This is a genomic window from Anabaena subtropica FACHB-260 (genome assembly GCF_014697105.1).
Taxonomy (GTDB): Bacteria; Cyanobacteriota; Cyanobacteriia; order Cyanobacteriales; family Nostocaceae; genus Trichormus; species Trichormus subtropicus.
The window spans coordinates 115344-173014 of record NZ_JACJRF010000004.1; the positions used below are offsets into that span (position 1 = coordinate 115344).

A 57671-nucleotide genomic window follows, 5' to 3' on the forward strand; every position below is an offset into this window, starting at 1 on the left:
GGTCTACTTCATCAGCCCCATCAATGGCAATATCAATATGATCAACAGCGTCTAAAGTGGTGAGAGGAACGCCGTATTGCTTGGCTAATACTTCTGACTGAAATGAGGTCGGAATACCGACAATATCTGTCAGTTCGCCAGACTTGAGGCGATCGCCTAAATACTGAATTGTGTAAGCTGTAGTTGACCCTGTACCTAACCCAACAATCGAGCCAGATTTTACCAAGGCGGCGGCGGCTTTGCCTACTTCTTGCTTCATCAAAGTCACGGGGTCTGCTGTAACGGTCATTCCCAAAACTCCTGAAATATCGACTAAACAGATGGCACTATCACAGGAGACTATACTATATTCGTGGGAACTCAATGTGTATCTGACTCAAGAAATTGGTTTTAAGGGGATTTTTAGTGACTAATCCCCAGTTGCAATCGTAAGTAATATTTCTGATGTGGTCTTGAAGTCTGCTGTATGCTATGCACGTTCTTCGCCTTACTGGATACTGGATGATGAACCAGGAATCTTTACATCTATTGGTGTTACCTGTGTCAAAGGTGGTTGAATGGCGGTTTGATTTCCCACTACCAGAGTCACCATATTATCTGGTTTGAGGTATTGCTGTGCTACCCGTTGTACATCATCTGCTGTGGTTGCTGCTACAGCTTTTTGGGAGCGAAACAAAAAATCAGCCGGATAACCGTAATATTCGTATTCCATCAAGCGGGACAAGGTTTGAGCGGGGTATTGAAAATCGAACACAAGGGAGTTGAGTGTAGACTCTTTAGCCAAAGCTAGTTCTTCTGGTGTTACTCTTTGCTCTTGGATACGCTTAATTTCACTCTGTAAAGCTTTGATAAACTGCACGGTAGCCTCAGAGCGAGTTTGTCCGCCAGCGATGAACAGTCCAGGGTAATCGTAGTTGGGACTCCAAGAAGCTTCTACATCGTAAGTTAACCCTTGACGCGATCGCAATTCATTAAATAAACGTCCACCAAACCCATTTAACACCCCATTCAACACACTTAGCGCCCCATAGTCGGGACTATCTAGCCGTCCCCCTAAATGTCCCATGCGAATACTACTCTGAGTTAGTTGTGGCTGATTGACAAAAAAGACACCACCTGTATTAGCTGCTGATACCTCTGGGAGTTGGGGTTTAGCGATGTTGGGGTTGGGCTGCCAATCGCCTAACTTAGCTTGGATGAGCGATCGCATTTTCTTGGTGTCAAAGTCACCCGCAATGCCCAAAATTATATTATTGGGGTGGAAATACTGTTGGTAAAAGTTCAGCAAGTCTTCACGAGTAATCCGATCTATCGTTGCGTACTCTGGTGTACGGGCATAGGGGCTATCTTTACCATAGATTAATTTCAGAAATTCACGAGTAGCGATATTGTTTGGATTGTCATTGCGACGGGTGATATTCTCTTTAATCTGAGTCTTAGTCAAATCTAGCTTTTCCTGAGCAAACACTGGTTCTCGTAACACCTCAGCAAACAGCCCAAACACTTTGTCTAAATCTTCAGTAAGTGTTCTAAAATCGGCAGCACCAACGGTTTCGCCAATGCCAGTTTCTACCGCAGCCGCCTGTTGTGACAATATCTCGTTGAGTTCGTCAGGTGAATGCCTCTTAGTTCCCCCAGTTCGCATCACTGTTCCGACAATACTAGCTAAACCAACTTTATCTGCTGGTTCCAAGCGATCTCCTGTACGCACTATCGCTGTACCACTCACCAAAGGTAGCTCATGATCCTCCGCCAAATAAACAACCATGCCGTTTTCTAAGACAAACCGCTCGTACTTGGGTAGTTTAATCTCAGGTAGTGGAGCAAACTGCAACTCCGTATAATTCTTTGCTGTTGCCGTCACTGCTAGAGTAAAGTCAAAAGTGCCAATTAAAAAGGCAACAGCAAGACTCAAAGCATAAAACAACTTCTTGCTCTTGTGAATTTTAAACTTTGACAGCAGTCTAAAAGGTTGTTTGTGCTGCTCAGAACTTCTCCTGTCGGAAACACTGCGCGTAGCTTGCTTCCCCAGATGAGTAAGGTGATTTTCCATCTGCTTTTTACTATTCACCTTGTACCAGAGCATATATTTAGTTCCTTTGCATCTTTTGCATTAGCCTGCGGCAAACCCTGCGCGGTTGCTTATTCCTCTTGCGATAACAGCTTGCCAATTGTGCGATTTTCGGGTGTAAACGTTGCTTTTGCTACTCGTTGAATATCAGCAGGAGTCACTACCGCAATTTCATCCAAATACTTAAATAAATTCTGCCAAGAGCCAGTTTTTACCTCATATTCCGACAGTAGTCCCGCCATCCCCATATTAGAATTGAGGTTATTTAATAAACCCGCTTTGATTTGGGTTTTCACACGTTGCAACTCAGTTGCTGAAACAGGCTCTGTCTTCAACTTGTCTATTTCTTTTTGCAAAGCTGTTGCCAACTCATCCACCGTGTGACCGGAAGCTGTAGGAGCAGAGAAAACTATCAAATTCGGGTATTTGTTGCCTGGCACACTAGTTCCACCACTTACCCCCAGTGCCAACTGCTGCTGTTCCACCAAAGACTTGTACAATCGGGACGTGGGCCCAACCCATAATAAATAGCCAATGATGTTATAAACTACATCATCTGGATGGGTAACTGCCGGACGGTGATAACCTTCAAAGTAAAATGGTTGAGATGGTAGTTGCAAGGTCACTTCCCGCATTTTTGTTTGCGGTGGTTCTGGCGGAATTTGGGAAATTGGTTGTGGTTTGGACTGATAACGCCCAAAGTAAATTTGTGCCAGTTTTTTAACCTCAGTCGGGTTGACATCTCCGACAATGGCGATGGTTAAATTGCTGGGTATATAGTGTGTCTCAAAAAACTTTTGGATATCTTTTGGTGTTAAGTTGCGGATATCTTCTTCATAACCATCTATTGGCCGTCTGTAGGGATGGACTTTGAAAGCAGTATCGAAAAACTTTTCTTGCATCACGTCAGTGGGGGAGTTTTGATACTGAAGTCGCTCTTCCAAAACGGCATCTTTTTCTTTATAAAACTCGCGTCGAAATTCTGGTTCTAGAAATCGCTCTGACTCCAGCGACATCCATAGTTCCAACTTGTTAGCAGGAAGGCTGTAAAAATAACGGGTGGCATCTGTAGTAGTTGCAGCATTTAAATCTGTAGCTCCTGCTTGTCTGGCAATTTGCACAAACTCATTCTGCTTAACGAGTTGACCCGCTTGCAATTTTACTTGCTCAAACTCAGCTTGCAACCGAGCCACCTCATTTTCTTGACTATCGGCTTCTGCTGCTTTAATTTGAGCATCCAACTGTTCCAAGCGGTCTAGTAGTGGTTTCTCTGCTTGATAGTCTTTTGTCCCAATGCGTGTCGTGCCTTTAAATGCCATATGCTCAAGAACGTGAGCCATACCAGTTTTCCCATCTGGCTCATCTACTGCACCCACATCCGCATAAGTGACAAAGGAAACTACTGGTGCTTGATGCCGTTCCAAAACAATAAATTTGAGTCCATTATCGAGGCGAAACTCTGTCACCTCTTTAATCGCCCGATCTAGATAAGGTTGTATTGAAGTTGGGGCTGGTGCGGTTTGACTTTTGCTTCTTGGCAGTAGTTGTTGGAGAGGCGATGCTGTATGAGGTTGAGCTATGGTGATTTGTGGTATCAGTCCCCAAGATAGAATTGTTAACATCATCAAGATTGCAAACAGCCGACGCAATCTGATAGATACAGCAATTGCACAGCCTGAACTAGGAATCAGGCGTTTCAGCTTAGATAACAGCATATAACTTTTATCCCGCTATTTTGGTAGTAGCAGTTTGACTAAGCTAATCAGCATTTAACCGGGATTTTTTGAGTTGGCAAAAATTTAGCAGTCAGTAACCAGCAGAGTACCTGCACTCTAAGATTGGAAACTTCAAATTAAAAGTGTAGATATACCCCTTACTATATCCATCCCCCAAATGCAGTATGCTTGTGGGCTAGTGCTTTGCTTTTTATACGCCTGTAGATAGCTGCAATTTTGCACCAACATCATCCTCTCGATTGTAAGATACTTAATTGCTTCTCCTACGTGGTGATTTTGCAGGCTATCTTCTCCTGCTAAGTCTGCGATAGTGCGTGCAACTTTGAGGATGCGATCGCCTGGTTTTTTGGATTTAAGGGACTTCCGGATAAAAAAATATCCAATTAGGTTGGGTGCGTCAGTGTAAGAAAACCTATCTGTACCAAGAAATTATTCATACTGACGCACCCAACTAACTACACCCCACACCCGCCCCAACGGGGCTTGGTCAGTTGTCACCACTCATCACTCATCACTCATCACTCATCACTCATCACTCATCACTCATCACTCATCACTCATTACTCATTACTCATTACTCATTACTCATTACTCTCTACTCAAGTCCAGCAATGATTTCCAGTATTTGTTGATAATTTTGTGTATTGCCCTCTTGAGAATAAAGATCAGCAGATTTCTGGAAATCAGCGATCGCTGCTGGATAGTCTCCTCGATTGCGGAGAATATCGGCACGTAAGAGGTAAGCTGAAGCCCAATGAGGTTGAAACTTGAGGGCTTGGTTTAAGTCAGCTAGTGCTTCTTCCAAGTATCCTAAGAGTAAATAGCTACGACCTCGATTGTACCAATCTTCAGCATAACCAGGGTTGAGGGCAATTGCTTCGGTGTAATCTGCTATTGCTCCTTGATAGTCTTGTAAGGCATAGCGGGCATGGGCGCGATCGCTGTAATATCTGGCTGATTCAGGATGCAGTTGCAAAGCTTGGGTATAATCGGCGATCGCACTGCGATAATTTTGTTGATCGTAGTGTAGTGAACCTCGATTATAGTGGGCTTCGCTGAGTTGGGGATTGATTGTCAAAGCTTGATTGTAGTCTGTTAAGGCTCCCTTGCTGTCTCCCAACTGGCGACGGGCATTGCCTCGATTGCAGTAAGCTGGGGCAAAATCCGGCGATATACGGATACTCTGTGTATAATCTGCTATTGCTCCGATCAAATCTCGCAAGGCTTCATGGGCAATGGCTCGACCGTAGTAAGCTTCAGCAATATTAGGATTTATCTGTAATGCCTGATTGTAATCGGTAATGGCTCCGCGATAATCACCTAGACAACGACGGGCTGTTGCGCGATCGCAATATCCTGCGGCAAAATTCGGTTGCAGTTCTAATAAGCGATGACTATCTGCCAAGGCGCTGGGATAGTCTCCTAGTTGGCGGTGGACATTGGCTCGCACACCGTAGACTACAGCTAATTCAGGATCTATTTGTAGTGCTTGTTTATAGTCTGCCAAGGCGCTCTGATAGTCTTGCCAAGCTTCGTGAATTAGTCCCCGTTGATAATAGGCTTGGGCATCTTTGGGGTTAAATTTTAAGACTTGGTTGAAATCACCAAAGGCTTGTTGATAGTCGTTGAGGTAAAAACTAATGAGACCACGATTATAATATGCGCCTACTTGGTGAGGATTAATTTCTAGTGTGCGGTTGTAATCGGCAATTGCTTTTTGATACGCTCCCAAGGCATAGTGAGCATTACCTCGGTTTTGGTAAGCTTCTGCTAAGTTGGGGTCTAATTGCACTGCTCGTTCGTGATCCGCGATCGCCTGCCGATACTCTCCCAAGTTATAGTAAATATTACCGCGAATGCTGTAGGCGGCGGCAAAGTAAGGATGCCATTGCAAGGCTTGCTGCAAATCTATAATCGCTTCTTGATAATTGCCGCGATCGCCATTATTTACACCCCGGTAATAATAGGCTTGAGCAATATCTTCATTAATATTACTGGCTAATAGAGGATCAAACTCAATGGTGCTGATATAGTCGGCAATTGCTTGATCGTAGTCTCCTTGAGCTAAGTAGGCATTACCTCGACAATAATAATATTCTGCGAATGTAGGATTTATTTGTAATGCTTGATTATAATCAGCGATCGCTGCTGCAAACTCTGCTAGACAGTAACGAGCATTTCCCCGATGATAGTAGGCTTCGGCATATTTGGCATTAATTTCTACTGCCAGATTAAAAAAGGCGATCGCCCCTTGATAATCTTTCAGTTCACGGCTAAAAGTAATGCCTCGCTTACAATAATTTTCTGCATCAGTCTTACGATTGGCTGGCTTAGTGCCACCAGTGACTGTTTTTTGATATTCTCTTGACAAAGTATCGGGTAATCCCTGGTTAAAAAAATAGTCAGCATTCATCTATTTTTTCGTGTTATTACACTCCATTAAAACTATGATGTAGGCATGAATTGCCCCAGCTACTAGTTGGAGTAGTTTAAACATCATTACTAATAGAGTAGGATATTTGTCTTAATTAAACAATTGAGTTAACCATAAGATATACATCTAGCTGTTGTTAAAGCAGTGTTTATCTCATTCTATTGCAATATATGAAGATACCCTAAATCCAGCTATTATCCAAATATACGTGGAAGATACAACTTTTCTCCGACCTATGGGACTAGATGCGTGCGACAGAGAGGGCAATATGTACAGCAAAGACGACATCCAAGCCATGCTAGATAGCATGAATGTGTCAGACGTGCTAAAGATTATGTCGCAAATTTGTTATGAAAAAGCAGAAAATCTGCGCTCTGACTGGCAAGACATAGAAACAGCCAGAGCCTGGGAAAAAGTTGGTAGAGCAGTCGGCAAAATAAAAATCAAAACTGAGCTATATTAAGTAGCTAGTAACTGGCTACTTAGTAGCTACTTAAGTATATACTTATAAATCCTATGTTCAGAGAATAGTTCACAGGATTTTTAAATACTTAGGGGTGAATTCTTTAAATAGAATAGTCAATAGTCAACAGTCAATAGTTATGAACCAAAAATTAGGGTTTTGACTATGGATTATGGACTATGGACTTTTTCACGTAGTCAACGACTGAAGATATCAATTTGCCTTCTAATTGAGTAACAATAGCGCGGTCTGATTCTGACCAAACACGACTTTCAGCAAACACACAAGGCTGCAAAACTCCCCAAAGTTGACCATTGTGACATAGGTGAGCATGAATCAGCGCTCGATGACCAAAGTTTTGGCTCTCAAACTCTTTATTCACAACTGTGGGATCTGCGGTTTCCACATCTTCGACATAAATAGAAGGAGCAGTCCGCAGTGCAGCTGCAAACATAGGGTCTACTTGTGGTAGTGATGCTGGTTCTAATTCCCACTCAGAGTTGCCAATATCGGGAATATCGGGATTGCGCCGCCAGCAGTGAGTAATTTTGCCAAACTTAGTTTGAGGATTTCGCAGGTATAAAAAACAGCGATCGCACTTTAATACTTGCCCAAGTATAGGCAGCAAAGCAGAAAATAAAGCATCCGGCTCACTGTATTTATTGAGAACACTTTGGATAGTTCTGGGTAGAGCTTGGTCAGTCATGGGAATACAAGTTAAGTTCTGGAATATCTTCTCAATAACCAAGAATGAAACACATCGACCCCGCGATACAGACATAACGGTTATATTTACTAGATTCCATTCATGACAATAACCGCTATGCTTAAACTATATATTTGTGAAATTATCTCAAATATGCTATTTAATGCTTAGAGGTGACTATGCTCATAGAGTTTAGTATTGGTAATTACAGATCATTTAAGGATAAAGTTACCTTTAGTATGGTGGCAGCTAATATTGTTGCCAAAGAAAAGCAACTTGATGAAAACAATGTTTTTACAGTTGATGATGAACTGAAATTACTTAAAAGTGCTGCAATTTATGGTGCTAATGCTAGTGGTAAAAGTAATATAGCAAAAGCTCTCAGCTTTATGAAGTGGTTTATGATCAACTCTTCTAAAGAAACTCAAAGTACAGAGAAAATAGGAACTGAGCCATTTAACTTAAGTACGGAAACTGAGACAAAACCCTCTCTATTCGAAATTGTATTTATATTAGAAGGTAAAAAGTATAGATATGGGTTTGAAGCTAATGAAGAAAGAGTATTTTCAGAGTGGTTATTCTATGTTCCTAAAACAAGAGAGACTCGTCTATTTGAACGTACTAATGATGGAGATTCTGACAAAATTAATCTATCTCAAACCTTCAAAGGTGAGGGTATTCATCCCAAAACTAGACGCAATGCGCTTTTTTTATCAGTAGCTGCTCAATTTAATGTTAAGATTGCCGAACAAATTTTAGATTGGCTAACAAGAAAAATAAAAGTAATTTCTGGTTTAAATGATAGAGGTTACTTAGATTATACAGTAAAATGTTTAGCAGAAGATAGTGATAATAGAAAAGATATTATTAATCTCATCAAGCAATTAGAACTAGGTATTAGTGAAATAAAATTAGAAGAGATGGAAATTACTCCTGATTCTGTTATTACAGAAATACCAAATGAACTTAAAAGTTTACTTTTTCCAACTGGAGTTTTCAAAAAAACTGCTATTAACACTCTACATAAAAAATTCGATAAAGAGGGTAAATATGTTTCTATGGAGCTATTTGATCTTAAAGGACAAGAATCTGAAGGCACTCAAAAGATAGTTGCTATTGCAGGTCCATTAATAGATACTCTCAAGAACGGGAAAGTTTTGATATTTGACGAATTTGATGCAAGACTTCACCCCCTTATCAGCCGGGCTATTGTTGAATTATTTAATTCTCAAGAGACTAATCGTAATAATGCACAACTAATATTTATGACCCATGATACCAACTTGTTGAGTAACAAACTTTTTCGCAGAGACCAGCTTTGGTTTACAGAAAAAAACAAATATGGTGCTACAGATTTATATTCTTTGGTTGAATATAAGATACGCAATGATGCCTTATTTGAGAGTGATTATATTAAAGGCAAATATGGCGCAATTCCATTTATTGGTGACTTAAGCCAAATTATCAGTGAGTCTGATGCCTAAAAATAATTCAAGGCGAGGATCGTCGCGTGGTTATGCTGAGAGAACAGTTGCAACCAGGGAAATTAGACAAAGATTTTTAATTATTTGTGAAGGTGGTACAACGGAGCCAAATTATTTCAAAAGCTTTCGTGTCCCTAAAGATGTGATAGATGTTAGAGGGTTAGGGTTTGATCCAAGTAAATTAATTGAAACAGCAAAAAAATTAAAAACTCAAGAAGATTACGATCAAGTTTGGTGTGTATTTGATCGTGATGATTGGACTAAACAAAATTTTAATAATGCTTTTGCAAATGCTGAAAGAGAAGGAATTAAAGTCGCTTACTCTAATGAAGCTTTTGAATTATGGTATGTGTTGCACTTTGAATTTCTTAATACTGGAATTCTCCGCAGCGATTATATTGATAAGTTGGATAGATTTCTGGGAAAAAAGTATAAAAAAAATAGCCCAACAATTTATGAAGAGATAGAGAATAAACAAGCAAATGCTATCAAAAACGCTAAAAATCTTCTCAAGCAGTATGAACCTATTAATCCAGAAACAGATAATCCTTCAACAACAGTACATCTTTTAGTTGAAGAGTTAAATAAATTTATTAGATGATATTTGATAATAGTGCTGTTTTGATTGGAGGGTGGGCATCGCCCACCACCAAATGATTACACCTTAAACTTTTCGGTAATTCGTTTCATCGCTTCTTCTACATTCTCCCGGCTATTGAATGCACTAATGCGGAAGTAGCCTTCACCAGCCGCACCGAAACCAGAACCGGGGGTTCCAACTACGTTGACTGTTTGTAGCAACTTATCAAAGAAATCCCAACTGGAAAGACTATTAGGAGTTTTCACCCAAACGTAAGGTGCGTTTACACCACCGTAAACTGATAATCCGGCGGCTGTGAGTTTTTCGCGGATAATTTTGGCGTTTTCTAAATAGAAGCTGACGAGTGCTTTTACTTGCGCCTGTCCTTCCTCTGAATACACTGCTTCGGCTCCCCGTTGGACAATGTAAGACACACCATTAAATTTGGTAGACTGGCGGCGGTTCCACAACTTCCACAGTTCCACATCGCTACCATCGGCGGCTTTAGCTTTCAGGGTTTTGGGAACGACGGTTAAGGCGCAACGAGTACCTGTGAAACCTGCATTTTTGGAGAAAGAACGAAACTCAATCGCCACTTCCCTCGCTCCTGCAATTTCATAGATAGAATGAGGTAGGGACGGGTCGGTAATGTATGATTCGTAGGCAGCGTCAAAGAAAATAATCGAGTTATGAGCTTTGGCATAATCTACCCACGCCTGGAGATGTTCTTTGGTGGCGGTTGCACCTGTAGGGTTATTGGGAAAGCAGAGATAAATTAAATCTACTTTCTGAGAGGGAATTTCCGCAGTGAAGTTATTTTCGGCGGTGACGGGTAAATAAACTAAACCTTCAAACTCGCCTTTGTCGTTAGCAGAGCCAGTATGTCCTGCCATGACGTTGGTGTCTACATAGACAGGATAAACTGGGTCAGTGACGGCAATGATGTTATTATTGCCAAAAATATCGAGGATATTGCCTGTATCGCACTTAGAACCGTCGGAAATGAAGATTTCGGAAGCGTCTACTTCAGCACCCCGTGCTTGGAAATCTTGGACGGCAATTTTCTCCCTTAACCAAGCATAACCTTGTTCTGGGCCGTAACCTTTAAAAGATGCGCGATCGCCCATCTCTTCCACAGCTTTAATCATGGCAGTCCGGCAAGCTTCCGGCAATGGTTCGGTGACATCACCAATACCCAAGCGAATAATCTGAGCATCAGGGTTGGCTTCGGCAAAGGTATTAACCCGTCTTGCAATTTCGGGGAATAGGTAGCCTGCTTTGAGTTTGAGATAGTTATCGTTAATCGTTGCCATAGTATGAGTTGAAAAAACTGCCTAGATAAAACAGCTTACTGTGAATTAGTTATCAATGTGCAGTCTAGTTATTTTGACTGTTTTCACATGATCAAAGCAATACTAAAAATATCTGAATGCAGCGTAAATCAGGCATTTGTGTCTTTTCTTGTCAACTTTTCAGCTTCTATATTTCCAGAGTCACTTCAATACAATGGTGCTACAATTTTGCTGAAAATTCATCAACCCCTTGGGATGGCTTATCTCACTGTTGCTGATTTCGACAAGAATTTCCAACTCAAACAGACTTTAATTTGAGAAAAGGCATTATGGCTTAAGAGCTACAAGTCCTCAGATGAAATGTTTCCTTTAATTAAACGGTGAAGCAAGCGACAAGGCCAAAAGCAGGCTCCACAAAGACTTACAGAGGCAATGACAACAAAAACACGCCAGTAATCTTTCAGTTGATTAGCAGACTCTGACGGTTCGTTTTGCCTATCTTTGGTTAATTCCGGCAAGGAACGAGATAGTTGGCTGGCTGTACTTACCCCTTCAATCGCCGCTCCCATCAGATAAGCTACAAGGGCAATACTGAGCCAGTGATTCATCATATTTTATTGGTCAATTTTCGTATTAATGATTTTCTTGCTCTAAAGATAATCGGCTTTCAGCCGTGTCTCTAATTAGCGGCAATTTAGATTTTATATAAGTATTCAGGCTACTATCTGCTTGTGGGTCTAGTCCCTGCTTAACTTTTAATTGCTGGAGGAGCAGTTGTACTAGAGTTATATCATCAAACTGGAGTAAGGTGCTGACATTAGTAGACTCAATTACAGCCCAAAGCTGTTGCATCATTTTTGTAGTAATCATGAGTCTCTAACCTCTTAAGCTTTTCTTTATATTTGCACGGTTTCCTTGTTTGTGCCAAATTTCTGTAAAATAGTTAATTAATCAACACAATTGCCACAAATTGAATTTCAGCAGGCTATCTGCACTTAACAAAGCTGATGGTCTATTATTTTTGAGACGAGAGAAAAGTATTTATACTGTAAATAATATTGCTATTACTTTTTTCGTTGGTATAGTCTTGGTGAATAGGGATAGTTTCCTGCGATCGCAACACTAATGCCGGACGATAAACTCTACCATAACGGGTATTTTTTTCTTGGCTATCAATTCGCAGAATATTGCCTAAGGGATATTCTTTAACTTTACTACCACGCAAGCCTTGGTATTCTATCACTACTTTATTCAAGCTTTTGTAAAAAGTGCAGATGACAATGGGATATGAAACTAAAAAAATCCCACTAATGATGAATGTACTTATGATTATTAGGTAAATTGAAGATTCCTGCCATAGATGTTGTCTAACTGATAGATAGGTTTGTTGTGAATAGATGAAATTATTGATTTGAGTAGAAATCTGCTCATTTTTTTGATAGCTACCAGTTGCTGATAAAAGATTATATTCCCCAAAGGGAGTAGAAATTACGACTTGATAACTTCTGCTACCTTTACTTCCAACTATAGTTTTTATTCTAGCCTCTTGGAGATCAAAAATTTTCTGTTTTTGCGTCTTTCCTATTAAATAATAATATTTTAATTCACAATTACTGCCACTTTTTGATATGCGCTGACAACTGAGACTAGCTGAAACAGCAGTGAAAAATACTAAATAAATCAAAAAACATAGACCACAGGTAATTAAAAAGCCTCCTGTCCACCAATTACTAATTGGAAAATGCTTCATTGTTAGTCTGTTACGGGTTTGGGCCAAAACTTTCATCAGTGCGTACCCTTGTATCAAAAACTTGACTTATGACCATATTGTTCCCTCTAGCTAGAACAGATTTATCAGCTGATATCATGTCCAATTAAAGACTTATATATTTGTTCAGGTTAGTAATGACTAATTACCCTGAATAAAAAATTCAGTAAAGGTAATTATGGGTAAAAATCTGGAGAATATTAAAATTTCTATTGTCATTCCAGCGCTCAACGAAGCAGAAAATATTCAACAGGCGATCGCCACTACTCAACCTAGTGCAGATATAGAAGTGATTGTGGTAGATGGTGGTTCACAAGATGATACGGTGGCGATCGCTCAATCTCTGGGTGTAAAAGTTATCTCGTCATTTCCAGGGCGTGCGGTGCAAATGAACGCGGGAGCAACGCTGGCTATGGGCGAAATTCTGTTATTTCTCCATGCAGATACACGCTTACCTGTTGGGTTTGATGAGATTATTCGTGCAGCGTTACAGCAGCCTGGGGTAATAGCAGGGGCGTTTGCTTTGCGGATAAATGCAGACTTGGCTGGTTTACGTTTGGTAGAAAAGGGAGTGTATTGGCGATCGCGTCTTTTACAAATGCCTTATGGCGACCAAGCAATTTTTATGACGAAGGCGGTATTCCAGCAAGTGGGCGGGTTTCCGGAGTTACCCATAATGGAAGATTTTGAATTGATGCGACGCTTAAAACGTGTTGGTAAAATTGCTATTCTCCCTGTAGCAGTGGTAACTTCAGCCCGGAGATGGTTGCAAAAGGGAGTTTTCAAAACCACATTAATTAATCAAGTTGTGATTGTTGCGTATTTACTTGGTGTAGCACCAGCGCAACTTCGTAGTTGGTATCGCCAAGGAAGATTTTTCAAATTTTAAGCTATCTGGATTTAGGGACTTCTTGATAAAAAATATCCAAACTGTAGGGTGCGTCAGTGTGATAGAACCTAACTATACTCAGAAATTATTCATACTGACGCACCCTACCCAACCATCAATTGCGGATAATTTATTTTTTGGTGTTCCCTTAGGAAACTAAAAGGATTTTGAATTTTGAATTAGAGCGAAGCGACTTGACTGCCTATCCTATGTCAAAATGAAAGTAATTTATGACTAAAAGGTGAGCGAAGGGCTATGCCCCACCTTTCCTGCGGAATGCTCCGCGAATGGCGATCGCTCTACAAGCTAGACAAAGGATGACCTGAGCAATGGCAGATCCAAGCAATCAAAATCAAGCGGGAGACGCGGTTCCCAGCACTGTTAATCAACAGGCCCCTACTGTCGCCGAAGAAAACGCCCCCAGTACTAGCGAACCAGTAGCAACAAATATCCCTACTGCCAACGCGCCAGATCCCCAAGCAGCAAACCCGAAGACTAACCCCAATGCTGCTAAACAAACTGCTGCACCTCCCAAAGAAGAAAAACCAGCCGCCGCTAAAGCCGCAAAAAAAGAGAAAGCCCCATCTGTGGAAGACAAGCCTTTTGTAGAGTTCATGGAGCAAGACTACTTGCCAGCTTTGCAAAATGCCATTACTGCGGAAGGAGTAAAAGATTTACAGCTTTCTTTCGCCAAGCAAAAGCTACCCATTGCTGGTTTATCATCAACCGAAGAATGCTGGCAAGTAATTGGTAGTTGGCAAAACGGACAGCGCCAGTTTAACGTGTATTTTCCCGATGAAGATATCCAAGGCAAAAAAGGCTTTTCTTGCAATGAAGGCAGAAGACCTAGCACTCTGGAGTCATTTTTAATCGATGAGCGCAAAATTACACTCGATATGTTGGTATCTCGTCTTGTGTATCGCTTGAATGGTCAAAAGTGGCTAGGGAGAAATTAGTTTAATTTGTACAAATAATAGATGACGGCTCTAGTAATAGGGTCGTTATTTATTATCAATGACTAATTAAGCTAAATCTTGGGGGAACGTCGAAACCAGGAGAAAATATTCACTTCGCAGCGCATTCGTTTTAGCTCTTGGCGATGTTCCTCGGCAGTTATGTAATACCACTCACAATAGCGCTGAAATTCTGAGCGTTTCTGGACTTCATAATAAAAATGATGAGTCGTTTGGTAAGCAGCAAAAGTTTCTTCAACTTGAGGTTGAGGAGAAGGCAAAATATAAGGTAAGTTTTCTGACATATATTTTGGAGATTAGGAACTAGAGACTGAAAACAGGTAGAGGAGCAGAAAGCAGTTGACTATTGACTAATTACAACCAACCGCGTAACCAATAAATAAAGCTACCAATATATTCTTTAAGGGCGCTAGTGAATTGGTGTAAGTTGTAAGTATCTGGTAATAAATTCAATATGGCGGCTTTAGGAGTGTTGCCTAGTTCTTGTAGTTCACCTTCACTAACCAAAAAGTCAGTGGGTGCGGGGATGATATCCATACCTTGACGCTGGAAAATTTTGAGCGATCGCGGCATATGTAATGCTGATGTTACCAATAATACTTGACGAATACCACGGGACTCTAAAATTTTCTTGACATTGACGGCATTTTCATAAGTATTGAGTGAGTCGGGTTCTTGAATTAGCGCCTCAGAGGGAATACCGAGAGATGTAAGAATATCTGCCATATCTGCTGATTCTGATGAACCGCTTCCGCGCCAATCGACACGTCCTCCACTAAGGATAATAAATGGGGCTTTTTTTTGTCGATATAGTTGAGCAGCATAGATGACGCGATCGCCTTGTTCGCTTAAATCAACTGAAGGTCTTGGAGGAAAAGCTGATTTAGTGGCTCCACCCAATACTACTATGGCTTCGGCATTAGGCAATTGTGCTGGGGGTATATTTTGCCATTCTAGCGATCGCACTAAGTATTTAGCAACCCAGCCGTTACTACAAAATAACAATAAAATTAGCGATAAAACTATGGCCGTAGTCGCAATACGTGGATGTTTCCGCAAAGTTATTAGTGCTACTACTAAACTGAGACTGGCTAATCCCAAAGGATAAAAAAATAATGGCAGTAACTTAGATAGATATAAAAACATACTTATTACCGTATTATTTGGTATCGCGGATTGAGTTTTGGTTGTGCTAAGACAGGGGAACAGATTAATATCAGATTTCCATGAAACAGCAAAAAAATCAATTTAGCCATCTCACTGCCATTGAAAGAAGTTATTTATCATTTCCTGCTCAGTTCTTACTCAACCAAAACCTACTTCAAGGGCAAATATTAGATTTTGGTTGCGGCTTTGGTAATGATGTTAAATTATTGCATCAAAAAGGCTTTGATATTATAGGTTATGATCCTTACTATTTTCCCCAATATCCTGATCATAAATTTGATACTATAATTTGCTTTTATGTATTAAATGTTTTATTTTCCGAAGAGCAAGCTAATGTCCTCATGGAAATATCACATTTATTAAAGCCAGGGGGAAAAGCTTATTATGTTGTGAGAAGGGATCTAAAAAAAGAAGGCTTTCGAGAACATTATGTTCATAAAAAGCCTACATATCAATGTATAGTCAAACTTCCTTTTCATTCAATCTATTTGGACGAAAGCCGGGAAATCTACGAGTATAAACATTATAATAATCAAAGAAATTCTACTAATTACTGTATATTTTGCAATCCCAATAAACAATTAAAGTTATTAACTGAATCAGCAACTGCTTACGCTATCTTTGATGGCTATCCTCTGACTAAAGGACATATTTTAGTTATTCCTAAACGTCATGTTAGTAACTATTTTCAACTCCCCATGAAAGAGCAATCTGCTTGCTGGTTGATGGTCAATAAAGCCCAAGAACTTCTCAAAAAAGAATTTTCACCTGATGGCTTTAATGTAGGTATGAATATCAATCGAGCCGCCGGACAAAAGATTATGCACACTAGTATTCATATCATCCCTCGTTACAAAGGTGATGCTATGGGTGCTAAAAGTGGAATCAGGAATGTCATCCCCAAAAGACAATAAATAAAACACAAAAATATCATTTAACCTTTGCAATATCTTGTATTTAAGGGAACACCTTCTTTGCAGAATTATTAGATAACCTCTCTAGCTTTACGCCTTTCTACTTCCTCTGTTTCTTTACGATAGCTGTTCAACCACTGAATAATTTCCGGAGAGAGTTCTTGCTTACTTCTACTACTCGCATCAATACAAACGTGTCGAGTAATCGCCTTAGCAATTAGTATATCTGCCAAGAAAAGCTCATAGTTAATTTCAAATTTGTCTACACCTATTTTTTGGGGCATTAAGCTAATTATTACTTGATCACCACAAAATAGCGGGCGGAAAAAATCTACACTAGCGTGAACAATTGGTAGAGCGACATCAGAATTAGTAAAAAACGCTTTCAGCTTAATTCCTGATGTTCCTAAAGATTCTTCGTAAGCTTCATGACAAATGCTGAGGATATTAGCAAAATATACCACTCCCGCAGCGTCGGTATCTGAAAAGTGAATTGTTCGGGTATAAGTGAAAGGCATATTTAAAAACGTAAAATAAAAAAATAGCAGACTGTAAGCCTGCTTTACAAAATCATATTACTGTGCAAATACAATTTATAGCTTTAACGGTGAATATATATCTTCAGAGGTAGGGTTAAGATAAGGACGCTGCAAATCTATAGAATGACGTTGAAAGTGTTTGTTAATCGTCTTCATGCGTTCTTCTACTGCGTTCTTACCTTTATGCCAAGCTTCTAATAAAGCGTTAGCGACAATTTGACAACGATTCATGCCAAAACTTTCTTGTGCGGCAAATTTTTGAGTTGGTTCTTCAGCTAGACTCAAACCAGGTGCTAAGAACTTAGTAAACAGTGGTATTTCTGACTGAAAATAACCTTGATACTCTTTATATATAACCTGAAGGATTTTGTGAATCGCTGGATAGTCTTCGTGTTGAAAGTAGAGTAATCCTGAGTCATAGCGTCCGTAGGCGCAGGGATTGAAAAGAACTTGAAAGGTAAAAGGAATTGCGGCTGCGTTGAATTGCTGCGTTAAATTATCCATGAGTGCGATCGCACCAGCAGCACTAAAATTAAAATATATTCTTCCTGTGCCTAAGTCAGCATCCGGGTTTCCTGACTGTTCCTGCCCTACATCGCTCACCGCCAAGTAATAACCGTTTTGCAATCGATTGTTAGGCATCCAAATTGCCACTGATTCCCCAACAGCCGCAGATTTTTTGCTGGGTTTGAGATGACAATCTGGTTCAATATATAAAGTTAAACCGCCTTTAGTAACCGCCATACTACCATCAGGTTCCTTACGTAACACCTGCCAACTAGGGTCAAAATAACCTTTTCCATGATTACTGGCTTGCAGTTGTTCGTAAAATTCCCAATCGATGCCTACAGTCGTATTAGTTGCTAAATTTTGTGGTACTGAGTAATTAGCATAATCATCAGTAGCTAAATGACTTTGTAAGACACCATTATAATAAATGCCATAAAGGAAATTACGCAGAAGTAAAGCGAGATATTTATTTTGTAGGGCAACCGAGTTATGCTGAAATCTATCTGCTACTTTGGGTGGTAAAGCAAAAGGTTGATAACTGGGATGGTAGATACAAAAGTTTGGCTCAATTTGGATATTAGTAGCAATATCCATTAAGGAATTAAGCAGTGGGTTAGCAGAAGAATCTAGCATCAATCAATTCCAAACTCAAAATTGATAATTTAGAAAAACCCTACAGGGCAAAGATCCTGGTTATAATATTAATTTTCAACCAATGGATGACAAATTCAAAATTCAAAATAGATAATTTTGCTTTTTGAATTGTTCATATTTCTAGTTTTAGCAACCACGTAAGCGAGTTTTTTCATAATAGAGGCGAACTAGCTGTTTTTCCTTATCAGGATGTGATGTGTGATGAACCTTTGCTACCGGAGAGAGGATTTCTGCCTCCGAAATCCCAAAAATACTTAGTACAGATTTCTCAGGTATTGTCAGGAGATTTTTGGCTACTTGGAGCATATAAATGTCAGAATTATCAAATAATTTACAGTTGTTAATTTTATCTTGAATTTGGTGAATTAAAGCCAAGCCTGTAAACTTGATAACTCGTACCAAAAAATCAGGATGATATTCCAAAATCATTGGGAAGGCTTGCAAATAAGCTTGTAGTAAAGCTACTAATGATGGTTGAATCTCTTCTAGTGGTATCATTGCCAGCTGTAAAGAGTCTGCCAATTCAAGAGTAGGATCTACCACTAAACTCTCCAGCCAAAGTCCTAAATAACTAGCTAAAATAGTTCCTATATCAAAAGCTGGATCTCCCCAAGTGCAGGCCTCCCAATCAATGAATTGCACTAGGCAATTATCTAATTGGTTCCATCGGGAATGAATTAAAATGTTGTTGAGATTGAGATCGTTATGAGTTAGACAGCAAGCATTCCACTCATAAGCCAAGTCAGAGATCGCAGCTTCTAAACTCTCATAACTTTGATAAAGGACATGGAATTTTAAGGCTTCAGTAGAAATTTTACCAAAAATCGCTGGATTCAGAGAAGCTATTCCTTGTGCTGGATTGTAAAAATGATAGCGGAACTGTCCTTGCGGCGCAGTTGCCATAAAATTACGATATTCTTTACCTTGAAAGGTAGTACGGTGTAGTGCCGCTAACGTCGTTCCAATAGCACCTGCAATCTCTGTGGGAAAAACGTTGCTATTTTGATAAGACTCCCGCAAATCTATGTATTCACTTAAATAACTGCGAACGAGGATAGACTTTTCCTCATCAAAATGTACCACTAAGGGAGCGATCGCAGAAATGTTACCTAGAACTGGAAACTGTTGTAGTAATTGGTGAAATAGCCATTCATTAAACAATTCATGGAGAATTCCATCATTTGTAACACCACGTTCTTGTTTAACTAGCAGTTTGCGATTACCTGCTAAATCCACCACTAAATTGCAATTCTTATTGTTACTTGGCAACTCAAATATCTCTGATTTGCCATCTTCTGAGCTACACAGACCTGCTGCTTGCAGATACTGGATAACGTTTTGAGAAGACAGTGGTAATAACATGGATTATTTCCTAGTTCGTAAAATTGCTGAGATAATCAACTAATCTCAAAATTGGTTTAGCTTTAATCGTCTAGGTAGATAACAACAAGGATATGAATATAAATCATGATTGCTTTAATCTATAAATATCTCATCTCTTTTATCAATACCTGCCAAAATGGCAAAACAACCTTTATTTTTACTTTAATTTTTGATGCTATCACTATCAAATCTTTAAAATCAATATATTTGCTTATTAAGAAAAATTAGCGCAGTTTATTTAAAATCTTGTTGTCATTTATGATTAATTTTTTCTCGCTTATAAATAACTGCTAATTGATTAGTAGGTTTTCTACTGAAAAATTTCTTCCATCCGCTCAATTATTAACTTAAGCAAGTATCTGGAGACAGATGTATCAGTATTTATTCATTTCGGGAAAATTTTATTTTTTCATAAGATAAATCTATAAAAAGTATGATACATAAAAACTAATTTAATGCTAAATATCACTTTGATCTCTGAAAACCAGTCTCACTTACTCCGCCACATAGAGCAGAAAATCTCATCCAGAAAAAATTGTAAAAATTGTTACATTTAAACCTGAATGATCAAAGCGATTAATTTGACATGGGGTATTACTTTTATTTATCATCACTACCCTCAAAAAAACCGGATACTTTAGGCTGGTAGTAATTATTTTTTTGAAAAAATATTAGAATTATACCTGTGTACCATGCCCATACTTCATACCAAAACGGCTGTGGTAATAGTTAAATAAGCAAAAATTATGTAATCAGCACTGCTTTGCTGAATATTTTAAAGTTATAAAAAATACACTATTTACTTAATAAATAGACAGTTCAGGCACGAAAAAATCTAGCTTACACCTAATTTCTCTGCATCTCATGTCTTAACTTATTCACATTTTAGTAATATAAATGTACTATATAAAAAACCCAATACAGAGAGTTGATTTTTACTCACTTTTTCATGTTACTTAGGGGCAACCAGCTGATTGATCAAAACTGCTAGTGTCAACATACCTAAAATAGTCATTAATCCAGCAGGCATAAACTTACGTGTTTTAGCTAATCTTAATGCAAAGAATACTACTAGAGCAGCCGTCACAACAGTTGCTAAAATCAAACCCCAAGTTTGCCCTTGGAGTTGCAAGTAAGCAGCAACAAATAGTAATAGACCGCTTAAAATACCACTGAGGAGGGAGACTTGACTATTAGCCTGAAAGTAGCCAATAATGCCACCAATAAGAGCTAACATACCATAGGCGATCGCAGCAATTATACTTAAATTCATTGTTAAACCCTATGTAAACGTTGGTTAAGTGGTCAACAGTCAACAGTCAACAGTTAAAAATGAAATTTTGGACTATGGACTAATGACTAAGTTAATTGATGGATAATCCAGCAATGTCAGTAAGTACTTCTTCCCATACCCAGGTTAAATTTCTCCAACGCCAAGCAGCGTCACTTTTACTGTACCAATCAGTCTTGCAAACCGATGTTGGTATTGCATTCCAAGAACTTTTACAAGCCATACGCTACGCTGATGCTGATGCACGGGGTTGTCTTCAAGCTTATGGCAATTACTTTCACTCTTTAGCTACTAGAAAGCAAAACTGGGAAGATTATCTCATTTCGCAGATTTTGATTGCCGAAAATCCCTTTAGCAAACTTACCCAGCACCAAGACCAAGACTTTGAACATTTACCCCCAGCCCTAATATTAGCCGTAAAACATGATTTACAGGTGTTGCAGAGTCTTTATGAATGTAATAGCGCTGTTTTGAGTGAATGGGTACAATCTGTAGCCCATTTACCCATTTCTCCTGTAGTCTGGTATTTGGAACAGAATGATATAGCGATAGACACAGGATTATCTTTACATCATTTAGAACATTGGGCGGATGCAGTAGAAGACTTAGCCGCTTATTATCAGAAATTTGGGACAGGTTTATTTGCACAATATCGTGCCTTACGCTGGCAAAAAGAGGAACTTGTCGGCATTCCTTACCCTGACCCAGTTAAACTAAGTTCACTCGTAGGTTACGAGTCACAACAAGAGATGTTGTTGAAAAATACAGAATTTTTATTATCGGGGCAGACAGCGCTGCATGTATTACTTTACGGTAGTCGTGGAGCGGGAAAATCTTCGCTAGTCAAAGCCTTATTAAATGAATATAGTGATCGTCAACTCCGCTTATTGGAAGTGACAAAATCAGACTTAAAGGATTTACCAAAGATTGTAGAACAGTTACGCGGAGTGCCGCAAAAATTTATTATCTTTGTTGATGATTTATCTTTTGAAGAAGATGATGATGCCTTCAAAGCGCTAAAAGTTGTCCTGGAAGGAAACTTGACTGCTCGTCCCCAGAATGTAGTTGTCTATGCTACGTCAAATCGCCGCCACCTGATTCGAGAATTTTTTGCAGATAGACCTAACCTGAAAAATCACGAAGAAGTCCATGCTGGAGACACGATGCAGGAAAAACTTTCCTTTAGCGATCGCTTTGGTCTTACTCTCACCTTTGAAGCTGCCGACCAAAACACATATCTACAAATTGTACGTCATCTAGCAGCCCAAGCCGGAATTAGTATCAACCCAGAAGATTTAGAATATCAAGCATTACAGTGGGCAACGCGCCATAATGGCCGTTCTGGACGTACAGCACGGCAATTTGTAGATTTTCTGAAAGCAGATATATCACTCATTGGGACAGATGACAATATCTTAGATACACAATTATGAAAATAATTGTTGCATGATTTCAATATTTTGTTACTTTCACAACAATCTTATGCACAAACACTTACAACTAGAATTACTAACACCAAAATATGAAGATTAATCATTGTCAATGCTGCTCTCCCAAAAAACTTAATTACGCTAAAAATCAGCAATATGCAACCAGTAATAGTAAGTAATCGATTTATTTTAGGCATAGTTGCCTTTAGTGTGAGTTTTGGTTTGAGTCTAGTTCCTAAATGGGATTTTAGCCAAGCTTTTTTCACAGCTGTAATTACAGTAATAGCTACTTATGCAGCAGCTTTATTTGTCGATAAGCGGCGGAGAAATTATGAATTATTACTTTTAAGTTCCCTTCGTAAACGGATTAACGAAATGGAGGGACTAAAATCCCGTCTAGCCAGAGAAATCGAACAACTAGAAAATAATCGTGGTTTATTGTATGCAGAGTCAAAGCAAATACAAAATCAAATTATAGAATGCCGTAATCAAAGAGATAGTCTTCACCGAGATTTAGGTAATTTTGCCAGCCAAAGAAAACAGATAGAAGCGGAAGTTCACAACTTAAAAACTGCAATTTATAGCTTAGAGCAAAATCAAATAGAATTGAATACTTCCTTATCTACACTCGTGACAGAAAAACGCCGACTGGAATCTAACTATCATACTCATCGTGCTGAAATAACCCAGTTGCAAGCCCAAATCAGTAACCTACAACAAGAAAAACAAGAACTTGAAAGTAGTGTCACTTTGTTAGGACGAATCAAACCTCAACTAGAAGAAAAACTATATGAACTAAGAATTGCTATTCAAGATTTGGAAGTTGAAAAGAACAAACAAAATCAAATACTGCTAGATACAAGCAATGAACAAGAAAATTTAGCTGCTAATATCATTTATTTACAAATTCAAGCAAACGAACGACACACCGAATTACAGCAACTACAAAACGAAATTTCGCTTTTACAGCAAGAAAGAGACCTCCTACAAAACCAAGTTTGGGAACTCTTACAACAAACAGAAACTTTTAATCAAGAACCCCTAACTATAAATACAACAGAACAAGAAAGCGAATTCTTCCCTTTCTCAGATATTTTGGAAAATTTAGATAAGTTAGAAGCTGAAAATAATACAGCTAAGACTTTACCAGAAGAATGGAATATATTCTTAAAGCAGTTACCTAGTCATGAAATTCAAGTATTAAAAACTATAGTAGAGCAAGATAATCCCAACCCATCTATTAAAAAAATTGCTGAAGCTAACGTTACGATGCCGAATCTGTTGATTGATTCGATTAATGAGTGTGCTAATGATACTATTGGTGAATTAATAATTGAAACAAATTTAGAAGTACCAAGAATTTATTCAGAACATATAATCAACGTCAGAAATATAATTTCTTTGTATGAAAATCTTATGACTAGACACGTAGCCTCAAATTAAATACCTCTAGCTCGTTGTAAAATTATTATTGAACTCTTGCTCATCAACAGCGTACACAAAAAAACGCATGAAATAGAGACTAGAGGCTAGAAAACAATATATTCGACCCAGCAAGCACTCAGGGCTGTAAAACCTGCGTTAATATCAAGTAAAGTAAAATACATGGCAAAGCTCAAAATCTCGAAGAAAACTTCAACTGCTTTAATTAATTCTCTAGGTGCGGGTGTAGTTCCCAGATTAGGAGTAGAACACATAGCAGTTGGTCGAGAAAAAGAACTTAAAAGCCTATTACAAAATCTAGATGATATTGCAGAAGGTGTAGCAGCATTTCGCTTTATAATTGGTAACTATGGTTCTGGAAAAAGCTTCATCCTCCAAATGGTTCGTAACCGAGCAATGGAGCAAGGTTTTGTTGTGGCTGATGCTGATTTATCCTCGGAACGCCGCCTAGCAGGAAGTAATCATGAAGGTTTAGCAACCTATCGGGAATTGATGAGTCGTCTATCTACAAAAACTCGTCCTGATGGTGGTGCATTAGTTTCTATCCTTGAAGGATGGATTAATAAAATTCAGCAAGAAGTTGTTAAAGACAGTAACCTACGTCCCAATGATGAAGGGTTTGATGACCAAGTAGAAGCCAAAATTCGAGAAGTCGTTCAGTATATAGAAGACTTAGTACATGGTTTTGATTTTGGTAGCATTATTATTGCTTATTGGCGTGGCTACCGCTCAGATAATGATGATTTAAAAAATTCAGCACTGCGTTGGTTACGCGGAGAATTTAATACTAAAACCGAAGCCAGAACAGCCTTAGGAGTAAGGGTAATTATTGATGACGATAGTTGGTATGAATATATTAAACTCTTAGCTAAATTCGTGGCAGAAATTGGTTACAAAGGACTGATGATTTTAATGGATGAAGCAGTTAATCTCTACCAAATATCTACTACAGTTACTCGTGAAAAAAATTATAATAGACTACTAACAATGTTTAATGATACCATGCAATGTAAAGCAGAACATTTAGGTATTATTATAGGTGGGACAACCAAGTTTTTAGAAGATCCAAATCGAGGACTTTTTGCAGACCAAGCTTGGCGTAGACGTACAAAAGAAAGTCGTTTTGCAGCACAGGCGGATGTACAAGAATTTTTAGGGCCAGTTATCCGTCTTAACCCTTTGAGTGAAGCAGAAATTCTCACACTTTTGCAACGATTAACTGAAATTCATGCCACCCATTTTGGTTATGACAAGACTTTAACAAATAAGGAATTACAGGAATTTGTTAAAGAAATTGTCAGCCGTTTAGGCGCAGAAGCATTACTAACACCAGGGGAAATCGTTCGGGATTTTATTAGTGTGCTGAATATCCTACATCACGAGCAAAATATTAAGTTTAGTCAGCTAATTCATGGTGCTAATTTTAAACCTACTGCTGCGGGGCAAGATACAAATTTAGACGAAGATAATGCGGCTGAATTTAGCTTGTGATTATTAACAAATAGCGCAAAGACAATATAATATCATTCATCTTTGCGCTTATACCTGAACTGAATATTCAACTAACTACTAAACACCTCAACCGGTAAACGGCTAAAAGACAACCTTTCATTCTGCACATCGACAAAAATCGTATCCCCATCGTTAAATTCCCCGCGCAAAATCGCCTTAGCAATTTGCGTTTCTAACTCGCGCTGAATCGCCCGTTTCAGTGGACGCGCCCCGAATACGGGGTCATATCCTACTTCTGCCAAAAAGTCAAGTGCAGCATCGGAGAGTCTGAGGGATATCTTACGATCGCCCAACCTCACCCTTAACCTTTCCACCTGTAACTGGACAATATGGCGCAATTCTTTCTTATCCAAACTGTGGAAGATAATAATCTCGTCAATCCGGTTGAGGAACTCAGGACGGAAGCTATTTCTCATTGCTTCCATCACCCGATGGCGCATTTCATCGTAGCGTGAGTTATCTCCGGCTATATCGAGAATATACTGGGAACCGATGTTACTAGTCATGATAATAATCGTGTTCTTGAAGTCCACAGTATGACCTTGGGCATCGGTGACACGACCATCATCGAGGATTTGCAAGAAAATATTAAATACGTCGGGGTGGGCTTTCTCGATTTCGTCGAAGAGAATCACGGCATAAGGACGGCGACGGATGGCTTCTGTCAGTTGTCCCCCTTCTTCGTAACCCACATAACCAGGAGGCGCACCGATTAATCGAGACACGGCGTGTTTTTCCATGTACTCCGACATATCAATTCGGACTAGTGCGTCTTCGGTATCGAACATATACGCTGCTAACGCCTTCGCCAGTTCAGTTTTACCTACACCAGTTGGGCCAAGGAAAACAAAACTAGCAGTAGGACGATTGGGATCAGCTAACCCCGCACGCGATCGCTGAATCGCATCGGCGACAGCTGTGACGGCTTCATCTTGTCCAATTACCCGGTTATGTAGTTCATCTTCTAGGTGCAGTAGTTTCTCTTTCTCCGATTCCACCAATTTACTGATGGGGATTCCTGTCCACTTGGAAATAATTTCCGCAATGTCAGCCTCGGTGACTTCCTCCCGCAACAAAGATTTACCCGTACCTTGAGTTTGGGTTAATTCCCGTTCCGTGGCTTCCAAGCGGCGATGCAAGTCCGTTAAGTTGCCATATTTTAATTCGGCGGCGCGGTTGAGGTCGTAATTTCTTTCTGCTTGTTGAATTTCTAAGTTAACCCTGTCAATCTCCTCCTTCACCGACTGGAGTTTAGTAATGACATCCTTTTCAGATTGCCATTGAGTGTTGAGGGTTCTTTGTTCTTCCTTGAGATCCGCCAGTTCTTTCTCTAATCTTTCCAACCGTTCACGGGAAGCTGCATCACTTTCTTTTTGCAGAGATAGCTTTTCCATCTCTAATTGCAAAATCTTGCGGTCGATTTCGTCCAGTTCTTCTGGCTTGGAAGTAATTTCCATTTTCAGCCTAGCGGCGGCTTCGTCTACCAAGTCAATGGCTTTATCTGGTAAGAAGCGATCGCTAATATAACGACTAGATAATGTAGCCGCAGCCACCAATGAACTATCAGAAATCTTCACCCCGTGGTGGACTTCATACCGTTCCTTCAACCCCCGCAGAATAGAAATTGTATCTTCTACACTGGGCTGGTCTACGTAAACTTGTTGGAATCGTCTTTCTAGCGCCGCATCTTTTTCAATATATTTCCGGTACTCATCCAAAGTTGTCGCCCCAATACAGCGCAATTCACCCCGCGCCAACATGGGTTTTAACAAGTTACCAGCATCCATTGCCCCTTGGGTCGCACCCGCACCGACAACGGTATGAATTTCATCAATAAATAAAACTATATTGCCACCAGATTCAGTGACTTCTTTTAATACTGCTTTCAGACGTTCTTCAAATTCTCCCCGGAATTTCGCCCCGGCAATCATCGCCCCCATGTCTAAGGAAATTAGCTTGCGGTCTTTCAAAGATTGGGGAACATCACCCGCAACGATACGCTGTGCTAAACCTTCAGCAATCGCCGTTTTACCCACACCAGGTTCACCAATCAACACAGGGTTATTCTTGGTGCGGCGAGAAAGAATTTGGATGGTGCGGCGAATCTCGTCATCCCGCCCAATGACTGGATCAAGTTGACCTTTACGGGCAGCTTCTGTGAGGTCACGCCCATATTTTTCCAGCGATTGGTATTTGCCTTCTGGATTTTGGTCGGTCACTGTTTGGCTCCCACGAACTTGTTTAATAATATTCTTTAGCTTGCCTTCGTCTAAGCCGAATTCTTGGAATAAACCTTTGCCGAAGCGATCGTCTTTAGCGTAAGCCAATAATAAATGTTCAATAGAAATATATTCGTCTTTAAAATCTTTGCGATATCCTTCAGCCCGGTCTAGGAGTGTATCCAAGCTGCGTCCCAAGTATACCGAGGTGCTGTTACCAGAGACTTTCGGTTGGCGTTGGATGTATTGTTCAGTGCGATCAGTCACTTTTTGTAAGTTCACACCTGCTTTGGTCAAAATCCCACTGGCTAAACCATCTTGTTCCAGCAGGGCTTTCATCAGGTGTTCGCTTTCTATCTGCTGCTGTTGATGCTGTTTAGCAATCTCAGGAGTATGGGCGATCGCTTCCCAGGCTTTTTCGGTAAATTGGTTCGGATTAGTTGGTTGCATAGGCTCGGCTACCACTCTAGATACTCAAGTGCAGATAGAACAATTTGTTCTTATATGGTCATTTTACGGAGAGTTGCACCATTACCGGGATCGGTCTTCACGTCTTTCTAGAGTAGTATTACTTCCCTATTTGCCCATCTCCTTGCAGCAGGAATTTTATTTACACCACAATTTAGGTCAGCTAATCTCTCATTTCTCCTGATCCCTACCTAGAGTTACCATAATTCGAGCTTAAATATTAGCTAGTAGTCAGTTGTTATTGGTAAATCAATTAACCACTGACCATTGACCACCGACAATTGAAAAATGACTAAAAAACAAAAATTTCCTTACTTAGTTGGTTCCAAGTGGACAGCAACAAAGAAAGTAGACGGTTGGCGACACTTCCAAGTAGTTAACCGCAAAAATCAAGGTAAGTGGGTTTATGCGGAAATGGTGGCTGCTTGTGACCCTAACGTCCGTTTTTGGCTCAACGCCAAGTTATTACAAGATGGGTTCCAGTGGCAAGCCGGCTGGCAATCATTACAGGAAATCGAGGCTGTGGAGTCTGAGTTATTCCGCACACTGGAACCAGAAAATCCCTCAGATGCTAGTCAAGCCTAGCTTTATTGGCAAAATTAATATTTTTTTACAAAATTGTCATGTTTAGCTAATATCCTCTCAATGATTGAGATTTAGGCATAACCAAAGGGTGAATAATTTTTCCTTGATCCCCGCTTCTGTTGCCCAACACAGAGTAAGACTTACATTTATCGTTAAACCCTTTTAAATCATCGCGTAAGAGGCGATCGCCTCCAGGTAAATGGAATCTAGATGGCTTTCATGTCCTCCTAGATTCGGCTAAACCTAAACAAACTCTTGAATAACAATAAATACAGCTTTTTGTTTATTGTAACTATTTTTATATTTTATAATTTATAAATTTGTTTTTTGAATATAAAAAACATTAATTGTTTGTTTGGATAGCTTAGGTTAATAAATACTTATTTTTAATCATAAAAGCTCTCAAAAGCATCATTTGTCATATTTAGACCCCCTTTCTTTCTCAGGGAATTTCGTCAATAATTAAACTCACATCCTCACACATCGCCAACTGAGGCTAGGTGAAGGAAAATGTTTTAGCCAGAAGTTTGATAAAAAACGATAAGAGGCAAATACAGTGAAACTAGCAGTCTACGGAAAAGGTGGGATAGGCAAATCCACAACTAGCTGTAATATATCCGTCGCCCTAGCCAAACGCGGCAAGAAAGTGCTGCAAATCGGGTGCGATCCTAAACATGACAGCACCTTCACCCTGACTGGTTTTTTGATTCCAACTATTATTGATACACTTCAAGAAAAAGACTATCACTACGAAGATGTCTGGCCAGAAGATGTAATATACAAAGGCTACGGTGGTGTAGATTGCGTAGAAGCTGGTGGTCCACCTGCGGGTGCTGGATGTGGCGGTTATGTTGTTGGTGAAACAGTAAAACTACTGAAAGAACTTAACGCCTTTGATGAATATGATGTAATCTTGTTTGATGTTCTAGGTGACGTGGTTTGTGGCGGTTTTGCCGCACCACTCAACTACGCTGATTACTGCATGATTGTTACAGACAACGGTTTTGATGCCTTATTCGCAGCTAATCGGATTGCAGCTTCAGTCAGGGAAAAAGCACGGACTCACCCACTTCGTCTAGCTGGGTTGATTGGCAACCGTACCTCCAAGCGCGACTTGATTGAAAAATATATCGAAGCAGTGCCGATGCCAGTTTTGGAAGTCTTGCCATTAATCGAAGATATCCGAGTTTCCCGCGTTAAGGGTAAAACTTTATTTGAAATGGCAGAGTCAGATCCTTCACTGAATTACGTTTGCGACTATTACCTTAGTATCGCCGACCAAATTCTCGCACGTCCTGAGGGAGTTGTACCCAATGATGCCCCTGACCGTGAATTATTCTCTTTATTATCAGATTTTTATTTAAATCCGGGTAAACCACAGGTTCCTAATCCTGAAGAGGAACTAGACTTGATGATTGTATAAATCATCTGAATTTTCAGGATGGGGTCAATATGGCATTCTTTAATAGCTTTACGGATTCAATAAAACAGAAGTGGTTGCAATTCTTTCAAGCCAATCGTGACTGGATTAAACTCCACATGGAAGTCGATTCAGTCTATACACCCGACGGTGGCAAGCGACCACCTTCTTACCTCATCCTGGGTGTGGTGAATGCACTGGAACCGAAACTAGCCCAGCTAATGTTTCCCTTTTCTAAATTGAATCCTGATGCCGATACCTTAATTGAGGTACTGGAGTTACATTTTGACCCAGACATTGTTCTCGGTAACTATTCGATTCCCGAAGCCGAATCAGAAAAACATGAGTATGAGTCAACCTCTGAAGTCGAAGACAACACCGAAGATGAAACTTTGGCAGTTTCTGAAACAAATGGCTTTGGGTTAGATTCTGACCATCAAACGCTGATAATTGACGCATCGATATCAAGTCTCAACGACCTGGATGAAATTTCTGTAACTAACGGAACTCAATTACAAGATGAGTTTCAGCACACAAGCAGCGATGAAACAGAAGATTTCGGTGAAGTTAACTTCGATATCGCCACTGCATCAGTAGAAAACCTGGAAGAGCAAATTCTCAATGAGTTAAATGCACCAGACGAGAATGCTTTCAGTGATGTGTTATCTGATGTTTGGGGTGATGAGACATCGCTACTACAAAAGACTGAAGATAATAACGACTTTTTGGGTGAAGAATTACCGGCTGGCGTTTTTGATGAATCGGAAATTGCCCGCCTCTTCCCCAACGCATAATTACTAGGGATTGGTAGTTGGTGCTATGTGCCAAACACAGGGAATAGGGAATAGGGAGATGATAAAGCAGGGGAGCAGGAAGCGGGGAGAAAGGGGGAGAACCTTAAAAAAGATTTCCCCTTTCATGCTTACACTCTGCCCCTCCACCCAGTCCCTAATCTCCAAGTCCCCAATACCTGCCATTAAATAACAAAGGGGAGAAAACCAAAATGACCGTCGCTCAAGAACCAACAGCTTTAAACTTTGAGTGTGAAACTGGCAATTACCACACCTTCTGCCCAATCAGCTGTGTGGCATGGTTATACCAAAAAATTGAAGATAGCTTCTTTTTGGTCATTGGAACCAAAACTTGTGGGTATTTCCTGCAAAATGCGATGGGGGTAATGATTTTCGCAGAACCCCGGTATGCAATGGCAGAGTTGGAAGAAGGGGATATTTCGGCACAATTGAATGATTATGCAGAGTTGAAAAGATTGTGCGAACAAATTAAGCGCGATCGCAACCCCAGTGTCATTGTGTGGATTGGCACTTGCACCACCGAAATTATCAAAATGGATTTGGAAGGTCTAGCACCAAAACTGGAAGGCGAAATCGGCATTCCTATCGTGGTTGCTCGTGCTAACGGTCTAGATTACGCCTTTACCCAAGGAGAAGACACAGTTCTCGCTGCAATGGCTCACCGTTGTCCTGACAAAGCCCCCGTGGCGGAAGCAGAGAAAAACGAACGCAACGCCATTCAAAAGCTGATGAACTTCGGTAAGAAGAAAGAAGATGTAGCGCAAGAAGAATCAGAATATGTAGATCATCCACCCTTGGTTCTCTTCGGTTCTCTTCCCGATCCTGTCGTCACCCAGTTAACTTTAGAATTAAAAAAACAAGGTATTAAAGTTTCCGGCTGGCTACCCGCCAAACGTTTTACAGAACTACCTGTGCTGGAAGAAGGTTATTATGTCGTTGGTGTCAATCCCTTCCTCAGCCGTACAGCCACAACCTTAATGCGTCGCCGCAAGTGCAAACTCATCGGCGCACCCTTCCCCATCGGCCCTGATGGTACTCGCGCTTGGATTGAAAAAATTTGCTCTGTGTTTGGTATTACGCCAAAAGGTTTAGACGAGCGCGAAGCACAAATTTGGGCTGGTTTGGAAGATTATGTAAAACTAATTCGTGGTAAGTCTGTATTCTTCATGGGTGACAATTTGCTAGAAGTCTCCTTAGCACGGTTCTTAGTGCGCTGTGGGATGACTGTTCAGGAAATTGGGATTCCCTACATGGATAAGCGTTATCAAGCAGCTGAATTGGCAATGTTAGAGAAAGCTTGTCAAGAAATGGGCGTACCTCTACCAAAAATGGTAGAAAAGCCTGATAACTATAACCAAGTACAGCGCATTTATGATTTGCAGCCAGATTTAGTCATTACTGGTATGGCTCATGCTAACCCACTGGAAGCAAGGGGTATTAATACTAAGTGGTCTGTGGAGTTTACTTTTGCTCAAATTCACGGCTTTACCAATGCGCGTGACATTTTAGAGTTGGTGACTCGTCCACTACGTCGTAATAATAATTTGAAAGATTTGGGTTGGGATAAGTTAGTGAAGGAAGAAGCGAAGATTTAGTTTTCAGGTTTAAGTAAATAAAAGAATGATTTAAAGGCGGATTTTTTAATTCGCCTTTTTTATTGTTGTCTACTACCTTTTTTTGGAAACGTCATTCATCTATAGGACTCATATTTGATTTTTGAACAGATAAATAATAATCCAGTAGGGTGTGTTAGCGACAGCGTAACGCACCGAAGTCCTTAGGGAAGGTGCGTTACGGCTTACGCCTAACACACCCTACCTGTACTAAAATTCTGATACAAATCAGAACCCAGAAACCTTTGCAAAATATAGGTTTATTAATTTACGCCTGATGTGAATTAGCAACGCCTCTTATCCCACAAGAGTTTCAAGACTCACTCAAAATCACAGTTTTGTGAATACGTACAGAATTACAAGGGTTTCAAGACTAATTCACATTAAACGTAATTTTGAATTTTGTAGCGCTTCGCTTCCCGTTCGCGTAGCGTCTCCGACAGGAGAAGGGTATTTTGAATTTTGAATTGTTAATCTGTCCTGTAGATATCATTATGAAGAATAAAATATATTATTTTGCTGATATTTTTAATTGTTTTTGAAATATAATCAGGCCGCGATAGTAAAATATGCAAGGGTAAGAGATCGCCCAAATAATAGATCAAACAAAATAGAGATGGGATATTCCACTATTGTCAGAATATCCCATCTCTACTAGATTTTCTTGCTTTTTATATTTCTGAATATAAAAAATGGGCAGTACCAGACTCGAACTGATGACATCCTGCTTGTAAGGCAGGCGCTCTACCAACTGAGCTAACCGCCCATCAACTTCACTAACAACTAATATAGCAAAATATTTCTAATCGCGCTAGTATTTTGAGGAAAATTTTTTAAGTATTTTTGAGAACCTGTAAATGCCCTCTGGTCGAACGCACGATCGCATTACTTTATGGGCGTTGCCGTTGGTGGCGGGTGTGACTTTCTGGCATACTCGTAGCGGCAATGTCACTTTGTTGGTGGCGGGTGGGTTTATGTTTGGCGGGTTGATGTTCGGCCCTGATTTGGATATCTACTCTCGTCAGTATCAACGCTGGGGTTTTTTGCGCTGGATTTGGCTGCCTTATCAAAAAAGTCTCCGTCATCGTTCTTTTTTATCCCACGGGCCAATTATTGGTACAACTTTGCGGGTGGTTTATCTCAGCAGTTTGCTGGCTGTCGTGGCAATTGTGATTGTGGCTGTAGCGGAGAAGCTATGGAATGTGACTGTTACGTGGCAGGATTTAGAGGGAACTGTGGGGCGATCGCTTACTAGTTACAGTATCGAGTTCTTCGCTCTATTTTTGGGTTTAGAACTGGGGGCGATGAGTCATTCTCTGAGCGATTGGGGAGGTTCGGCTTACAAGCGTTTCCGTAAGCAAGGGGTTCGGGGAATACTCCCTAGTGGCAAAATTAAGAAACGTAAAGTTACAAGTCGTAGTCGTCGCAAGGTAAGCAAGGGAGTAAGGGCGAATGACCAAGGAAAAAGAACAAAGTAATGCTGAGACTTTGGCGGCGTTGCAAGAGTTAATTGAGGTGGTGGCAAAGTTGCGATCGCCTGATGGGGGTTGTCCTTGGGATTTGGCACAAACTCCCCAAACTCTGACTCCCTATGTGATTGAGGAGGCTTATGAGGTTGTAGATGCGATTAAGACTGGAGATCAGGAAGCGATCGCTGAGGAGTTGGGTGATTTATTATTACAGGTAGTTTTACAAGCCCAAATTGCTAGTGAATACAGACAATTTTCTCTACAAGATGTCGCCAAAGGGATTTGCCAAAAGTTAATTCGTCGTCATCCTCATGTATTTGCTGATGTGTCGGTCAATAGTGTAGATGAGGTGCGGCAAAACTGGGAAAAAATTAAGGCGACGGAAAAGGGGGAATCATCGGCAGAAAGTCAAAAGCTGAGTACAAAACTCAGTCGCTATGGACGTACTCTACCCCCACTAACAGCCGCAATGAAGATTTCCCAAAAAGCGGCAGACGTAGGTTTTGAGTGGGAAAATATTGATGGTGTCTGGGCAAAATTCCATGAGGAGTTAGAAGAGTTTCAACAAGCATTAGCCCAGGAAACACCAGCACGCCAACAAGCGGAGTTGGGTGATTTACTGTTCGCGGTGATTCAATTAGCCCGTTGGCATAATCTTGACCCTAGCGAAGGATTACAAGGTACAAATCAGCGATTTGTCCAACGTTTACAAAAAATGGAGGACGTTGTTGATCGCCCCCTCTCTGATTACAGTTTGGATGAGTTAGAAACACTTTGGCAACAGGCTAAAGCCCAACTCGCTAAGGAGTAGGTTTCCATTTAATATTGCAACCAATACTCGGCTTTTGTTCGCCACTGACAGGTTTACCCGCCAATACCGCATCAATCGCAGCACGTAAATCTACACCAGTTACAGGTTTACCATTGCTAGGACGACTATCATCTAATTGTCCTCTGTATACCAGTTGGCGATTATCATCAAAAATAAAGAAATCAGGTGTACAAGCAGCAGTATAAGCCCTGGCTGTTTCCTGTGTTTCGTCGTAGCAAAAGGGAAACTGCCAACCTAATTCTACTGCCAATGCTTTGAGCGAATCCGGCGCATCATCTGGGTAATTCTGAGCATCGTTGGCGCTGATGGCGACGATTCCTAAATCGCTTGTGAAATAATCCTTGCCTATTCGTGTCAATTCGTCTTGAATATGCTTGACAAAAGGACAATGCCGACAAATAAACATTACTAACAGCGCTTTTTTATCGGCAAAGGTAGAAAGAGAAATTGTCTTGCCAGATACTACATCTGGTAGATGAAAATCTGGCGCTTGTGTGCCTAATGCCACCATTGTAGAAGCAGTTAAAGCCATAGTTCACCCGGTATCTTGATTTTGAAAACGGCTCTTGCTATTTGTCACAGTCAAAATAACACGAAATATCCCATAAAAATAGAGACGTGAAATTTCACGTCTCTATTTTTGTTAAGTAATATTTTACAAAAATTAAAGTTTATTTCTTACAAGCTGGTCAAAAGACCGAAAATTCCTTTTCCTGTAAATACTTCTAATGCAATTAAGGAGATAAAACCAATCATTGCCAAACGACCGTTAAGCATTTCTGCATAAGGTGTGAAGCCAGTGCGATCGCCTTGCTCATCTACATATACTTTTGGCTCAATCGCAAAGTTGTTCATCAAACCTTGGTCGTCAACGATGGCATTATTTGTACGCATTTAACTTTCCCCAGTTTTTTCTCTTGTTAAGAAGTGTAACAAATATATTAATTAATGTAAAGTATCTGAATCTACCTAAGGAGATATCATGGTGAATCGGGTTTACAACCACGTCTGAAGAACACGCCTAAATTGTAAATAAACCCAGTTACACATCAACCTCCCAAAAGCCAATGGATCGATTCCGAGTAGAAGTTATAGCCAAAACACCAAATCCCCAGCAGGTGATTTACGCCGCAATGCACCAAGACTATACTGATGGGTTCGTGTTTGATGAGCGCGATTCCTGGCCCTCGGAGTCAGATTGTGGTGAAATTATTGTCAAGCGGCTGTTAGCCGGAGAGAGGGGACACTATGGCCCCCTAGAGCATCCCCAGATTGTTTTCAACTGTGGTTATTTTCCCCATAGCGTTATGCAGCAGGCGCGTACACATAGGGTTTCAGTATCATTTGATGTGCAATCTTTTAGATATACGGGGAACCAATTTATCGAAGTAGTGAAAGGAAAAAAGGACATTGAAGATGTTTTCTACCTCCGTCCTGTTGGTTATTACACAGATAGACAAGGAAAAAAATATTATTATTCTCCAGAACAAAGAGCTGCAGATTTGCAGTGGTGTCTAGAAGCTGCTAAACGCTATCAGGTTGACTTTGAAGGGGGAATGTCTGAAGAACACGCACGGGGAAAAGTACCCTTTGACTATCGCCAGCATTTTGTTGTCAGCTTTAATCTGCGCTCATTTTTGCATTTTTGTGATTTACGCAATAAAAAAGATGCACAACTAGAAATTCAAAGGTTGTGTGAAATGATGTGGCCTCATTTTGCAGAATGGTCTCCAGCGATCGCGCAATGGTATGAAAAATCTCGCCTGGGTAGAGCAAGGCTATCACCCTAATGAGAGCAATGGCCTTTAACTCCCAACAAGGGAGCAAGTTCACAGATAACGCTTAACAATTCAAAATTAAATTTGTCATTCACCCTCGGCTATTCATCGAGGGTTTTTTTTGTGGGAAATGATGGAATCCTGAATACTGGCGATTACCTACGGTGGATGGAATGTCCAAAAAAAGATAAGTAGTTCTGATTACCTCCATCCACTATTTTTTGTCAAGTCCTATTGACATTTTGTAATAATATTGTTAAATTAGTTTACATAAAGTAACAAACCACAGAAAAAATTATGTATACCACCATTAACGAAGCCGGAATTTTAAATAACTATGCGACTGAACCAAAGATGTACTATGCTACCCACCCCAACCAAGAGCAGCAACGTCAATACGCTTTGCAGGGTGCGTTTGCTACATTGCTTGTCACAACTCTAGTTTTGGTCGCCTTAGGTATTAATTAAGGGTTTTAAGTTTCGGTATCGCTGTATTTCATTGTCATTCGGACTTCTCCTATCAGCCCCGGTTAGTTTCGCCGGGGTTTTTTGTTTTTGGGTACGTAGTCATAATCATGAGTGGAATTTTTGATTGCAGAGTCTTGAGAAGTGCAGATACAAATTTGATGAAAGTTGATCTTTTTAGTATTAATACTTATGTTTTGGTATAAATTAGTTCAATTTTGATTGCGAAATTTGAAGATAGAGAAACTAAGCTTTGTTTAAAAGACTAAAATTTGGATGGTAGCTGACTTTAGAGAATATGTGTAACACTAAGAAGCTACCTCAAGCTATTTTTAAACGGGAGGTTAGGCAATGGCGATCGCCACCATCAATCCCGCTACCGGGGAAACGCTCAAAACCTTTGAGCCGCTCAACGATGCAGAAATTGCCTCTAAATTAGATTTGGCAGATCAGGCTTTTGAAAAGTATCGTCATAGGAGTTTTGCAGAGCGTGCGATCGCTCTGCAAACAGCAGCAGATATTCTAGAGCAAGAAAAAGCTGACTTTGCTAAGTTAATGACATTGGAAATGGGCAAGCCTTATAAAGCAGCCGTTGCCGAAGTCGAAAAATGTGCTGTTGTTTGCCGCTACTATGCGGAAAATGCTGCCGATTTTTTAGCTGATGTCAGTGTAAAAACTGATGCAAGTCATAGCTTTGTCCGTTATCAGCCTTTGGGTGTAATTCTCGCAGTCATGCCGTGGAATTTCCCCTTTTGGCAAGTGTTCCGCTTTGCTGCACCCGCACTAATGGCTGGCAATGTCGGCTTACTAAAGCACGCATCTAATGTACCACAGTGCGCTTTAGCAATCGAAGATATTATTCGCCGGGCAGGTTTTCCTGAAGGTGTATTTCAAACTCTGTTAATTGGTGCGGCAAAAGTTGCCGATTTAATGGCGGATGAGAGAGTGAAAGCTGCTACCTTGACTGGAAGCGAAGCAGCAGGTGCATCTCTAGCGGCGGCGGCGGGCAAACAAATTAAAAAAACAGTTTTGGAATTGGGGGGAAGTGACCCATTTATAGTGTTAGAAAGTGCTGATGTAGCAGCAGCAGCAGCTACAGCAATGACAGCACGAATGTTAAATAACGGACAATCTTGTATTGCCGCAAAACGCTTTATCGTGGCAGAAGCGATCGCTGATCAATTTGAAAAACTGCTGTTAGAAAAATTCACAGCGTTGAAAATTGGCGATCCCTTGCATCCCGAAACTGATTTAGGGCCATTAGCAACCCCCGACATTCTCCAAGAATTAGACCAACAAGTGCAAACTGCTGTCAAAAGCGGTGGTAAAGTCTTGACCGGTGGCTATCCTTTAGCAGATCGTCCGGGTAACTTTTATCCAGCAACCATTATCATAGATATCCCAATTGACGCGCCCATTGCCCAAGAAGAATTTTTTGGCCCAGTAGCCTTATTATTTCGGGTGTCAAATCTTGATACTGCGATTAAACTGGCTAATGCTACACCCTTTGGTTTAGGTGCGAGTGCTTGGACAAACAACAACCAAGAACGAGATCGCTTGATTTCCGAAATCGAAGCAGGCGCAGTATTTATTAATGGTTTAGTAAAATCCGACCCCCGACTACCATTTGGAGGCATAAAACGTTCTGGCTACGGACGAGAATTAAGCATTCAAGGTATACACGAGTTCGTGAATGTGAAAACGGTTTGGGTGAAATAAATTGTTTTTGTCAGTTGTTAGTTGTTAGTGGTCAGTTGCTATTCTTTGCCACTGACAACTAACCACTGACCACTGACACTTATGCAAATGAGGAATTTAAAATGAATACGGCAGAACTATTAGTACAGTGTCTAGAAAATGAAGGGGTGCAATATGTTTTTGGACTTCCTGGCGAAGAAAATTTACACGTTTTAGAAGCAATTAAACATTCTTCTATTCAATTTATTACAACCCGTCATGAACAAGGCGCAGCTTTCATGGCAGACGTTTACGGACGTTTGACAGGAAAAGCCGGTGTGTGTCTTTCTACCTTGGGGCCTGGGGCGACAAATTTAATGACTGGGGTAGCAGATGCAAACCTCGATGGTGCGCCGTTGGTGGCTATCACTGGGCAAGTGGGAACAGATAGAATGCACATCGAATCCCATCAATATTTAGATTTGGTGGCCATGTTTGCCCCTGTAACTAAGTGGAATAAACAGATTGTCCGACCGAGTATTACACCTGAAGTTGTCAGGAAAGCCTTCAAGCGATCGCAAACCGAAAAACCAGGTGCAGTTCACATTGATTTGCCAGAAAATATCGCCGCTATGCCTGTAGAGGGCAAACCTCTGCATAAGGGTAATATAGAAAAAACCTACGCATCTTTCGCCAGTATTCGCGCCGCCGCCGCCGCGATTTCTCAAGCTGTTAACCCCTTAATTTTAGTCGGAAATGGGGCAATTAGGGCTAAAGCTAGTGATGCTGTAACTCAATTTGCTACCCAAATGAATATCCCTGTGGCTAATACTTTCATGGGTAAAGGTGTGATTCCATATACTCATCCCTTGGCTTTATGGTCAGTAGGACTACAACAAAGAGATTTTATTACTTGTGGTTTTGATAATACAGATTTAGTAATTGCTATTGGCTATGACTTGATAGAATTTTCTCCTAAAAAATGGAATCCCCAAGGTGAAATCCCCATTGTGCATATTGGTGCAGATGCTGCGGAAACTGATAGCAGTTATATTCCCAATGTAGAAGTCATAGGAGATATTTCTGATTCTCTGATGGAAATATTAAAAGTAGCAGAGAGACAAGGTAAACCCAACCCCTACGCTATCAGCTTAAGAGGAAATATTCGGGCAGATTACGAACAATATGCCAATGATGATGGTTACCCCATTAAACCGCAAAAGTTAATTTATGACTTACGCCAGGTAATGGGGCCAGAAGATATCGTAATTTCTGACGTTGGCGCTCATAAAATGTGGATAGCCCGTCATTATCATTGCCATAGTCCTAATACCTGTCTTATTTCTAATGGTTTTGCTGCAATGGGTATTGCCATTCCTGGCGCTTTGGCTGCAAAACTCGTTTATCCAAACCGTAAAGTTGTAGCTGCTACTGGTGACGGTGGCTTTATGATGAATTGCCAGGAATTAGAAACAGCCTTACGCGTCGGCACACCATTTGTTACCTTAATTTTTAATGATGGTGGCTATGGTTTAATTGAGTGGAAACAAGAAAATCAATTTGGTAAAGGACAATCATCTTTTGTACATTTTGGCAATCCAGATTTTGTCAAATTAGCTGAAAGTATGGGTTTAAAAGGTTACAGAGTTGAATCAGCTTTAGATTTAATCCCTGTACTCAAAGAAGCCTTAGCTCAAGACGTTCCAGCCGTAATTGATTGTCCTGTAGACTATAGAGAAAACAGCCGTTTTACACAAAAAGCAGGTGAGTTGAGTTGTTCTCTTTAGTCATTAAATACATTTACGATTGGGTAGAATAAATATCTGATGAAGTTGATATTTTGCCCTAAATTTAGAACAAAATAGAAAGCCATTCTTACCAGATTTCTTTAGTTTGTAGTAAGGACTTTAGTCCGAAATTCTCTAAGCACTAATCTCCTTACTACAAGCACTAAAAATTAATTTCCAAAGTCTATAATTTTTGCTTTTTCTTCTGTCGTTAGTCATATTGCAGAAGAATTGAGAAATCCGAATACATTAGTGGGATAGCCACAAGAGCCACTAATAAAGTAAATAACTAAATGGTCATTAAGTTGTTGGATGATTACAGTTCTTTGTAGAGTATATGTGCCTACAGTGATTTGCAGATATAGGTAATCAAAAAATAAATCATTAATTTCGTAACCCATAATCTAACTTTTGTAATAATGAGTAACCTAACTACAGATAGTTGAAAAAGTTAAAGTTATATCAATAGTATGAAAAAGAATAAAGCAAATCATAGTGCTATTCATCGTCAATACATTCCTTAAGAATTAGATGTTGAATTCAAATTGGCATATTCCACTTCCGTTGGATCAATACCTAAATCATCGGGTAGTTATATATTTTTTTAGCGATGAATACTGGGTTCCGATTAAGTATTGCACTTTGTCAAAAGCAATTGACCTTCATCACAAAACCCTAACTGAAGCCAACAAAGAATTTTTTGTTTTTCCCATTGATTTAAACCCGAATACCTTCAATACTTAGCAAGTTGATAGGAGATATGAAAAGCAAATTAAAATAACTAATGACGGTTGACCAATGACTAAGAGACTAAGATATTTAGTCATTGGTCAACCGTCATTCCTTGCTTTCCGCATGGTATGCACGACAATTGATTATGATTCTTAATTTTTTTTCAATATGCTCAAACAAATACAAAAAATCAAAGCTATCTTTGCTGCCAAAAACTCCGAAAAATTCGGTGATTTTGCTATTCTTAAATCCGATTTGTTTGGTGCTAAAGTTTTTCCAAAAGTAGCTGGTAAATTGCAATCTGTCGTGGGTTATCATCCCCCAATTAATTTAGAAAAATTAAGTCAATATCCTCCGGGGACATTTGGAAGAGAATATGCAGACCACATGAGAGAAAACCACCTCCAGCCCCTGAATGTAAGTCCTGAACTAGAAGATGTTGCCAGACGCAATGTATTTGCTCTGCGATATGTTATCACTCATGATATTTTTCATGTCTTACTCGGTTTTGACACAAGTTACGCTGGGGAAATTGGTGTGTTGGCATTTGCTGCCGAGCAGAACTATAGTCAATCGCTAAAAATTAGCCTGTGGTTTGCCAAAATACTATATCCTATCTTAGCTCCCCAACAAATCAAAGAAATTTTTGCCAATATAAATAAAGGATGTGAACTAGGTAAAAAAGCTGATTTGCTTTTAGGATACCGTTTTGAAGACCACTGGGAAGAATCTATTGATGAACTGAAAAAACGGTTGAGATTAACACCAAATTCCACAATACTACTAAGTCAAGATTGTCTATAAATTGAAAATTTAGGAGCATAGTTAATGATTACCTTGCCAGAAAATTCCTCTAACCAAACTGTTACTAAACTGCCAGATGGAACCCCAAAATTTAAATGGCTGCAAACTATACGAATTGTCCTCCAACCAATCGATACTCTAGAACAAACAGAGCAACGTTATGGGGATATATTCACCTCTGATTTAGGTTTTTTTCCACCACAAGTAGTTATTAGTAATCCCCAAGCAATTCAAGAACTGTTTATGGCTGATGCTCAGTTATTTGATTCAGGTTCCGGAAATTACTTAATTCAACCATTAGTAGGCGCTAACTCATTAATTTTGTTAGATGGCGATCGCCACCTGCAACAGCGTAAACTATTAATGCCTTCTTTTCATGGGGAAAGGATGCGGGCTTATGGTGAAACTATACGTAATATTACTAAGCAAGTTACTGGTAAATGGTCTATTGGGAAACAGTTTACTGCTCGTCCCAGTATGCAGGATATTTCCCTACAAGTTATTTTACAGACTGTTTTTGGTTTAAAGGAAGGAGAGCGTTACCAACAAATTCAGCAGGTCTTGACTGAAATGTTGGATACATTTAATACACCTATAAGTGCTGTTTTCCTATTTTTCAAGTCATTGCAACGAGATTTCGGTGCTTGGAGTCCTTGGGGTAAGTTTCTCAGACGTAGACAACAGCTTGATGAACTCCTTTATCAAGAAATTCGTGAACGTCGTCATCAACCTGAAACTAGAGGTGAAGATATCCTCAGTTTGCTGATGTCAGCGCGTGATGAACAAGGTCAACCCATGACTGATGAGGAGTTACGCGATGAGCTAATGACTATGCTATTTGCTGGACATGAAACTACAGCGATCGCCTTATCTTGGGCCTTATATTGGATTCATTACGTTCCAGAAGTCCGCGAAAAACTTATACAAGAACTCAATTCTCTTGACATAGCTCATGCAGACCCTACAGCAATTACTCAACTACCTTACCTAAATGCTGTTTGTTCAGAAACCTTACGAATTACTCCAGTAGCTTTCTTTGCCTTTCCCAGAGTCCTCAAAGCTCCCATGAAATTTATGGGCTACGATTTACCAAAAGGAATGATGATATCACCTTGTGTATATTTAACTCATCATCGCCCAGATATTTATCCAGAACCTAAACGTTTTAAACCAGAACGTTTTCTGGAACGTCAGTTTTCTCCCTATGAGTTTTTACCCTTTGGTGGCGGTAATCGTCGCTGTTTAGGTATGGCATTTGCTCTATTTGAAATGAAGTTAGTCTTGGCAACCATCCTCTCACAATACTCACTGGAATTACTGGATCAAGTACCACTTAAAGCAGTCCGTCGTGGCATAGTATTTGCGCCACCAGGTGGTGTACGTTTGATGGTGAAGGAAAAACACTAAGCTCCCCTTTCTCTGTAAATTACAAACTACCATTTTTCAGCCCAATAGATAATTTCTGAAGCTGAACTATCAATGGCTACACCAGAGCTATCACCGTGATTCCACTTAAAACCAGGTCTACCTTTATCTTCTGCATTCAAAACAAGTATTTCATAGGAAGGTGGGAAAGATTCGGCAGTATATTCACTGGTGTAGAAAAAAGTGGTAGGTACACCATTAGGTAAATTGGCGTGAACATTGGTGTCACCGCCTCTATATTGGTGTTTAGCCTGTTTTCGGTATTGGGTCAGTAATTGTTGAATCTGTTCTGGTGACTTTTTCAGTCTGACTTGGAAGTAACTACCACTGTGAGAATTTTCTGGCGAATAGGCTAAACGCACATTCTCAAATCCCGTCGAAATCTCTGTAGGGAAGTGTTTAATCTTGTTCTGACTAGACAGGAGTTGATGACGAATTTCTCTGTACCGTGATGTATCAGTTACTATTTCAGGCTGGTTACTACTACTAAAAGCTTTCTTAATAAAGAAACTCCCCCCGACAACACCAACGCTGCCAAAAGAGAACAAAATTATCATCATGACTTTGACTAGGGGCGATGGGTTTTGCCCTAATGTAAATGATCGCTTCATGGAGTTGGGCGAGTTTAACTTCTATAGCTATATACCCAACTACTAAACTATATTCGTAATATTTCGGAGACGATCCCAGATATTTTGATAAAAACTTTGTGAAACTAGGGAAAATACGGGTTTTTTGTGAAATTTGGGTGAAGGTAGTATTTATAAAAAATAGCTGGGGTAATTTAGGATACCTAGATTTTTAGTTTACGAATAATTTATGCGAACATTTCTTTTTGTCCAAAGTCCCAAAAATAATTAAGGCTGATGGGTTTGCTTATAAGTTCTACGCCACTTTTCCAAACTATCTATAGATATAGATTTAGTGATAACATTTATGCAGTTTCCTCGCCAATCAATTTCTGAATCTGTAGTAAAAACACCACATTCCAACTGTTCAGGGCGTATATCCCAATAGTGACCAAATCGACTTTTTAAAGTAATTACTTGTTCAAATACCTTATTTCTATGTTTATTTCTGCGCTTTCTTTCTGTTGCTCCTGTTGCTTCTGTATCAATAAACTTTGTCTCAACTAAAAACAGACTACCTTGAAATGTCAGGTACACGAAATCGCATTTACCCAAGTCTGTATAATCGGCAATTGGAGACTTTTCAAACAACAGCAATTCATAGCATGAAGGAAACAAAGTTTTAATATTTAAAAATAGATAAGCTTGCAAAAGGAGTTCTTTATCATAAGGAAAGGCAATTACTCCTTCAAAAAACTGCTTGATGTCCTCCTGAGTTTGGGGTTGAATTTTTTTACAATAAGAAACAAACTTACTCAAATCATTTGCAATCATCAAAATATTAACTCCTTCCCCTAGCTCTTGCCCAAATCCTCATGGCATAAAAAGATACCATTTACTACAGGAAAACATCATCCGCATAAGTAACCAAAAAAACTTTAAAGCCCAGGAATTACTACGACAATATACTGTTGACGTAGCAGTTTAATTAATCTGGGTTTCTCTCAGTAATACTGAGTTCTCAGTTCTGACTAAGAGTTTAGCTTCCTATTCCCCTACTCCCTCATCTCCTCATGAACCACCAATAAGAGGCTTGAGTTGTGCTGGAAATCTAGCATTTTGCAATGCTTGAACGGTAATCCGAGCATCTTGGACGCAAAATTGCCAACCTAAACGCACTAAACGACGAGAATTTTCAGATTGCACAATTCCAATCACTGGCATTTTTGCTTTTTCTTTATCTCCACATTGTTCTTGTAAAATTGTTTTCAAACGATGTAGTTCTTCAATATTGGCTGCTTGTTGAGGCTGAAGTTCTACCATCACCATTTGTACTGTTTCTACTGGTTCTGCATCTTCTACGATTAATTGAGTTTGTTCGTCACGTCGGTCTACTTTACCCCAAATAATTAATCTTGCATCAACTTGAAGTAAAAAACTGATGCGCTCATAGGTTTTAGGAAAAACGACAGCTTCTGATTGAGATGTTAAATCTTCAAGTTGCAGAATTGCCATTGCATCGCCTTTCTTGGTCATGACTTTTTTCACACCATTCAGCATGACAATTACACACAATCTCGTATCTTCTCGTTGTTCTCCCAATTGCGAAAGATTGATTGGGGTTAAGAGTGGTGCTACTTGCCTTAAAGATTTTAAGGGATGGTCTGAGACATAAAAACCTAATAATTCTTTTTCCAATCGTAATTTTTCTTGTGGGGGATAATCCAGTACAGGTTTAGCCTTAGGCGCAGTTTCAAAGGCATTATTAGCTGTTTTGGTATTAGTAGAATATCCACCCAACAAATCAAACAGGTTTCCTTGACCACTAGCGCGGTCTCTAGCACGGGATTGCGCCCAATCATAGACTAATTCTAAATCTTGGATTAATTGGTGACGATTCGCTTCAATTTTGTCAAAAGCTCCACAGTAAATTAGTGATTCTAGTGTGCGGCGGTTAACAGCACGCAGATCCACGCGATCGCAAAAATCAGCTAACGATTTAAACTCTCCTGTTTCGTCTCTCGCTGCTAAAATTGAAGTGATCGCATTCTGTCCCACGTTTCTCACAGCTGAAAATCCAAACAATATTTTCTCTGCGGCTGGTGTAAAGTCTACGCCAGAGCGATTAATATCTGGCGGTTCTATCTGAATATTCATACTCAGACAGGTGGAAATATATTTCTGCACCTTATCCGTATCATTGCTGTTAGCTGTCAGCAACGCCGCCATGTATTCTAATGGATAATTAGCCTTAAGATATGCAGTTTGATAAGTGACATATCCATAAGCTGTTGAATGGGATTTATTGAAACAATTAGATGCTATTAAACCATTTTTGACAACAAAATTATGGTCACGCTCAACCCCAATGTCATAAACATTTTCTAAACTTACATATTTACGACTTACTATTTTTATCATCTATTTCTACCTCAAAATAATTCTATGGTTATGAGAATAATTCCTATATTTAATCAATTTTTAACTTTTCTTAAACTCTATAGTATATAATTTTCGACAATTTAACACTGCTTTAGCCTTAAACAAGAATAGCTAAAATTATTAGCTAATTATTTAGCTATTTTTAGCTAAATTTTGCCAAAACTTAAATAATTCCTAAAAAGGCAGTTACTAAACATCTGGTTGCTGTTTTTAAAGCGCTTGTTGTATATATTTATTCATAAATAAGGAGAAAGGGCGCAGAGAGAAGAAGCAAGTGGCGTAGCAGGGAGCAGGGGGAGAAGAAAACTATTAGCAACTGAACTAATGACTATTTACCCATGACCAATGCCACGCAATATGTACTAAAATCAATGACTTGAGTCACTATGAGAGCAATCATGGCATCCATCCGCGAGTTGCACGAACATCTGGTAAAAAAAGAACGTTCTGCCGTTGAAATTACCCAAGAAGCTTTAGACCGTATTCAAGCCCTAGAGCCGAAATTGCATAGCTTCTTACATATAACGGCACAGAAGGCGTTAGAGCAGGCGCGTGCTGTGGATGCCAAAATAGCCGCAGGCGAGGAAATTGGGCTGCTGGCGGGGATTCCCATCGGTGTGAAGGACAATATGTGTACCAAAGGAATCCCCACCACCTGCGCTTCTCGGATGCTAGAAAATTTTGTGCCTCCCTATGAATCAAGCGTGACACAAAAACTACTAGATGCAGGGGCTGTGGTAGTTGGCAAAACCAATCTAGATGAGTTTGCTATGGGTAGTTCTACTGAAAGTTCTGCTTATCAAGTCACAGCCAATCCTTGGGATTTATCGAGAGTTCCTGGTGGTTCCTCTGGGGGTTCAGCTGCGGCTGTAGCGGCGGAAGAATGCGTTGTGGCTCTTGGTTCTGATACTGGTGGTTCAATTCGTCAACCAGCTTCTTTTTGTGGTGTAGTGGGACTCAAACCTACCTACGGGCTGGTTTCACGTTATGGTTTGGTTGCTTACGCTTCATCTTTGGATCAAATTGGCCCTTTTGGACGCTCAGTAGAAGATACAGCGATATTATTAAAGGCGATCGCAGGTTACGATCCTCAAGATTCCACTAGTCTAAAAGTAGAAATCCCTGACTACATAGCAAGCTTAAAACCAGACCTAAAAGCTAGAGGTAAACTGAGAATTGGTGTTATCAAAGAAACTTTTGGTGAAGGTTTAGACTCTGTTGTTGAACAAGCCGTTACCAAAGCAATTGAACAGTTACAGGGTTTAGGTGCTGAAATTCATGTAATTTCCTGTCCTAATTTCCGTTATGGCGTACCGAGCTACTACATAATCGCTCCATCAGAAGCATCAGCCAATCTAGCCCGCTACGATGGCGTAAAATATGGCTGGCGTGCGCCGGAAGGAGACAATCTACTGTCTATGTATATGCGTACCCGCGCCAGTGGTTTTGGTGCAGAAGTCAAGCGCCGAATCATGATTGGTACTTACGCTCTTTCTGCTGGCTATTACGATGCTTACTATATCAAAGCCCAAAAAGTGCGTACTTTGATTAAGCAAGACTTTGACAATGCGTTTAAAAACGTTGATGTGTTAGTTTCTCCGACAGCACCCACCACAGCATTCAAAGCAGGGGAAAAAACTGCTGACCCCATAAGTATGTATTTGAATGACCTGATGACTATTCCTGTCAATTTAGCTGGTCTACCGGGTATAAGTGTTCCCTGTGGTTTTGATGAACAGGGATTACCAATTGGGTTGCAACTAATTGGCAAAGTACTAAGAGAAGACCAACTATTGCAAGTAGCCTATGCCTACGAACAGTCTACTAGTTGGCATCTCAATCAGCCAAAAATATCTTAGTTGTCAATGGTCAAATAGTTCATAGTCCACATTCCATAATTTAAAACCTTCATTTTTAACTCTTGACCGTTGGCTAATGACTAATGACCATTGACTATTGACTAATAACTTCTGGAGTATATGTTACCTCTTTAACATCACCACTATTACCCAAGAGTTGTGCAGGTTTCTCGTTCACAGAAATTAGTACAGCACCTGCATTACCAGAACGTACAGTTAATTCTTGTTTTGCTGTCCAAGTTCTTCGTTCCCCCTTGGTTAATTCACCGACAAACTCTGTTTTACCATCGGCTTTTACTTGTAACCATGAATTACCTTGAAGTTCTAAAGTAACTGCAACAGATGAATTATCATTATTTTCAGCGCTAGGTGTAGGTGATGGGGTTGCTGTAGGTATATCTGTCAAAGCTGCGGTTGTAGGTGATGGAACCACAGGTGATGATGTTAAGTCTTGTGATTCGGTAACTATTGAATCTGGTTTTTCTGTTGGAGGTACAACTGTAATAGGTGAAGGGTTTGATTGTCTTGGGTTAGTAGCTACTGAGTCTTGTTTATTTACGAGAGATTCAGTTATTAGCTTGGGATTGAGTACATAAATAAGTGCGATCGCTGCAACTCCCAGTAATAAAATGTAAGGAACAAAAAGAGGAATGCGAATGTTGGGTCTTTTTTTTATATGTTCAGTGTTATTTGCCTGAAATTCGTGGGTTAAAGGCTCAACATTAACAGTAAAAGTTTTAGCCAAAGTCTGACCATCTAAACCCAAAACATCTGCATAACGACGGATAAATCCTTGAATATAAACAGGCTCAGGTAGTTCTGCAAATTTGCCTGCATCTAAAGATTCTAAGAAATATAGTCTAATGTTTGTTTTAGCAGCTACTTCTTCTATACGTATATCTTTCTCTTGTCTTACTTGTCGTAAATGTTTACTGATTTCCTGAAGTTGTTGTTCTTGAGCCTCATTTAATAGGTTCACTGTCTTCTCCTAGTATGAACTAATGTTTACTATCCCGCAGTGAGACTACTTGAGTACAGTAAATATTGTTACTAATTTATTAATAAATTTGTGTAGTCATTTTCATTTTAATGGTAAATTTTGATTGGACAATATTACCCTCTATTACTAAGTAAAATATATTATTCTATTAATTTATCAATATTGGTAAATTTTTAAAAAAGCAGCATCGAAATATACCAGTAATCATACTATTGCTAGTATTGTGACTCTAGGTTTATTCCACATAATAGCAGCGATCGCTTGTCTTGTTATTTATCTATTTTTTGCACTAGCAATCTAGTTTTATTTTTTCTATCACTATTAAATGAAATCACGCCTCAGATCTTGAGTCTACCCCAGGGAGCGCTTTAGACTCAAAAGCAGATATACGTTTAATGTAAATTGAGTTTTGAAACTCCGGTTATCTCATCAATGACTCCACAACCATAATGAGTAAGGAGTCTGGAAACGCCTACGAAACAATACGTGTTTTGAAATCAGGCGTGATATAGAAATTTCTACTCCTGACTCCTGAATTCTACTGTATATGCAATTTCACATAGAAACATAGGAAAACTTAAAACAGCTATAATCAGTATTTAACCAGAGTTTAATGTTTGGTTTGTACCTTAATTTAAGTGTTTTTACAGAAACAACTTTAAGTGGCTCAACTTTCCAGCCCAGACAGCAGTTTTTTAACAGAAGCACTTGAGTTAATTTCAGCAATTTTTTGTAACCAAATACTTGTGAGGAGAAATTATGCGACATTTCTTTGGAGCATTGTTGTTAGGAATGGCTACACTAACAGTTATGCCAACAGAAAAAGTCCTAGCAGCAACGTTAACGGGTCAACCTCCTATTGTTATTGGACACCGGGGCGCTAGCGGTTATCGTCCAGAACATACTTTAGCAGCTTATGAATTAGCAATTCAAATGGGTGCTGACTATATTGAACCAGATTTAGTCGCTACTAAAGATGGTGTTTTAGTGGCGCGTCATGAAAACGCTTTAGCCATTTTTAACTCTAATGGTACGCTGAATCTTACAGATACTAGTACAGATGTTTATGAGCGTCCAGAGTTTGCAGACCGCTTAACTACTAAAGTCATTGATGGACGTTCCATTACAGGCTGGTTTACAGAGGATTTTACCCTAGCTGAATTGAAAACTCTCCGCGCTATAGAGAGAATCCCCGCTATCCGTCCCCAGAATACTCAATATAATGGATTGTTTGAAATTCCGACTTTGCAAGAAATCATTGATTTAGCAAAGGAACAAAGCTCTTTACTGGGTCGTACTATTGGTATCTATCCAGAAACTAAGCATCCGACTTATTTCGATTCCATCGGTTTATCAATGGAAGAAATATTAGTAGATGTTTTGAATGCAAATGGATATGTTGATCAAGATGCTCCTGTTTTTATTCAATCATTTGAAGTTAGCAACTTAAAAGACCTCAGACAATTAACCAATGTCCCTTTAGTACAACTTCTCAGTGCTGGTGGACAACCTTATGATTTTACCGTCAGTGGAGTTCCTACAACTTATAGGGATTTAGCTACACCCTTAGGTTTGGCAGAAATTGCTACCTATGCAAATGGAATAGGTGCGAATAAAAACTTAATTATCCCTAGAGATAGTCAGGGTAATTTGCTATCTCCTACCACCTTGGTTAAGGATGCTCATGAAGCTGGCTTAATTGTTCATGCTTGGACTTTCCGTGACGAAAATGTGTTCTTACCAGCGAATTTACAAGGAAATCCCCAAGAAGAATATCGGCTATTTTATCAGACAGGTATTGACGGTTTATTTACTGATAACCCGGACACGGCTGTTGCAGTGCGCTCTACCTTATTTCCTAGCTCTACTTCAGTTCCTGAACCCGGTACAATGTTTGCACTAGGTATTGTCCCTCTTTTCGGATTGCTCTTCCGCCGTCGTAAGTAGGTTAATCTAGGACTTACGCAGTGATCTGACAAGGGTTTGAATAGGGGGCAATACGGTTCGGATAAGCAGGGGGTGCAGGGGAAGCAGGGGAGGGAAGAGATTTATTATTAAGCAATTTCTCTTCCCCTGCTTCTATTCTCCCCCTGCACCCCCTGCTCGCCTCAACAGATAACTCTGTTAACCGAACCGTATTGGGGGTGTAGGGGTATGGGGATATAAGAGTATAAGCGAGCAAAACCCTACACCCCCAACCCCTTGCACCATTTTAGATTTTGGATTGGGAATCGCTCTCTGTGTTTGGGTTATGGGAATCCAGCTTGTAAAGATTTAGTGAAGTGTGGGCTGGATATTAACTATTGTGAATATTTGTAACTCTACTTTGGGAAGACTAGGTATGGCGATACTGCTTTTCTAGTAATGTTCTGAACTGTCATCGTTCGGAGTGGAAAGCAGCAAAAATACCTGAAGGGCAAAGGAATAAGATGATGCTCGCTACTTCCGACGTGGAAAATACTAATGATTGGAGCCTGCAATTAGATTCTACGTTACAACAATTACCTGTTTGGGGGGTTGGAGTTGAGATCCATGTTCCGGGTAATAAATTGATGAGCCTTTTTGAACATGAGTCTTTATTGCCTGGAATTATCTTAACTGATAACCAATATTTTGTGGGGATGATTTCACGGCAGAGATTTTTTGAGATAATGAGTCGCCCTTATAGTTTTGGGCTATTTTCGATGCGACCTGTCGAAAGCCTTTATAATTTTCTCCAACCAGAGGTTTTTATCTTTCCTGCAAATATGCTGGTCACAGAAGCGACTCAAGCAGCATTGCAGCGATCGCCCCAATTGGTCTATGAACCAATTGTAATAAAAAGTGAATCAGGAAAGTATGGAATAGTTGATTTCCATCAGTTACTTTTAGCTAACTCCCAGATTCATGCTCTCACCTTGACAAGACTCCAGCAAGTAGAAAAACAATCGCGCATAGCCAAGACAGGATTCCGTGACCTGCAAAATAACTATACTCAACTATTGCAAAATGAGAAAATGGCGGCTTTAGGTCAAATGGTCGCAGGTATAGCGCATGAAGTCAACAATCCCATCAACTTTATTGCTGGTAATCTTGTCCATGCTATCGATTACACTCACCAATTACTAAACCTAATTAATTTATATCAAAATCATTATCCTCATCCTGTAGCAGAAATTCAAACGGCGATCGCTGAAAGTGAACTTGATTTCATTACTACCGATTTACCTGACTTGCTAAATTCTATGCGGAGTGGTTGCGATCGCATTGAGCAAATTGTTCGCTCTTTACGCAATTTCTCTCGCTTGGATGAGGCTGACAGAAAACCTGTTGATATTCATCAAGGTATTGATAGTACTCTGCTAATTTTACAAAATCGGCTCAAGAACCAAAAAACTCATCACAGCATTAGCATTATCAAAGAATATGGAACCCTACCTCTAGTTGATTGCTATGCTGGGTTACTCAATCAAGTATTAATGAATCTTCTGGTAAATGCTATTGATGCTTTAGAAGAGTCAATAGTCAACAGTCAACAGTCCGTAGGCAAAAATTCTGAAATGGTAACTCAAGCACAAATTCGCATTCGCACTGAACTTACAGATGATCAAAAAGTAGTTATTCGTATTGCTGATAATGGCCCCGGAATTTCTCATGAGGTAAAAAAGCGATTATTTGACCCATTCTTTACTACTAAACCTGTAGGTAAAGGTACTGGATTAGGGTTATCTATTTGTTATCAGATTATTGTCGAAAAACACGGTGGACAGATGGATTGTGTATCTACCCTGGGACAAGGGGCTGAGTTTATTATTAAAATTCCCGTCCAATTTAAGATTTAATGTAGCCAGCAATCCGATTTGATTTATGTATCCCTCACGGAAGGCGTAGCCATCTTTACTTGCCTATATCGACTGAATCATGCCAGGATAAGTCTGCATGAGCCAATCAAAGTACATTTTATGAGCCAAAAATGGACAGTTAGCATCATACTACTGGCAGCTTTGGGAAATTTAGCTTGGTCATTAAGCGCTAGAGCTAATTTCAATGGCAAGCTGACTGTGGAAATTGATGGATTAAACAATAATGAAGGGCAAGTCTGCGTTAGCATATTTGCTAGTAGTCAAGGCTTCCCAAATGACCGCCAGCGAGTATTAAAAAGGCAGTGTACTCAGATTAGCGAAATACCCTTAAAAATGACTTTTGACGACTTAAAAGCTGGTAGTTACGCTGTTGCTGTAATTCAAGACCTTAATGGTGATGGCACTCTCAACCGAAATAGTTTAGGTATGCCTGTTGAACCTTTTGGATTTTCCCGCAACCCAGACGTTCGCACCAGCGCCCCTAAGTTTGGTGATGCGGCTTTTGTGTTAGCAGGCCCCAACACTATTATTCAAATCCAGATGAAAAAGTTATAAAATTTGGCGTTGCTGAATAGCTTATTAAAACAATACGTATGCTACAAATCATGCAACGCCTAAAATGAGTAAAATTTATTGAGAATCTTCTTGACGATTTTCTACTAGGCTCTGTTTATCCACATTCCGCATCCTATTCATCTGAGTTAGAGCATATCTCGCTGTTGCTTGTACTTCTGCGTCAGGGTCATCTAGAGCATGGGCTAACATCTGACTCATTTGAGACATCATGTCATAAACGCGAGTCAAATCACGAATAGCATTTTGACGTACTTGTGGGCTTTCATCCTGCATGGAGACAGCAAAAGCTTTGTTGATTGGTTTGAGTGAACGAACGTTAATTTCTGATAAAGCAGCCAGAATTAAATTGCGTTGTTGTGAATCTGCATCAATCAAAAGATTTACCAGTGGCTGAATTGCCCGTGAATCGCCTTGCTGTCCTAAATCCCAAATAGCCTTATGCCGTTTCGTCGGGTCGTTACTACGTAAATCTTGAAGCAACTCATCAACAATATTGAGTTTAGCAAGACGGGATGTTGTTTCTATGGGGAGTAATGTTGCTGGGGCTGATGCTTTCGCTGTTTGGGAAACGCTAGCGTGAGCAGTATTTTCTTGGTAGTTGGATGTGTGTGCTAACTCTTGTAAAACTGGTCTGATTGGGTCTTGTTGATTAGCACTTAAAGCTTTTTGTGGTGAAGTTTTTGGCTGTTTTTGTTGTTTGTTTGGGTCAAAGCGTCGCAACAAAAACAAGGTTACGCCAATAGTTCCTAAAGTTCCCAAACCCAATATTGACCACCAAAGAAAATCTCTAAAGGCTGGGTTGGAGTTACTATTAGTGGCAGGAGTTGCCGCAGCAGAGTCCAAGGGTGAGGCTACAGCCAGTTTGCTATTGCTATCTGTCAAGGTCGTTTGCAAAATCCGCCTAGTAGCTATATCCGCGACCCCATCTATTCTTCTCAAACTCTTGGCTTGCTGAAATTTTGCTACAGCAGTTTTTGTACTTTGACCGTATTTTCCATCTACAAGGTCGTCGTAGTATCCTAACTGACTCAATTGAGTTTGTAATTCTTGCACATCTGGCCCTTGACTACCTGGTTCAAGAACAACTTGCCTAGTAGTTTTGATAGAACTGACTTGTGCCAGTTCTAATCTTTCCGGTGCGAGCTTAGTTGTAGCTGTGGTGGCTGGAGTTGAATAAAAACCCACACAAGAAAAACAGGTAAGTATGAAAATTGAGGAGTAGTGTAGCCTCATATTAAAATTTAGAGCCTAAATGTGTTATTGAAGTTACCGTATTATTGATAACCTAAGTTTTTCTAAGTATTCTTTTTTATTTTGACGCACAAATTTAACCTAAGTTGCTAGTAATATATCTTATTTTGTTTGGTTATTCTATCTTTTCTCCTGATTTAGCCTTCTCATTTAGGGGAGGGTTTCTGGCTCAGATTCTCTCACTTGTATAGTGACGGGATTGAGCTTTTTCGCTGATGCTTCTGTAAGTAGTGGCTTTGGTGTTATGGATGTTTCTTCCATAATGGGTTGTTGGTTTTTGCCTGCCAGGTTATCACGCTGATTGATGAGATAGATGCTAATTAAGGTGAGAAATACTCCCATCCATTGCAAGCTACTGAGAACTTCTGAGAGTAAGAGATGACCAAATAGAAGGGCAAATATGGGTGTAAGGAAGGTGAGAGAACTGAGACTGGTGAGACTACCGCTAGAAGCAAAGTAGAAAAACAATCCATAGGCGATCGCACTGCCAAAAACCGTAGCATAAGCCAATGCCAACCACTCAGAGCCTACTAAATTTTGCCATTGTTGGGATTCTGTTACTGATGAAATTCCCCACAATGGCAACCCACCGATGATCATGTGCCACCCTGTCGCAGTCACTGGGTCAGTATACCGAGTGACAAACCTGATTAATACTGTTCCCACTGCCATTGATAAAGCGGCTAACAACATTAACCATTCCCCACTAGCAAATAAGTTTTGCCAGTTACCAATTGTCACCTCTGCACCTGTACCAAGTAAACCGAAAATCCACTCATCTGGTAAGCCAATTAAACTAATCCCTGTGACTCCTAACCCTAAACCCAACCATCCCCATAAACCAATCCGTTCTTGAAATAGCCACAAGGACAGCAAGGCTACCGCCAACGGTTGAGAATCAATCATTACTGAACCTAATCCCGCACTGGTTCGGACTAATCCCTCGGCTAAAAAGCCCTGAAATAAGGTTCCGTCTACTATCCCAAATAGGGCAATCCATAACCAGGCTTGCCAACCACTGGGCTGGGGTCTACCGGAAAGTGCGGCAGCAATTAAAATTAACACTCCTGCTGGTAGCAAACGCACTCCGGCCATAAAGAATGGTGTGGTGTGGGGAATGACTCCTTTCATGGCTACCATTGCCGTTCCCCATAGGAAAAATGGGGCAATTAACAGTAGGGGGGCTAGGGGAAGTTTAGATGCACTGAGGTTCAGTTGCATGGGTTTGGTGATGCCTAATTGTTTACTGGTGCAGAGATTACTCTAACCAATTTTACCGAATTGTGTCTTTTTGTGAAGAAGTAAAAAAGTAGGCGTGGTGAAAAGTTCTTGGTTTGTGTCAGCGTTCCTACACAAAGATTGTCTTCCCTGCTTACCCTTGCATTTATGAGAAATTAGGCAGCAGTTCTTTTTCTAAATGTGTCACTAATTTTACGCCAAATTCTGCTTCAAATACTCCTTTTTTGACATCCAAACTCCAGAGTTCTAAGGCACAATCATCATCTATTTGGGATGGATGGATGAGTAAATTAAACTGCTGAAAGTGTGAATAATAGTCACATTTGATGCGAGCGATCGCCCCAATTTGTCTTCTGTCTAATGCTACTGCCAATCTTAATAAGGCGCTCAGTTGACTTACTACTTGCCGATGTTCTTTACTCAACAAGTTCCGGTAATTTTCGTGCTTTTTCTTGGGTGGTGATTTGCGATGATAACGGGCTAAATTGGCAATAATTTCGATCTCAGTTTCGTTATAACCGAGTAATTCACTATTGCGAATCAGATAGTAAGAGTGTTTGTGGTGGGATGAATGGCTGACATGATGACCGCAATTATGTAAGATTGCTGCTGCCCAAAGTAATCGCCGTTCGTTACTTCCCCAGTGGTGTAGTAGGCCTTGGGTTTGGTCAAATAAACTCAGGGCAAATGCGGCGACGCGATCGCTATACTCTAAGTTGACTTGATACTTGGTGGCTTGTTTAAGAACACTACGCTGGCGAATCGAACTTTGAAACCGCAATCTGTCTTCAATTAAGCCGTTGCTTAACATCCAGTCAACAATCACGCCTTCCCGTAGTGCGCGACTACAAGTTGTTAAGGACTCCACACCCAACAAAGTCATCGCTTCTTGTAAAATAACTGCCCCTGGAAGTATGACTTCAGACCGCTTTTCTGGCATCCCAGGTATGGCGGCTCTTTCCGCATTTGTCATTTTCCGTAGGCGATTTACCCACTCTTGTAGGTCTTTGAGGCTAAATTCGTAGCCATTGAGAGTAGAGGGGACTGTACCCGATTTTTCCCGCGCCTGAATCATGGCAATGGTTTCAATTGTGCCAGAAGTGCCAATTAAACGGGGAGATTCGCCAAACTTGAGGTTAGCTAGGACTTCTTCTACGGAACGTTCCAACATCCCCCGCGCATAAGCTTGTAGGTACTGAAACTCGATATTGCTGATGGGGTCTGTGGTGATTAACTCGCTGGTGAGTCGCACAGCACCAACTTTAGTGCTAGTGAGGGTACGAGGTTCTTGAGTGTCACCCAAAATTAATTCTGTAGAACCGCCACCAATATCAATAATCAGGTGTGGTTGGTTATGAAATTCCATCCCCGACAAAACACCAAGATAGATGCGTCGTGCTTCTTCTTGACCAGAAATCAAGTCAACATTTAAACCCAATTCTGTTTCTATCTGGTGTAAAAACTCTTTACCGTTGGGTGCTTCCCGCACCGCGCTAGTTGCTACGGCAATCAAGGTTTCCGCATTGGCAGTTTTCGCAACTTCTTGAAAGCGCCTCAAAGCAGCGAT

The 57671-nt window shown here is 40.1% G+C and carries 51 protein-coding genes, 1 tRNA gene and 1 pseudogene (2 of these 53 cut by a window edge); 25 read left to right on the forward strand and 28 right to left on the reverse strand.

Annotated features, from left to right (window positions below):
• The 5 genes and pseudogenes from rpiA to H6G18_RS03695 all read right to left on the reverse strand — a co-directional run.
• A protein-coding gene (gene rpiA / locus H6G18_RS03675; RefSeq protein ID WP_190405730.1) for a ribose-5-phosphate isomerase RpiA crosses the window boundary here: on the reverse strand, positions 1-289 show its beginning. 422 nt of this gene lie to the left of the window's left edge; 289 of the gene's 711 nt are visible here — the first part of the coding sequence; it begins with the start codon at positions 287-289; the stop codon falls past the left edge of the window.
• Positions 290-487: 198 nt separating this feature from the next.
• Complete coding sequence (locus H6G18_RS03680) at positions 488-2053, reverse strand: M16 family metallopeptidase (RefSeq protein ID WP_242040177.1); 1566 nt, start codon at positions 2051-2053, stop codon at positions 488-490.
• Between the two features lie 89 nt (positions 2054-2142).
• Complete coding sequence (locus H6G18_RS03685) at positions 2143-3786, reverse strand: M16 family metallopeptidase (RefSeq protein ID WP_190405732.1); 1644 nt, start codon at positions 3784-3786, stop codon at positions 2143-2145.
• A gap of 249 nt (positions 3787-4035) precedes the next feature.
• Positions 4036-4176: pseudogene (locus tag H6G18_RS25225) on the reverse strand (magnesium chelatase subunit ChlI family protein); the annotation flags it as partial.
• Between the two features lie 226 nt (positions 4177-4402).
• Positions 4403-6220 (reverse strand): tetratricopeptide repeat protein, encoded by a 1818-nt coding sequence (locus tag H6G18_RS03695; protein ID WP_190405733.1) that lies wholly within the window; start codon positions 6218-6220, stop codon positions 4403-4405.
• A 289-nt stretch (positions 6221-6509) separates the two neighbouring features.
• Here H6G18_RS03695 and H6G18_RS03700 point away from each other — a divergent pair, with 289 nt between their 5' ends.
• On the forward strand, positions 6510-6704 hold the full coding sequence (locus tag H6G18_RS03700; protein ID WP_190405734.1) for a hypothetical protein: 195 nt from the start codon (positions 6510-6512) through the stop codon (positions 6702-6704).
• Positions 6705-6867: 163 nt separating this feature from the next.
• On the opposite strand, the gene H6G18_RS03705 is transcribed toward H6G18_RS03700, so the two are convergent.
• Positions 6868-7410, reverse strand: a complete 543-nt coding sequence (locus H6G18_RS03705) for a GAF domain-containing protein (protein ID WP_190405822.1) — start codon at positions 7408-7410, stop codon at positions 6868-6870.
• A 179-nt stretch (positions 7411-7589) separates the two neighbouring features.
• Here H6G18_RS03705 and H6G18_RS03710 point away from each other — a divergent pair, with 179 nt between their 5' ends.
• Together H6G18_RS03710 and H6G18_RS03715 are read left to right on the forward strand one after the other, a co-directional pair.
• Positions 7590-8894 (forward strand): AAA family ATPase, encoded by a 1305-nt coding sequence (locus tag H6G18_RS03710; protein ID WP_190405735.1) that lies wholly within the window; start codon positions 7590-7592, stop codon positions 8892-8894.
• Positions 8887-9495 (forward strand): RloB family protein, encoded by a 609-nt coding sequence (locus H6G18_RS03715; RefSeq protein WP_190405736.1) that lies wholly within the window; start codon positions 8887-8889, stop codon positions 9493-9495. The genes H6G18_RS03710 and H6G18_RS03715 overlap by 8 nt, the downstream gene beginning before the upstream one ends.
• Before the next feature lie 56 nt (positions 9496-9551).
• On the opposite strand, the gene H6G18_RS03720 is transcribed toward H6G18_RS03715, so the two are convergent.
• The 4 genes from H6G18_RS03720 to H6G18_RS03735 all read right to left on the reverse strand — a co-directional run bounded on the left by H6G18_RS03720 (position 9552) and on the right by H6G18_RS03735 (position 12552).
• On the reverse strand, positions 9552-10787 hold the full coding sequence (locus H6G18_RS03720; RefSeq protein WP_190405737.1) for an LL-diaminopimelate aminotransferase: 1236 nt from the start codon (positions 10785-10787) through the stop codon (positions 9552-9554).
• Positions 10788-11107: 320 nt separating this feature from the next.
• A complete protein-coding gene (locus tag H6G18_RS03725) occupies positions 11108-11374 on the reverse strand; it encodes a hypothetical protein (protein ID WP_190405823.1) in 267 nt (88 codons plus the stop codon).
• A gap of 25 nt (positions 11375-11399) precedes the next feature.
• The gene (locus tag H6G18_RS03730) at positions 11400-11636 is read right to left on the reverse strand and encodes a hypothetical protein (protein WP_190405738.1); all 237 of its coding nucleotides are present in this window, start codon (positions 11634-11636) and stop codon (positions 11400-11402) included.
• 145 nt (positions 11637-11781) lie between these two features.
• Positions 11782-12552, reverse strand: coding sequence for a hypothetical protein (locus H6G18_RS03735; RefSeq protein WP_190405739.1), 771 nt, complete (start codon positions 12550-12552; stop codon positions 11782-11784).
• Between the two features lie 160 nt (positions 12553-12712).
• Here H6G18_RS03735 and H6G18_RS03740 point away from each other — a divergent pair, with 160 nt between their 5' ends.
• Together H6G18_RS03740 and H6G18_RS03745 are read left to right on the forward strand one after the other, a co-directional pair.
• Positions 12713-13423, forward strand: a complete 711-nt coding sequence (locus H6G18_RS03740; protein WP_190405740.1) for a TIGR04283 family arsenosugar biosynthesis glycosyltransferase — start codon at positions 12713-12715, stop codon at positions 13421-13423.
• 329 nt (positions 13424-13752) lie between these two features.
• Positions 13753-14379 carry a DUF2996 domain-containing protein gene (locus H6G18_RS03745; RefSeq protein ID WP_190405741.1) on the forward strand — a complete coding sequence of 209 codons (627 nt, stop codon included), beginning with the start codon at positions 13753-13755 and terminating at the stop codon, positions 14377-14379.
• 71 nt (positions 14380-14450) lie between these two features.
• On the opposite strand, the gene H6G18_RS03750 is transcribed toward H6G18_RS03745, so the two are convergent.
• A complete protein-coding gene (locus H6G18_RS03750; RefSeq protein WP_190405742.1) occupies positions 14451-14681 on the reverse strand; it encodes a hypothetical protein in 231 nt (76 codons plus the stop codon).
• 70 nt (positions 14682-14751) lie between these two features.
• On the reverse strand, positions 14752-15543 hold the full coding sequence (locus H6G18_RS03755) for a YdcF family protein (RefSeq protein ID WP_190405743.1): 792 nt from the start codon (positions 15541-15543) through the stop codon (positions 14752-14754).
• Positions 15544-15623: 80 nt separating this feature from the next.
• On the opposite strand from H6G18_RS03755, the gene H6G18_RS03760 reads away from it, so the two are divergent.
• Entirely contained in the window at positions 15624-16478 is an 855-nt protein-coding gene (locus H6G18_RS03760) for an HIT family protein (RefSeq protein WP_190405744.1), read from the forward strand.
• Positions 16479-16549: 71 nt separating this feature from the next.
• On the opposite strand, the gene H6G18_RS03765 is transcribed toward H6G18_RS03760, so the two are convergent.
• The 4 genes from H6G18_RS03765 to H6G18_RS03780 form a co-directional block, all read right to left on the reverse strand.
• On the reverse strand, positions 16550-16996 hold the full coding sequence (locus H6G18_RS03765) for an acyl-CoA thioesterase (RefSeq protein ID WP_190405745.1): 447 nt from the start codon (positions 16994-16996) through the stop codon (positions 16550-16552).
• Between the two features lie 75 nt (positions 16997-17071).
• Complete coding sequence (locus H6G18_RS03770) at positions 17072-18160, reverse strand: T3SS effector HopA1 family protein (protein ID WP_190405746.1); 1089 nt, start codon at positions 18158-18160, stop codon at positions 17072-17074.
• 147 nt (positions 18161-18307) lie between these two features.
• Positions 18308-19543 (reverse strand): phosphotransferase family protein, encoded by a 1236-nt coding sequence (locus H6G18_RS03775; RefSeq protein WP_190405747.1) that lies wholly within the window; start codon positions 19541-19543, stop codon positions 18308-18310.
• A gap of 973 nt (positions 19544-20516) precedes the next feature.
• Positions 20517-20837, reverse strand: coding sequence for a TMEM14 family protein (locus tag H6G18_RS03780; RefSeq protein WP_190405748.1), 321 nt, complete (start codon positions 20835-20837; stop codon positions 20517-20519).
• A 98-nt stretch (positions 20838-20935) separates the two neighbouring features.
• Here H6G18_RS03780 and H6G18_RS03785 point away from each other — a divergent pair, with 98 nt between their 5' ends.
• From H6G18_RS03785 to H6G18_RS03795, 3 genes are all read left to right on the forward strand, one after another.
• Positions 20936-22288, forward strand: a complete 1353-nt coding sequence (locus tag H6G18_RS03785; protein ID WP_190405749.1) for an ATP-binding protein — start codon at positions 20936-20938, stop codon at positions 22286-22288.
• A gap of 153 nt (positions 22289-22441) precedes the next feature.
• The gene (locus tag H6G18_RS03790; protein WP_190405750.1) at positions 22442-23728 is read left to right on the forward strand and encodes a tellurite resistance TerB C-terminal domain-containing protein; all 1287 of its coding nucleotides are present in this window, start codon (positions 22442-22444) and stop codon (positions 23726-23728) included.
• Positions 23729-23890: 162 nt separating this feature from the next.
• Positions 23891-25219, forward strand: coding sequence for an ATP-binding protein (locus H6G18_RS03795; protein ID WP_190405751.1), 1329 nt, complete (start codon positions 23891-23893; stop codon positions 25217-25219).
• A 71-nt stretch (positions 25220-25290) separates the two neighbouring features.
• On the opposite strand, the gene clpB is transcribed toward H6G18_RS03795, so the two are convergent.
• Positions 25291-27909: an ATP-dependent chaperone ClpB gene (gene clpB / locus H6G18_RS03800; protein WP_190405752.1), complete on the reverse strand. Its 2619-nt coding sequence runs from the start codon at positions 27907-27909 to the stop codon at positions 25291-25293.
• Between the two features lie 306 nt (positions 27910-28215).
• Here clpB and H6G18_RS03805 point away from each other — a divergent pair, with 306 nt between their 5' ends.
• The 4 genes from H6G18_RS03805 to H6G18_RS03820 all read left to right on the forward strand — a co-directional run bounded on the left by H6G18_RS03805 (position 28216) and on the right by H6G18_RS03820 (position 32339).
• Complete coding sequence (locus H6G18_RS03805; RefSeq protein WP_190405753.1) at positions 28216-28512, forward strand: TIGR02450 family Trp-rich protein; 297 nt, start codon at positions 28216-28218, stop codon at positions 28510-28512.
• A gap of 556 nt (positions 28513-29068) precedes the next feature.
• A complete protein-coding gene (bchL, locus tag H6G18_RS03810) occupies positions 29069-29935 on the forward strand; it encodes a ferredoxin:protochlorophyllide reductase (ATP-dependent) iron-sulfur ATP-binding protein (RefSeq protein ID WP_190405754.1) in 867 nt (288 codons plus the stop codon).
• Between the two features lie 29 nt (positions 29936-29964).
• Positions 29965-30726 (forward strand): DUF5331 domain-containing protein, encoded by a 762-nt coding sequence (locus tag H6G18_RS03815; protein ID WP_190405755.1) that lies wholly within the window; start codon positions 29965-29967, stop codon positions 30724-30726.
• A 209-nt stretch (positions 30727-30935) separates the two neighbouring features.
• Positions 30936-32339, forward strand: a complete 1404-nt coding sequence (locus H6G18_RS03820) for a ferredoxin:protochlorophyllide reductase (ATP-dependent) subunit N (protein WP_190405756.1) — start codon at positions 30936-30938, stop codon at positions 32337-32339.
• A 711-nt stretch (positions 32340-33050) separates the two neighbouring features.
• Here the strand turns inward: H6G18_RS03820 and H6G18_RS03825 are convergent.
• A tRNA-Val gene (locus H6G18_RS03825) sits at positions 33051-33123 on the reverse strand.
• Between the two features lie 91 nt (positions 33124-33214).
• Here H6G18_RS03825 and H6G18_RS03830 point away from each other — a divergent pair.
• Positions 33215-33835 carry a metal-binding protein gene (locus H6G18_RS03830; RefSeq protein ID WP_190405757.1) on the forward strand — a complete coding sequence of 207 codons (621 nt, stop codon included), beginning with the start codon at positions 33215-33217 and terminating at the stop codon, positions 33833-33835.
• Positions 33810-34637, forward strand: a complete 828-nt coding sequence (gene mazG, locus H6G18_RS03835; RefSeq protein WP_190405758.1) for a nucleoside triphosphate pyrophosphohydrolase — start codon at positions 33810-33812, stop codon at positions 34635-34637. Before H6G18_RS03830 ends, mazG begins: the two co-directional genes overlap by 26 nt.
• On the opposite strand, the gene H6G18_RS03840 is transcribed toward mazG, so the two are convergent.
• Positions 34627-35190, reverse strand: a complete 564-nt coding sequence (locus H6G18_RS03840) for a thioredoxin family protein (RefSeq protein ID WP_190405759.1) — start codon at positions 35188-35190, stop codon at positions 34627-34629. The two genes, mazG and H6G18_RS03840, sit on opposite strands and share 11 nt — an antisense overlap.
• Before the next feature lie 146 nt (positions 35191-35336).
• A complete protein-coding gene (locus tag H6G18_RS03845) occupies positions 35337-35552 on the reverse strand; it encodes a chlorophyll a/b-binding protein (RefSeq protein WP_190405760.1) in 216 nt (71 codons plus the stop codon).
• 173 nt (positions 35553-35725) lie between these two features.
• Here H6G18_RS03845 and thyX point away from each other — a divergent pair, with 173 nt between their 5' ends.
• The 4 genes from thyX (at position 35726) to H6G18_RS03865 (ending at position 40365) form a co-directional block, all read left to right on the forward strand.
• Positions 35726-36448, forward strand: coding sequence for an FAD-dependent thymidylate synthase (gene thyX / locus H6G18_RS03850; protein WP_190405761.1), 723 nt, complete (start codon positions 35726-35728; stop codon positions 36446-36448).
• A gap of 285 nt (positions 36449-36733) precedes the next feature.
• On the forward strand, positions 36734-36904 hold the full coding sequence (psb34, locus tag H6G18_RS03855; RefSeq protein WP_190405762.1) for a photosystem II assembly protein Psb34: 171 nt from the start codon (positions 36734-36736) through the stop codon (positions 36902-36904).
• A gap of 348 nt (positions 36905-37252) precedes the next feature.
• On the forward strand, positions 37253-38620 hold the full coding sequence (locus H6G18_RS03860) for an NAD-dependent succinate-semialdehyde dehydrogenase (protein ID WP_190405763.1): 1368 nt from the start codon (positions 37253-37255) through the stop codon (positions 38618-38620).
• A 101-nt stretch (positions 38621-38721) separates the two neighbouring features.
• Entirely contained in the window at positions 38722-40365 is a 1644-nt protein-coding gene (locus H6G18_RS03865; protein ID WP_190405764.1) for an acetolactate synthase large subunit, read from the forward strand.
• Between the two features lie 215 nt (positions 40366-40580).
• Here H6G18_RS03865 and H6G18_RS03870 read toward each other — a convergent pair whose 3' ends face one another.
• Entirely contained in the window at positions 40581-40766 is a 186-nt protein-coding gene (locus tag H6G18_RS03870) for a hypothetical protein (RefSeq protein WP_190405765.1), read from the reverse strand.
• Between the two features lie 499 nt (positions 40767-41265).
• Here H6G18_RS03870 and H6G18_RS03875 point away from each other — a divergent pair, with 499 nt between their 5' ends.
• Together H6G18_RS03875 and H6G18_RS03880 are read left to right on the forward strand one after the other, a co-directional pair.
• Positions 41266-41901: a Coq4 family protein gene (locus tag H6G18_RS03875; protein WP_190405766.1), complete on the forward strand. Its 636-nt coding sequence runs from the start codon at positions 41266-41268 to the stop codon at positions 41899-41901.
• Positions 41902-41925: 24 nt separating this feature from the next.
• Positions 41926-43308: a cytochrome P450 gene (locus H6G18_RS03880; protein WP_190405767.1), complete on the forward strand. Its 1383-nt coding sequence runs from the start codon at positions 41926-41928 to the stop codon at positions 43306-43308.
• Positions 43309-43334: 26 nt separating this feature from the next.
• On the opposite strand, the gene H6G18_RS03885 is transcribed toward H6G18_RS03880, so the two are convergent.
• From H6G18_RS03885 to H6G18_RS03895, 3 genes are all read right to left on the reverse strand, one after another.
• Positions 43335-43937 (reverse strand): hypothetical protein, encoded by a 603-nt coding sequence (locus H6G18_RS03885; protein ID WP_190405768.1) that lies wholly within the window; start codon positions 43935-43937, stop codon positions 43335-43337.
• Between the two features lie 246 nt (positions 43938-44183).
• Positions 44184-44729, reverse strand: a complete 546-nt coding sequence (locus H6G18_RS03890) for a hypothetical protein (RefSeq protein ID WP_190405769.1) — start codon at positions 44727-44729, stop codon at positions 44184-44186.
• Between the two features lie 237 nt (positions 44730-44966).
• On the reverse strand, positions 44967-46316 hold the full coding sequence (locus tag H6G18_RS03895; RefSeq protein ID WP_190405770.1) for a helix-hairpin-helix domain-containing protein: 1350 nt from the start codon (positions 46314-46316) through the stop codon (positions 44967-44969).
• Between the two features lie 419 nt (positions 46317-46735).
• Here H6G18_RS03895 and gatA point away from each other — a divergent pair, with 419 nt between their 5' ends.
• Positions 46736-48196: an Asp-tRNA(Asn)/Glu-tRNA(Gln) amidotransferase subunit GatA gene (gatA, locus tag H6G18_RS03900; protein WP_190405771.1), complete on the forward strand. Its 1461-nt coding sequence runs from the start codon at positions 46736-46738 to the stop codon at positions 48194-48196.
• A 94-nt stretch (positions 48197-48290) separates the two neighbouring features.
• Here gatA and H6G18_RS03905 read toward each other — a convergent pair whose 3' ends face one another.
• Complete coding sequence (locus tag H6G18_RS03905) at positions 48291-49175, reverse strand: RodZ domain-containing protein (RefSeq protein ID WP_190405772.1); 885 nt, start codon at positions 49173-49175, stop codon at positions 48291-48293.
• A 780-nt stretch (positions 49176-49955) separates the two neighbouring features.
• On the opposite strand from H6G18_RS03905, the gene H6G18_RS03910 reads away from it, so the two are divergent.
• The 3 genes from H6G18_RS03910 to H6G18_RS03920 all read left to right on the forward strand — a co-directional run bounded on the left by H6G18_RS03910 (position 49956) and on the right by H6G18_RS03920 (position 53593).
• Complete coding sequence (locus H6G18_RS03910; protein WP_190405773.1) at positions 49956-51143, forward strand: glycerophosphodiester phosphodiesterase family protein; 1188 nt, start codon at positions 49956-49958, stop codon at positions 51141-51143.
• A gap of 485 nt (positions 51144-51628) precedes the next feature.
• The gene (locus H6G18_RS03915) at positions 51629-53017 is read left to right on the forward strand and encodes a sensor histidine kinase (RefSeq protein ID WP_190405824.1); all 1389 of its coding nucleotides are present in this window, start codon (positions 51629-51631) and stop codon (positions 53015-53017) included.
• A gap of 120 nt (positions 53018-53137) precedes the next feature.
• Complete coding sequence (locus H6G18_RS03920; RefSeq protein WP_190405774.1) at positions 53138-53593, forward strand: DUF2141 domain-containing protein; 456 nt, start codon at positions 53138-53140, stop codon at positions 53591-53593.
• Between the two features lie 75 nt (positions 53594-53668).
• On the opposite strand, the gene H6G18_RS03925 is transcribed toward H6G18_RS03920, so the two are convergent.
• The 3 genes from H6G18_RS03925 to H6G18_RS03935 form a co-directional block, all read right to left on the reverse strand.
• The gene (locus tag H6G18_RS03925) at positions 53669-54847 is read right to left on the reverse strand and encodes a peptidoglycan-binding protein (protein WP_190405775.1); all 1179 of its coding nucleotides are present in this window, start codon (positions 54845-54847) and stop codon (positions 53669-53671) included.
• A gap of 168 nt (positions 54848-55015) precedes the next feature.
• Positions 55016-56086, reverse strand: a complete 1071-nt coding sequence (locus H6G18_RS03930) for a DMT family transporter (protein WP_190405776.1) — start codon at positions 56084-56086, stop codon at positions 55016-55018.
• A 163-nt stretch (positions 56087-56249) separates the two neighbouring features.
• Positions 56250-57671, reverse strand: the 3' portion of a protein-coding gene (locus H6G18_RS03935; protein ID WP_190405777.1) for a Ppx/GppA phosphatase family protein. The gene runs 231 nt beyond the window's last position; 1422 of the gene's 1653 nt are visible here — the last part of the coding sequence; the start codon falls outside the window, past its right edge; the stop codon is at positions 56250-56252.

Coding starts and splice junctions, on each gene's coding strand:
- H6G18_RS03790 (WP_190405750.1), top strand. CDS start 22,442: ATGCAACCAGTAATAGTAAGTAATCGATTTATTTTAGGCATAGTTGCC.
- H6G18_RS03765 (WP_190405745.1), bottom strand. CDS start 16,996: ATGCCTTTCACTTATACCCGAACAATTCACTTTTCAGATACCGACGCT.
- H6G18_RS03730 (WP_190405738.1), bottom strand. CDS start 11,636: ATGATTACTACAAAAATGATGCAACAGCTTTGGGCTGTAATTGAGTCT.
- H6G18_RS03815 (WP_190405755.1), top strand. CDS start 29,965: ATGGCATTCTTTAATAGCTTTACGGATTCAATAAAACAGAAGTGGTTG.
- H6G18_RS03860 (WP_190405763.1), top strand. CDS start 37,253: ATGGCGATCGCCACCATCAATCCCGCTACCGGGGAAACGCTCAAAACC.
- H6G18_RS03865 (WP_190405764.1), top strand. CDS start 38,722: ATGAATACGGCAGAACTATTAGTACAGTGTCTAGAAAATGAAGGGGTG.
- H6G18_RS03820 (WP_190405756.1), top strand. CDS start 30,936: ATGACCGTCGCTCAAGAACCAACAGCTTTAAACTTTGAGTGTGAAACT.
- H6G18_RS03720 (WP_190405737.1), bottom strand. CDS start 10,787: ATGGCAACGATTAACGATAACTATCTCAAACTCAAAGCAGGCTACCTA.
- H6G18_RS03785 (WP_190405749.1), top strand. CDS start 20,936: ATGGATAATCCAGCAATGTCAGTAAGTACTTCTTCCCATACCCAGGTT.
- H6G18_RS03775 (WP_190405747.1), bottom strand. CDS start 19,543: ATGTTATTACCACTGTCTTCTCAAAACGTTATCCAGTATCTGCAAGCA.
- H6G18_RS03845 (WP_190405760.1), bottom strand. CDS start 35,552: ATGCGTACAAATAATGCCATCGTTGACGACCAAGGTTTGATGAACAAC.
- mazG (WP_190405758.1), top strand. CDS start 33,810: ATGACCAAGGAAAAAGAACAAAGTAATGCTGAGACTTTGGCGGCGTTG.
- H6G18_RS03770 (WP_190405746.1), bottom strand. CDS start 18,160: ATGCTAGATTCTTCTGCTAACCCACTGCTTAATTCCTTAATGGATATT.
- H6G18_RS03805 (WP_190405753.1), top strand. CDS start 28,216: ATGACTAAAAAACAAAAATTTCCTTACTTAGTTGGTTCCAAGTGGACA.
- H6G18_RS03830 (WP_190405757.1), top strand. CDS start 33,215: ATGCCCTCTGGTCGAACGCACGATCGCATTACTTTATGGGCGTTGCCG.
- H6G18_RS03740 (WP_190405740.1), top strand. CDS start 12,713: ATGGGTAAAAATCTGGAGAATATTAAAATTTCTATTGTCATTCCAGCG.
- H6G18_RS03870 (WP_190405765.1), bottom strand. CDS start 40,766: ATGGGTTACGAAATTAATGATTTATTTTTTGATTACCTATATCTGCAA.
- H6G18_RS03895 (WP_190405770.1), bottom strand. CDS start 46,316: ATGATAAAAATAGTAAGTCGTAAATATGTAAGTTTAGAAAATGTTTAT.
- H6G18_RS03890 (WP_190405769.1), bottom strand. CDS start 44,729: ATGATTGCAAATGATTTGAGTAAGTTTGTTTCTTATTGTAAAAAAATT.
- thyX (WP_190405761.1), top strand. CDS start 35,726: ATGGATCGATTCCGAGTAGAAGTTATAGCCAAAACACCAAATCCCCAG.
- gatA (WP_190405771.1), top strand. CDS start 46,736: ATGGCATCCATCCGCGAGTTGCACGAACATCTGGTAAAAAAAGAACGT.
- H6G18_RS03780 (WP_190405748.1), bottom strand. CDS start 20,837: ATGAATTTAAGTATAATTGCTGCGATCGCCTATGGTATGTTAGCTCTT.
- H6G18_RS03925 (WP_190405775.1), bottom strand. CDS start 54,847: ATGAGGCTACACTACTCCTCAATTTTCATACTTACCTGTTTTTCTTGT.
- H6G18_RS03715 (WP_190405736.1), top strand. CDS start 8,887: ATGCCTAAAAATAATTCAAGGCGAGGATCGTCGCGTGGTTATGCTGAG.
- psb34 (WP_190405762.1), top strand. CDS start 36,734: ATGTATACCACCATTAACGAAGCCGGAATTTTAAATAACTATGCGACT.
- H6G18_RS03915 (WP_190405824.1), top strand. CDS start 51,629: ATGCTCGCTACTTCCGACGTGGAAAATACTAATGATTGGAGCCTGCAA.
- H6G18_RS03705 (WP_190405822.1), bottom strand. CDS start 7,410: ATGACTGACCAAGCTCTACCCAGAACTATCCAAAGTGTTCTCAATAAA.
- H6G18_RS03755 (WP_190405743.1), bottom strand. CDS start 15,543: ATGTTTTTATATCTATCTAAGTTACTGCCATTATTTTTTTATCCTTTG.
- H6G18_RS03795 (WP_190405751.1), top strand. CDS start 23,891: ATGGCAAAGCTCAAAATCTCGAAGAAAACTTCAACTGCTTTAATTAAT.
- H6G18_RS03725 (WP_190405823.1), bottom strand. CDS start 11,374: ATGAATCACTGGCTCAGTATTGCCCTTGTAGCTTATCTGATGGGAGCG.
- H6G18_RS03710 (WP_190405735.1), top strand. CDS start 7,590: ATGCTCATAGAGTTTAGTATTGGTAATTACAGATCATTTAAGGATAAA.
- H6G18_RS03880 (WP_190405767.1), top strand. CDS start 41,926: ATGATTACCTTGCCAGAAAATTCCTCTAACCAAACTGTTACTAAACTG.
- H6G18_RS03745 (WP_190405741.1), top strand. CDS start 13,753: ATGGCAGATCCAAGCAATCAAAATCAAGCGGGAGACGCGGTTCCCAGC.
- H6G18_RS03840 (WP_190405759.1), bottom strand. CDS start 35,190: ATGGCTTTAACTGCTTCTACAATGGTGGCATTAGGCACACAAGCGCCA.
- H6G18_RS03930 (WP_190405776.1), bottom strand. CDS start 56,086: ATGCAACTGAACCTCAGTGCATCTAAACTTCCCCTAGCCCCCCTACTG.
- H6G18_RS03750 (WP_190405742.1), bottom strand. CDS start 14,681: ATGTCAGAAAACTTACCTTATATTTTGCCTTCTCCTCAACCTCAAGTT.
- H6G18_RS03920 (WP_190405774.1), top strand. CDS start 53,138: ATGAGCCAAAAATGGACAGTTAGCATCATACTACTGGCAGCTTTGGGA.
- H6G18_RS03685 (WP_190405732.1), bottom strand. CDS start 3,786: ATGCTGTTATCTAAGCTGAAACGCCTGATTCCTAGTTCAGGCTGTGCA.
- H6G18_RS03680 (WP_242040177.1), bottom strand. CDS start 2,053: ATGGAAAATCACCTTACTCATCTGGGGAAGCAAGCTACGCGCAGTGTT.
- H6G18_RS03885 (WP_190405768.1), bottom strand. CDS start 43,937: ATGAAGCGATCATTTACATTAGGGCAAAACCCATCGCCCCTAGTCAAA.
- H6G18_RS03910 (WP_190405773.1), top strand. CDS start 49,956: ATGCGACATTTCTTTGGAGCATTGTTGTTAGGAATGGCTACACTAACA.
- H6G18_RS03700 (WP_190405734.1), top strand. CDS start 6,510: ATGTACAGCAAAGACGACATCCAAGCCATGCTAGATAGCATGAATGTG.
- H6G18_RS03735 (WP_190405739.1), bottom strand. CDS start 12,552: ATGAAAGTTTTGGCCCAAACCCGTAACAGACTAACAATGAAGCATTTT.
- H6G18_RS03760 (WP_190405744.1), top strand. CDS start 15,624: ATGAAACAGCAAAAAAATCAATTTAGCCATCTCACTGCCATTGAAAGA.
- H6G18_RS03695 (WP_190405733.1), bottom strand. CDS start 6,220: ATGAATGCTGACTATTTTTTTAACCAGGGATTACCCGATACTTTGTCA.
- clpB (WP_190405752.1), bottom strand. CDS start 27,909: ATGCAACCAACTAATCCGAACCAATTTACCGAAAAAGCCTGGGAAGCG.
- H6G18_RS03875 (WP_190405766.1), top strand. CDS start 41,266: ATGCTCAAACAAATACAAAAAATCAAAGCTATCTTTGCTGCCAAAAAC.